58 protein-coding genes and 3 pseudogenes (1 of these 61 only partly in view) are annotated in these 51,265 nt (G+C 64.4%); 27 read left to right on the plus strand and 34 right to left on the minus strand.

Annotation, left to right across the window (positions count from 1 at the left end; all coding sequences use genetic code 11):
* Together ASE71_RS20570 and ASE71_RS20575 are read right to left on the minus strand one after the other, a co-directional pair.
* Window positions 1-936, minus strand: the 5' portion of a protein-coding gene (locus tag ASE71_RS20570) for an SDR family oxidoreductase (protein WP_060515986.1). Its footprint begins 345 nt before the window's first position; the window shows 936 of its 1,281 coding nt (coding positions 1-936); it begins with the start codon at window positions 934-936; its stop codon lies off the left edge, out of view.
* Window positions 937-1,086: 150 nt separating this feature from the next.
* The gene (locus tag ASE71_RS20575) at window positions 1,087-2,106 is read right to left on the minus strand and encodes a hypothetical protein (RefSeq protein ID WP_156400685.1); all 1,020 of its coding nucleotides are present in this window, start codon (window positions 2,104-2,106) and stop codon (window positions 1,087-1,089) included.
* 348 nt (window positions 2,107-2,454) lie between these two features.
* Between ASE71_RS20575 and nthA the strand changes: the two genes are divergently transcribed.
* Genes nthA through ASE71_RS20590 form a run of 3 tightly spaced genes read left to right on the plus strand, consistent with a single transcriptional unit; the run spans window position 2,455 to window position 4,107 of the window.
* On the plus strand, window positions 2,455-3,093 hold the full coding sequence (nthA, locus tag ASE71_RS20580) for a nitrile hydratase subunit alpha (RefSeq protein WP_060515988.1): 639 nt from the start codon (window positions 2,455-2,457) through the stop codon (window positions 3,091-3,093).
* Window positions 3,090-3,749 (plus strand): nitrile hydratase subunit beta, encoded by a 660-nt coding sequence (gene nthB, locus ASE71_RS20585; RefSeq protein ID WP_034792719.1) that lies wholly within the window; start codon window positions 3,090-3,092, stop codon window positions 3,747-3,749. Before nthA ends, nthB begins: the two co-directional genes overlap by 4 nt.
* Window positions 3,718-4,107: a nitrile hydratase accessory protein gene (locus ASE71_RS20590; RefSeq protein ID WP_090294265.1), complete on the plus strand. Its 390-nt coding sequence runs from the start codon at window positions 3,718-3,720 to the stop codon at window positions 4,105-4,107. Before nthB ends, ASE71_RS20590 begins: the two co-directional genes overlap by 32 nt.
* A gap of 54 nt (window positions 4,108-4,161) precedes the next feature.
* Here ASE71_RS20590 and ASE71_RS20595 read toward each other — a convergent pair whose 3' ends face one another.
* From ASE71_RS20595 to ASE71_RS20605, 3 genes are all read right to left on the minus strand, one after another.
* Window positions 4,162-5,631 carry a lytic transglycosylase F gene (locus ASE71_RS20595; RefSeq protein ID WP_060515989.1) on the minus strand — a complete coding sequence of 490 codons (1,470 nt, stop codon included), beginning with the start codon at window positions 5,629-5,631 and terminating at the stop codon, window positions 4,162-4,164.
* Window positions 5,632-5,831: 200 nt separating this feature from the next.
* On the minus strand, window positions 5,832-6,725 hold the full coding sequence (locus ASE71_RS20600) for an SDR family oxidoreductase (protein ID WP_060515990.1): 894 nt from the start codon (window positions 6,723-6,725) through the stop codon (window positions 5,832-5,834).
* Between the two features lie 71 nt (window positions 6,726-6,796).
* Window positions 6,797-7,450: an O-methyltransferase gene (locus ASE71_RS20605; protein ID WP_060515991.1), complete on the minus strand. Its 654-nt coding sequence runs from the start codon at window positions 7,448-7,450 to the stop codon at window positions 6,797-6,799.
* Between the two features lie 90 nt (window positions 7,451-7,540).
* Here ASE71_RS20605 and ASE71_RS20610 point away from each other — a divergent pair, with 90 nt between their 5' ends.
* Window positions 7,541-8,176, plus strand: a complete 636-nt coding sequence (locus ASE71_RS20610) for a TetR family transcriptional regulator (RefSeq protein WP_060515992.1) — start codon at window positions 7,541-7,543, stop codon at window positions 8,174-8,176.
* 145 nt (window positions 8,177-8,321) lie between these two features.
* On the opposite strand, the gene ASE71_RS20615 is transcribed toward ASE71_RS20610, so the two are convergent.
* From ASE71_RS20615 to ASE71_RS20630, 4 genes are all read right to left on the minus strand, one after another.
* Window positions 8,322-9,155 (minus strand): anti-sigma factor family protein, encoded by an 834-nt coding sequence (locus ASE71_RS20615; RefSeq protein ID WP_060515993.1) that lies wholly within the window; start codon window positions 9,153-9,155, stop codon window positions 8,322-8,324.
* A complete protein-coding gene (locus ASE71_RS20620; RefSeq protein ID WP_060515994.1) occupies window positions 9,152-9,703 on the minus strand; it encodes an RNA polymerase sigma factor in 552 nt (183 codons plus the stop codon). Before ASE71_RS20620 ends, ASE71_RS20615 begins: the two co-directional genes overlap by 4 nt.
* Window positions 9,687-10,064 carry a lipoprotein gene (locus ASE71_RS20625; RefSeq protein ID WP_034792736.1) on the minus strand — a complete coding sequence of 126 codons (378 nt, stop codon included), beginning with the start codon at window positions 10,062-10,064 and terminating at the stop codon, window positions 9,687-9,689. The genes ASE71_RS20620 and ASE71_RS20625 overlap by 17 nt, the downstream gene beginning before the upstream one ends.
* 256 nt (window positions 10,065-10,320) lie before the next feature.
* Window positions 10,321-11,304: a quinone oxidoreductase family protein gene (locus ASE71_RS20630; RefSeq protein WP_060515995.1), complete on the minus strand. Its 984-nt coding sequence runs from the start codon at window positions 11,302-11,304 to the stop codon at window positions 10,321-10,323.
* A 97-nt stretch (window positions 11,305-11,401) separates the two neighbouring features.
* On the opposite strand from ASE71_RS20630, the gene ASE71_RS20635 reads away from it, so the two are divergent.
* Window positions 11,402-12,292 (plus strand): LysR family transcriptional regulator, encoded by an 891-nt coding sequence (locus tag ASE71_RS20635; RefSeq protein ID WP_060516177.1) that lies wholly within the window; start codon window positions 11,402-11,404, stop codon window positions 12,290-12,292.
* A gap of 38 nt (window positions 12,293-12,330) precedes the next feature.
* On the opposite strand, the gene ASE71_RS20640 is transcribed toward ASE71_RS20635, so the two are convergent.
* Together ASE71_RS20640 and ASE71_RS20645 are read right to left on the minus strand one after the other, a co-directional pair.
* The gene (locus ASE71_RS20640; RefSeq protein WP_060515996.1) at window positions 12,331-12,753 is read right to left on the minus strand and encodes a hypothetical protein; all 423 of its coding nucleotides are present in this window, start codon (window positions 12,751-12,753) and stop codon (window positions 12,331-12,333) included.
* Between the two features lie 46 nt (window positions 12,754-12,799).
* A complete protein-coding gene (locus tag ASE71_RS20645; RefSeq protein WP_060515997.1) occupies window positions 12,800-13,888 on the minus strand; it encodes an AbrB family transcriptional regulator in 1,089 nt (362 codons plus the stop codon).
* Window positions 13,889-14,291: 403 nt separating this feature from the next.
* On the opposite strand from ASE71_RS20645, the gene ASE71_RS20650 reads away from it, so the two are divergent.
* Entirely contained in the window at window positions 14,292-15,419 is a 1,128-nt protein-coding gene (locus ASE71_RS20650; RefSeq protein ID WP_060515998.1) for an ATP-dependent DNA helicase, read from the plus strand.
* Between the two features lie 25 nt (window positions 15,420-15,444).
* Window positions 15,445-15,803 (plus strand): annotated as a pseudogene (locus ASE71_RS20655) (VOC family protein).
* A gap of 20 nt (window positions 15,804-15,823) precedes the next feature.
* Here the strand turns inward: ASE71_RS20655 and ASE71_RS20660 are convergent.
* The 3 genes from ASE71_RS20660 to ASE71_RS20670 form a co-directional block, all read right to left on the minus strand.
* The gene (locus ASE71_RS20660; RefSeq protein ID WP_060515999.1) at window positions 15,824-16,498 is read right to left on the minus strand and encodes a hypothetical protein; all 675 of its coding nucleotides are present in this window, start codon (window positions 16,496-16,498) and stop codon (window positions 15,824-15,826) included.
* Window positions 16,499-16,751: 253 nt separating this feature from the next.
* Complete coding sequence (locus ASE71_RS20665) at window positions 16,752-17,426, minus strand: MerR family transcriptional regulator (protein WP_060516000.1); 675 nt, start codon at window positions 17,424-17,426, stop codon at window positions 16,752-16,754.
* 397 nt (window positions 17,427-17,823) lie between these two features.
* Window positions 17,824-18,936, minus strand: coding sequence for a hypothetical protein (locus ASE71_RS20670; protein WP_060516001.1), 1,113 nt, complete (start codon window positions 18,934-18,936; stop codon window positions 17,824-17,826).
* Between the two features lie 473 nt (window positions 18,937-19,409).
* Between ASE71_RS20670 and ASE71_RS20675 the strand changes: the two genes are divergently transcribed.
* From ASE71_RS20675 to ASE71_RS20685, 4 genes are all read left to right on the plus strand, one after another.
* Complete coding sequence (locus ASE71_RS20675) at window positions 19,410-20,162, plus strand: pyridoxine 5'-phosphate synthase (RefSeq protein ID WP_060516002.1); 753 nt, start codon at window positions 19,410-19,412, stop codon at window positions 20,160-20,162.
* Between the two features lie 11 nt (window positions 20,163-20,173).
* Complete coding sequence (locus ASE71_RS37375) at window positions 20,174-20,404, plus strand: phosphoglycerate mutase family protein (protein ID WP_274533424.1); 231 nt, start codon at window positions 20,174-20,176, stop codon at window positions 20,402-20,404.
* Entirely contained in the window at window positions 20,350-20,805 is a 456-nt protein-coding gene (locus ASE71_RS20680; protein ID WP_274533425.1) for a histidine phosphatase family protein, read from the plus strand. Before ASE71_RS37375 ends, ASE71_RS20680 begins: the two co-directional genes overlap by 55 nt.
* Before the next feature lie 99 nt (window positions 20,806-20,904).
* Window positions 20,905-22,119, plus strand: a complete 1,215-nt coding sequence (locus tag ASE71_RS20685; protein ID WP_060516003.1) for a multidrug effflux MFS transporter — start codon at window positions 20,905-20,907, stop codon at window positions 22,117-22,119.
* Between the two features lie 108 nt (window positions 22,120-22,227).
* Here the strand turns inward: ASE71_RS20685 and ASE71_RS20690 are convergent, their stop codons facing one another.
* Window positions 22,228-22,611: a VOC family protein gene (locus ASE71_RS20690; protein ID WP_060516004.1), complete on the minus strand. Its 384-nt coding sequence runs from the start codon at window positions 22,609-22,611 to the stop codon at window positions 22,228-22,230.
* Between the two features lie 207 nt (window positions 22,612-22,818).
* Complete coding sequence (locus ASE71_RS20695) at window positions 22,819-23,703, minus strand: SDR family oxidoreductase (protein WP_060516005.1); 885 nt, start codon at window positions 23,701-23,703, stop codon at window positions 22,819-22,821.
* A gap of 200 nt (window positions 23,704-23,903) precedes the next feature.
* Between ASE71_RS20695 and ASE71_RS20700 the strand changes: the two genes are divergently transcribed.
* The 4 genes from ASE71_RS20700 to ASE71_RS37510 all read left to right on the plus strand — a co-directional run bounded on the left by ASE71_RS20700 (window position 23,904) and on the right by ASE71_RS37510 (window position 27,359).
* The gene (locus ASE71_RS20700) at window positions 23,904-24,308 is read left to right on the plus strand and encodes a winged helix-turn-helix transcriptional regulator (RefSeq protein ID WP_034792759.1); all 405 of its coding nucleotides are present in this window, start codon (window positions 23,904-23,906) and stop codon (window positions 24,306-24,308) included.
* A gap of 434 nt (window positions 24,309-24,742) precedes the next feature.
* Complete coding sequence (locus ASE71_RS20705; RefSeq protein ID WP_060516006.1) at window positions 24,743-26,023, plus strand: FAD-dependent oxidoreductase; 1,281 nt, start codon at window positions 24,743-24,745, stop codon at window positions 26,021-26,023.
* Between the two features lie 52 nt (window positions 26,024-26,075).
* A complete protein-coding gene (locus ASE71_RS20710) occupies window positions 26,076-26,468 on the plus strand; it encodes a glyoxalase/bleomycin resistance/dioxygenase family protein (RefSeq protein WP_060516007.1) in 393 nt (130 codons plus the stop codon).
* On the plus strand, window positions 26,469-27,359 hold the full coding sequence (locus tag ASE71_RS37510) for a GrpB family protein (RefSeq protein ID WP_063891134.1): 891 nt from the start codon (window positions 26,469-26,471) through the stop codon (window positions 27,357-27,359).
* 62 nt (window positions 27,360-27,421) lie between these two features.
* Here ASE71_RS37510 and ASE71_RS20720 read toward each other — a convergent pair whose 3' ends face one another.
* On the minus strand, window positions 27,422-28,141 hold the full coding sequence (locus ASE71_RS20720; protein ID WP_082566229.1) for an aspartate/glutamate racemase family protein: 720 nt from the start codon (window positions 28,139-28,141) through the stop codon (window positions 27,422-27,424).
* Between the two features lie 189 nt (window positions 28,142-28,330).
* Here ASE71_RS20720 and ASE71_RS20725 point away from each other — a divergent pair, with 189 nt between their 5' ends.
* Window positions 28,331-28,795, plus strand: coding sequence for an Lrp/AsnC family transcriptional regulator (locus ASE71_RS20725; RefSeq protein WP_043622517.1), 465 nt, complete (start codon window positions 28,331-28,333; stop codon window positions 28,793-28,795).
* A 6-nt stretch (window positions 28,796-28,801) separates the two neighbouring features.
* Complete coding sequence (locus ASE71_RS20730; protein ID WP_060516009.1) at window positions 28,802-29,398, plus strand: isochorismatase family protein; 597 nt, start codon at window positions 28,802-28,804, stop codon at window positions 29,396-29,398.
* 23 nt (window positions 29,399-29,421) lie between these two features.
* Here the strand turns inward: ASE71_RS20730 and ASE71_RS20735 are convergent, their stop codons facing one another.
* Window positions 29,422-30,408 (minus strand): GlxA family transcriptional regulator, encoded by a 987-nt coding sequence (locus ASE71_RS20735; protein WP_060516010.1) that lies wholly within the window; start codon window positions 30,406-30,408, stop codon window positions 29,422-29,424.
* Window positions 30,409-30,478: 70 nt separating this feature from the next.
* Between ASE71_RS20735 and ASE71_RS20740 the strand changes: the two genes are divergently transcribed.
* Both ASE71_RS20740 and ASE71_RS20745 read left to right on the plus strand, forming a co-directional pair.
* The gene (locus ASE71_RS20740) at window positions 30,479-30,793 is read left to right on the plus strand and encodes a DUF1272 domain-containing protein (RefSeq protein WP_060516178.1); all 315 of its coding nucleotides are present in this window, start codon (window positions 30,479-30,481) and stop codon (window positions 30,791-30,793) included.
* Window positions 30,794-30,921: 128 nt separating this feature from the next.
* Complete coding sequence (locus tag ASE71_RS20745; protein ID WP_060516011.1) at window positions 30,922-32,190, plus strand: NAD(P)/FAD-dependent oxidoreductase; 1,269 nt, start codon at window positions 30,922-30,924, stop codon at window positions 32,188-32,190.
* A gap of 38 nt (window positions 32,191-32,228) precedes the next feature.
* Here ASE71_RS20745 and ASE71_RS20750 read toward each other — a convergent pair whose 3' ends face one another.
* Entirely contained in the window at window positions 32,229-32,954 is a 726-nt protein-coding gene (locus ASE71_RS20750) for a class I SAM-dependent methyltransferase (protein WP_060516012.1), read from the minus strand.
* Window positions 32,955-33,241: 287 nt separating this feature from the next.
* Here ASE71_RS20750 and ASE71_RS20755 point away from each other — a divergent pair, with 287 nt between their 5' ends.
* The gene (locus ASE71_RS20755) at window positions 33,242-33,715 is read left to right on the plus strand and encodes a hypothetical protein (RefSeq protein WP_051659258.1); all 474 of its coding nucleotides are present in this window, start codon (window positions 33,242-33,244) and stop codon (window positions 33,713-33,715) included.
* 3 nt (window positions 33,716-33,718) lie between these two features.
* Entirely contained in the window at window positions 33,719-34,951 is a 1,233-nt protein-coding gene (locus ASE71_RS20760; protein ID WP_034792791.1) for an HlyD family secretion protein, read from the plus strand.
* Window positions 34,952-35,683: 732 nt separating this feature from the next.
* On the opposite strand, the gene ASE71_RS20765 is transcribed toward ASE71_RS20760, so the two are convergent.
* Both ASE71_RS20765 and ASE71_RS20770 read right to left on the minus strand, forming a co-directional pair.
* Entirely contained in the window at window positions 35,684-36,160 is a 477-nt protein-coding gene (locus ASE71_RS20765; RefSeq protein WP_034792793.1) for a GNAT family N-acetyltransferase, read from the minus strand.
* 188 nt (window positions 36,161-36,348) lie between these two features.
* On the minus strand, window positions 36,349-36,780 hold the full coding sequence (locus ASE71_RS20770; protein ID WP_034792795.1) for a rhodanese-like domain-containing protein: 432 nt from the start codon (window positions 36,778-36,780) through the stop codon (window positions 36,349-36,351).
* Between the two features lie 86 nt (window positions 36,781-36,866).
* On the opposite strand from ASE71_RS20770, the gene ftrA reads away from it, so the two are divergent.
* Window positions 36,867-37,901 (plus strand): transcriptional regulator FtrA, encoded by a 1,035-nt coding sequence (gene ftrA / locus ASE71_RS20775; protein WP_113544704.1) that lies wholly within the window; start codon window positions 36,867-36,869, stop codon window positions 37,899-37,901.
* A gap of 25 nt (window positions 37,902-37,926) precedes the next feature.
* On the opposite strand, the gene ASE71_RS20780 is transcribed toward ftrA, so the two are convergent.
* Window positions 37,927-38,910: a nucleoside recognition domain-containing protein gene (locus ASE71_RS20780; RefSeq protein WP_060516013.1), complete on the minus strand. Its 984-nt coding sequence runs from the start codon at window positions 38,908-38,910 to the stop codon at window positions 37,927-37,929.
* A 119-nt stretch (window positions 38,911-39,029) separates the two neighbouring features.
* Between ASE71_RS20780 and ASE71_RS20785 the strand changes: the two genes are divergently transcribed.
* Complete coding sequence (locus tag ASE71_RS20785) at window positions 39,030-39,482, plus strand: Lrp/AsnC family transcriptional regulator (RefSeq protein ID WP_034792802.1); 453 nt, start codon at window positions 39,030-39,032, stop codon at window positions 39,480-39,482.
* A 73-nt stretch (window positions 39,483-39,555) separates the two neighbouring features.
* Here ASE71_RS20785 and ASE71_RS20790 read toward each other — a convergent pair whose 3' ends face one another.
* Together ASE71_RS20790 and ASE71_RS20795 are read right to left on the minus strand one after the other, a co-directional pair.
* The gene (locus ASE71_RS20790) at window positions 39,556-39,870 is read right to left on the minus strand and encodes an NUDIX domain-containing protein (RefSeq protein ID WP_200949856.1); all 315 of its coding nucleotides are present in this window, start codon (window positions 39,868-39,870) and stop codon (window positions 39,556-39,558) included.
* 338 nt (window positions 39,871-40,208) lie between these two features.
* Window positions 40,209-40,958, minus strand: a complete 750-nt coding sequence (locus tag ASE71_RS20795) for an SDR family oxidoreductase (RefSeq protein WP_060516014.1) — start codon at window positions 40,956-40,958, stop codon at window positions 40,209-40,211.
* Window positions 40,959-41,209: 251 nt separating this feature from the next.
* Between ASE71_RS20795 and ASE71_RS20805 the strand changes: the two genes are divergently transcribed.
* A complete protein-coding gene (locus tag ASE71_RS20805) occupies window positions 41,210-41,485 on the plus strand; it encodes a hypothetical protein (protein WP_060516015.1) in 276 nt (91 codons plus the stop codon).
* Here the strand turns inward: ASE71_RS20805 and ASE71_RS20810 are convergent.
* Entirely contained in the window at window positions 41,482-41,673 is a 192-nt protein-coding gene (locus ASE71_RS20810; RefSeq protein ID WP_034792850.1) for a hypothetical protein, read from the minus strand. The genes ASE71_RS20805 and ASE71_RS20810 overlap by 4 nt on opposite strands.
* Before the next feature lie 33 nt (window positions 41,674-41,706).
* Between ASE71_RS20810 and ASE71_RS37025 the strand changes: the two are divergent.
* Window positions 41,707-41,796, plus strand: a pseudogene (locus tag ASE71_RS37025) (DUF2280 domain-containing protein); the annotation flags it as partial.
* Between the two features lie 60 nt (window positions 41,797-41,856).
* Here the strand turns inward: ASE71_RS37025 and ASE71_RS20815 are convergent.
* A pseudogene (locus ASE71_RS20815) lies at window positions 41,857-42,717 on the minus strand (LysR family transcriptional regulator); the annotation flags it as partial.
* A 113-nt stretch (window positions 42,718-42,830) separates the two neighbouring features.
* On the opposite strand from ASE71_RS20815, the gene ASE71_RS20820 reads away from it, so the two are divergent.
* The gene (locus tag ASE71_RS20820; RefSeq protein WP_060516016.1) at window positions 42,831-43,055 is read left to right on the plus strand and encodes a DUF1127 domain-containing protein; all 225 of its coding nucleotides are present in this window, start codon (window positions 42,831-42,833) and stop codon (window positions 43,053-43,055) included.
* 66 nt (window positions 43,056-43,121) lie between these two features.
* Here ASE71_RS20820 and ASE71_RS20825 read toward each other — a convergent pair whose 3' ends face one another.
* The 8 genes from ASE71_RS20825 to ASE71_RS20860 form a co-directional block, all read right to left on the minus strand.
* Window positions 43,122-43,694: a nucleotidyltransferase family protein gene (locus tag ASE71_RS20825; protein WP_060516017.1), complete on the minus strand. Its 573-nt coding sequence runs from the start codon at window positions 43,692-43,694 to the stop codon at window positions 43,122-43,124.
* Window positions 43,694-44,392 (minus strand): Type 1 glutamine amidotransferase-like domain-containing protein, encoded by a 699-nt coding sequence (locus ASE71_RS20830; protein WP_060516018.1) that lies wholly within the window; start codon window positions 44,390-44,392, stop codon window positions 43,694-43,696. Before ASE71_RS20830 ends, ASE71_RS20825 begins: the two co-directional genes overlap by 1 nt.
* A gap of 44 nt (window positions 44,393-44,436) precedes the next feature.
* Window positions 44,437-44,835 (minus strand): hypothetical protein, encoded by a 399-nt coding sequence (locus ASE71_RS20835; protein WP_060516019.1) that lies wholly within the window; start codon window positions 44,833-44,835, stop codon window positions 44,437-44,439.
* 166 nt (window positions 44,836-45,001) lie between these two features.
* Complete coding sequence (locus tag ASE71_RS20840) at window positions 45,002-45,427, minus strand: hypothetical protein (RefSeq protein WP_060516020.1); 426 nt, start codon at window positions 45,425-45,427, stop codon at window positions 45,002-45,004.
* A 105-nt stretch (window positions 45,428-45,532) separates the two neighbouring features.
* A complete protein-coding gene (locus ASE71_RS20845) occupies window positions 45,533-45,814 on the minus strand; it encodes a hypothetical protein (RefSeq protein ID WP_060516021.1) in 282 nt (93 codons plus the stop codon).
* A 92-nt stretch (window positions 45,815-45,906) separates the two neighbouring features.
* Entirely contained in the window at window positions 45,907-47,850 is a 1,944-nt protein-coding gene (locus tag ASE71_RS20850) for a MacB family efflux pump subunit (RefSeq protein ID WP_060516022.1), read from the minus strand.
* A gap of 19 nt (window positions 47,851-47,869) precedes the next feature.
* A complete protein-coding gene (locus tag ASE71_RS20855; protein WP_060516023.1) occupies window positions 47,870-49,207 on the minus strand; it encodes an efflux RND transporter periplasmic adaptor subunit in 1,338 nt (445 codons plus the stop codon).
* A 176-nt stretch (window positions 49,208-49,383) separates the two neighbouring features.
* Window positions 49,384-49,992 (minus strand): cysteine hydrolase family protein, encoded by a 609-nt coding sequence (locus ASE71_RS20860; protein ID WP_060516024.1) that lies wholly within the window; start codon window positions 49,990-49,992, stop codon window positions 49,384-49,386.
* Window positions 49,993-50,172: 180 nt separating this feature from the next.
* On the opposite strand from ASE71_RS20860, the gene ASE71_RS20865 reads away from it, so the two are divergent.
* Complete coding sequence (locus ASE71_RS20865) at window positions 50,173-51,021, plus strand: LysR family transcriptional regulator (protein ID WP_060516025.1); 849 nt, start codon at window positions 50,173-50,175, stop codon at window positions 51,019-51,021.
* Window positions 51,022-51,265: the final 244 nt, after the last annotated feature.

Below are 51,265 nucleotides of genomic sequence, written 5' to 3' on the forward strand. Positions count from 1 at the left end.
CGGCTTCAACAGATAGAGGCGGGCAAACCAGAGGTCCTGTACGCCGGATGGCGCAGCCGAAAGGCTTTGGCGCGCGGAAAGGAACGGGACCGCAGCGCGGGCGCCAACCTTGGCCGAAACACCGCCGGCCATGACCGACAGAGCGGTCGAGCGCAGCGGCGAGCGCCAGCCGAGCCGCCCGGCGAGGTCTGCAAGGAGGCCGACAGGCGCGGCAAGTGCCGGCGGCAGCGTGACGGTCCTTGCGGCCGAAAGGCCGAGCCATTGCCGGTGCAGCGCCACGAGTTCGGCGAGCGTCGGCGGTTCCTTGTGGCCGAGCACGACGTCGCAGCCTTCGGGCATCAGGCCGGCGACGGCGGCGCTGACGGCCTCGGCCACGTCGCTCAGGGCCACGGTCTCGACGCGGGCATCCGCATGGACGAGCGGCGTGACGAAGGGCAGGGCTGCGAGTGCGCGCAGAAGCGCCGAGCCGCCATGGGCGTTGCGACCGAGCACCAGCGCCGGCCGCAGGATGACATGCGCCACGCCGCTTGCCGCCAGTGCCTCGTCGGCGCGGAACTTGGTGGCGAGGAAGGCGCTGTCGCTGCCGGCACCGCCACGCGGTGCGGAAATCTGGACGATGCGGATGGGAGACGCCTTGGCTGCCGCATAGAGCGCCAGCATCGCTGTCTCCTGCGTCGCGGCAACATCATCGGCAAGGCCATCCTGCAGCGCGCCGGCGCAATTGACGATGACGTCATGGCGATCGATGAGCGGCTTCCAGTCGCTGGCGTCGCGCATGCGCGCAAGATCGGCCGCAAGCCATCGGGCCTCCGGCCGCTTCAACCGGGAGCGGGCTACATTGCGGCCAAGCCCGGTCACTGCGTGTCCGTCGCTTGCCAGTCGATCGAGGAGGGCCGAGCCGATGAAGCCGGTAGCGCCGAGAATCAGAACCTTCATGCCGTTATCTTACAGGGCAGCCGGTTAAGAGGGCGGGCAAAGATCGATTGCCTTTGCTGGCGTATGCCATGCGGGCCTGCGCTTCTTCGGTCACCGCGCGTGAAGCGCGCGCTGTGGGCGCAGCCAAGTCTGGTTGCTGCGAGGAGCCCTTCAAAGGATCTGAAGAACGATGAACCAGATGGTCGACAAGAGAAACGGCGGGATCGTTACGGCAAACCTCAATGCCCATTTCTGAAGCCACCATGGCCTGTTGAAGAGCTTATGTCCCAGAAACGGCTGGATGAGTCGCTGCCGAATGTAGGCGGGTGTTGCCGTTTCGCCAGAGGGCAATCCGATGGCTTCATCGATGCCGACGCGAATGCGGTTGCGTTCCGGCTCACTGAGTTCAAGCCGCGTGAGTTCTCGATCAAGCAGGATCGGTAGAGGGACCCCCTCAGCGATCACGGCAAGGGCGGGGTAGGGATGCCCGGCAAAAGCCTCCGGCGGCAAAGCGCTGCGGTCGCCCTGAGATCTGATGTAAAGCGGCGTCTGTTTCGGCGCCATCCGGGTGTAAGCGGTTTTGGTCGCGTGAGGCGCAAATGGGCTGCCTGGAATGTAGCGCAGAACACGCTTGCCGCTGACATCGACGATGACGGGTTTCAGCAGGTACCTCCGGCCGGCGGCGCGGCGGGCAAGCAGGATGGGTACCGCCTTCATCAGCATCGCGACACAGAACGACAGGAGGCTCACGCCGAGGATGAGCCGCAACGCCGATGTGCGAAGGCTGCTGCGATAGTCATGGGCAAGGCTGACATATTCCGGGCGGTCGGCCGCGATGGTGATGCTGCCCTGCCGGCAAGGCCCTGGTTCGCCAACGGAGCGACCCGCCAGCATTTGCTGATGGGGCCGCCCGTCATGGACAAAGCGAACTTCCATAGCGCACTGCAGACGTTCCTGCGGGCCGCTCTCCTCGGGAGCACAGTCGATGGCGCAGATCTCAGCACCGCTGATGAAAGTGGGGTTCCGGTTGATGAAATAGTCGCGCCTGATCACGTCGATCGGCAACACCAGCAGCCCGACGGCAATCGGCAGCGGCAGGATTGCTGACAGCAGGAAGAGGAAACCGAGGGAGAAGCCAGGGGCAACAACGCGGACTGCGCGGTTCGGGAATGCACGTTCGATTGATGTCATCATTCCTTGTCAGCCGCCCTCATGTCGCCCTTAAACCTTTCGCGCCTGCTGGCATCGGCCGACCCGAATCGCCATGCTGCAACGGAGCACAGCCCAGCTCCGGCGTGCGAGAGAGATGGCGGACATGATACATTCGGAGCTGCGTGGCAAATGATCGCCGGCAGTGACAGCCGGCTTGCTCGGTGGTCTGGTCCGAACCGCATCGGACCAGACTTGTTATGGTGACAATTGCGGGTACCCGCGGGCGTTGAAATCGATTTCGAATCCGGGGTTTATGCGCTACGACTTTATGAGGAGGCAGCGCCATCTTTGTGCCTGTGATGGCACGGCGTTGCGAGGAGCCAGGCAATGTCCGAACACCATCACGATCACCACAATCACGACCACCACCACGACAACCATTTCACCGACATGGAAGCGCGGGTGAAGGCGCTGGAGACGGTGCTGACGGAGAAGGGGCTGATCGATCCGGCGGCGATCGATGCCATCGTCGAGACCTACGAGACGAAGATCGGGCCGCGCAACGGCGCGCGCGTGGTGGCAAAGGCCTGGGTGGATCCCGAGTTCGCCGAATGGCTGAAGCGGGATGCGACCGAGGCGATCGCCAGCCTCAGTTACACCGGCCGGCAGGGCGAGCATATGCGCGCCGTATTCAACACCACTGACACCCATAACCTCGTCGTCTGCACGCTCTGTTCCTGTTACCCGTGGTCGGTGCTCGGTCTGCCGCCGGTCTGGTACAAGGCGCCGCCCTATCGTTCGCGCGCCGTCATCGATCCGCGCGGTGTGCTCCAGGAATTCGGCCTGACGCTTGCCGAGACGACGCGCATTCGCGTTTGGGATTCGACGGCGGAACTGCGTTATCTCGTGATCCCCGAGCGCCCGGCAGGGACGGAAGGGTTCAGCGAGGACGAGCTTGCTGCCCTCGTCAGCCGCGATGCGATGATCGGCACGGGCCTGGCACTTTCTGCGGAGGTGCTTCGATGAACGGTCCACACGATCTCGGCGGCGCCCACGGCCTCGGCCCGGTGGCGCCTGAAAAGGACGAGCCCTACTTCCATGCGGAGTGGGAAAAGCGGGCGCTCGGCGTCACGCTTTCCTGCGGCGCCTTTGGCGCCTGGACGATCGACGAAAGCCGGCATGCGCGCGAAAACTTGGCCCCGGCGACCTATCTCTCGGCGAGCTATTACGAGATCTGGACGCGGGCGCTCGAAACCCTGTTGAAGCGCCACGGCTTCGTAACCCAGGCCGAACTCGACGGCGGCCACAGGCTGGAACAGGGTGCGGCGCCGAAACGGGTGCTGAAGGCCGACATGGTGGCGGGCGTGCTCGCCAAAGGCGGCCCCTGCGATCGTCCGGTCGAGGGGCGCCCACGCTTTGCCGCCGGCGACCGTGTGCGCACGAAAAACTTCAATCCGGAGACCCATACGCGCCTGCCACGCTATGCCCGTGCCAAGCTCGGCCGGGTCGAGGCGGTGCAGGGCTCTTTCGTCTTTCCTGACGACAACGCCCATGGCCGCGGCGAAAATCCACAATGGGTCTACACGGTCGTTTTCGATGGGCCGGAGATCTGGGGCGAGGGCGCCGACCCGACGCTGACCGTCTCGATCGATGCCTGGGAGAGCTATCTTGAGCACGTGTAAGGTGACATCGCCGCTGATTGCCTCGGCCGAACTGCCGAAGTCACCGGAGGGCGATCCGGTCTTTGCCGAGCCCTGGCAGGCGAACGCCTTCGCCATGACCGTGCGCCTGCACGAAAAGGGTGTGTTCTCCTGGCCCGAATGGGCAGAAGCGCTTTCGGCCGAACTTTACAAACCCGGCCGCAAGGCCGATGCCAGCGACTACTACGACTGCTGGGTGGCCGCACTCTCGCGCCTCGTCACGGAGCTTTCGCTCGCCTCCGGTCGAGAACTGGAAGACCTGACGCTGAGCTGGCAGCGCGCGGCGGAGGCAACGCCGCATGGGCAACCGATCGTGATCGAGAACGATCCGCTGCGGTGAGGCGGCCTGCCGGTTCCATCATATGGCAACTCGGTGCGCTGCAAAGGCATCGCATCATTGCGGTGACTGTGCGGCGCTCTCGGCCCTGCGAGCTTCCAGATCGGTGAAGAGTGAGTAGGCGACATAATATTTGTAGATGTTGCCGACATACTGCACGGTCTCGCGGCCGATCACCTTCGCCGCCCCGTTCTCGACATTGCCGAACCAGATGTTCGGATCGAGCCCCATTTCATTGGTGATACGGCGGATCTTGCGCAGGTTTCCGGGGCCGGCATTGTAGGCGGCGAAAGCAAGCAATGTCCGGTTGACGGGATCGAGGCCCGGCTCATTGAGATAGGTGGTGATCAGATAGCGCATGTATTTGGCGCCGGCTTCGATGTTGCGGTTCGGATCCTTTTCTACGCCGTTAATGCCGACCGACTTGTCGGCGGCCGTTGTCGGCAGCAATTGCATGATGCCAACGGCGCCGCGCGGGCTGCGCTTGCTCTGGTCGAGTTGCGATTCCTGATAGCCCTGCGCGGCAAGCAGCAGCATGTTGAAGTCGTAGGTGGTGGCGTGTGTCTCGAAGAAGCCACGCAGGGTGCGATACTTTTCAAGCTCGGAGCGCTCGTAGGCGGCACGCACCATCTTCTCGCTCTGGTAATAGCGCTTCTTCAGAACGTTGCCGAAGGCGGTACCGACCTTGTGGGTCTTGATGAAGGCATTCAAGGTGGCCGCGAGCTTCGGGCTGTCCCTGCGGATGGCCCAAGCGATCTCGCCTTCCGCAGCAATGGCGATATCCTCATGCAGAACGACGCGATCGAACACGGTTGCCCATATGCGCGCCTTGTGATCATCGACGACGCACCAGGGAAGAAGGCCAGCATTGACCATCTCCATCAGGTCCTCGTCTTCCAGGTTTTCGTCGATCGGCCGGATATCGATCCCGGTATTGCCGGATGCCTTCAGGCGGGCGTTCAGCGCGCCGAGGTGTTCGAAGTAGCTGCTGCTCTGCCGCGCAAACACCGTCTTTCCGCCGAGGTCGTCAAGCGTTGCGATCGACTGGGCCGACGGACCCGTCACTAGTATTTCGTTGACGCCCGTTGCCAGCGGATCGGTAAAGTCGACGACCTCCTTGCGCGAGGACGTGATCGTCAGGTTGGCGGCAACGATGTCGCCGCGTCCCTCGACAAGGGCCGGAAGCAACAGATCCCGGCTGGTTGGCACATAGACGACCTTGATCCTGTCGATCTCCTTTTTCTGGTCCTTGTTGAGTTCCTCTGCGAGCGCATTGCCGGTCTCCACCGCTGTGCCCAATTGCTCGCCGCGGTCGATGAAGTAGATCGTCTTGCTGAAGGGGACGAGAATGCGGATCAGGCGGCGTTGCTGCATGCCGTCGAAATCGCCAGTCCAGGCGCGGTAGCCGGGTGTCTGCTCCTGGGCCCGAGAGTTGCCGGGCGAAAGGCCTGCAAGACCTAGGGCGGAAAGGATAAAAAAGGCGCGCGCCAATTCGACCCGCGCGACGACAGCGAGAAGCGTGAACATTGCCCAGACCCCCAAAGTTGCTCTCTAGTCGGCCACAGCCAAAGTTGCCACGCTCTGGCCCAGACTGGATGAATTGAGATTACGCTCCCTGCAACCGTAAACAAGCAGTTTGGAATATGTGGCATTCGGTGGCTGCAGTCGTGCACGGACACTGTCGCGGCGCGGGAACTGCCGAGACGTCATCGGCAGGGACGTGTTTGTCAGGTGCCGTAGTAGGTTGCCTGATCCAGATCGGTGAGCAGGTCAGGCCCAACAGGTTTCCACCCGAGCAAGGCTCGCGTCCGGGCGCTGGACGCGGCCATGTTGCCGCCGGCCATGCCGGCAAACCAGCCGAAATGCGCGGGCGGGCGGGCTTCGACCGGCAGGCCGAGATTTCGGCCGATGATCTCGGCGATCTGTCGGAACGGGATCTTTTCGTCCGCCACAGCGTGGTAGACGCACTCGCTCGTGCCGCTTTCAAGCGCAAGCCGATAGACCCGTGCTGCATCATCCCGGTAGACGCCCGACCAGCAATTGGCGCCATCATCCAGATACGCCGAAACGCCCGTCTGGCGCGCAAGACGCACGAGGATGGGGACGAAGCCATAGTCACCCACGCCGTGAACCGAAGGCGCGAGCCGGACCGTTGCCGCCCGAATGCCGCGCTCGGCAAGGGCACGGGCAGCGGCTTCGGATTTGCGCGGCACGGCGGCATTGGGCCGATCGGTTTCCGTGGCACCGAGCGGCAGCCCGGCGAGACCCGAGGTTACGAGTAGCGGCCGATCCGATCCGGCGAGACCCTCACCCAGAAGCGCGATGACGCGCTGATCCTCGGCCGCACTTTCCAGGAAACTGGAAAAGTCCTGGTCGAGCGGGCCATGGACGAAGTCATGCCTGAAGGCCGTGTGAATGACGGCATCGGCTTGCCCTGCGGCCCGCTGCAGGACCGCCGCGGACTCAAGCCCGCCTTCGACGACCGAAGCCCCGGTTGCGGCGAGGGTTGCGGCCTTTTCCCTGGAGCGTGCCAGGCCGGACACGCTGTGCCCCGCCGCGATCAGGTCCTTGACCACGGCCGACCCGACCCAGCCGGTCGCGCCCGTTACGAATACATGCATTGCAGTTCTCCTTGATGTGGTGCCCTTGCGTGGGCGTAAGCGCCGGCGCTCAACCGAAACGATGGCGCCGATCAGGCGAGGCGCATCGTCACTTCGATGTCCTCGGCAAACGGTGTCGACAGGTAGGTGCCGGGGGCCGAACGGATGTAGTCGAGATATTCCGGGCAACTGTCGGCGTCGTCGGCGATGATCAGGGCGCCTGGACGCAGGCGAGGCTCGATCAGCTTGAAGACGTCGAGATAGATCGGTTTTGCCCCGTCGAGCAGCACCAGATCGATCGCGTCGGGAAGGTCGGTGAAAGTCGTCAGCGCGTCACCCTGCCGGATCTCGACGAGATCCTCGAGACCGGCTGCCGTGAGGTTCTGTCCGGACCGCGCCACCTTCGCCGGTTCGAATTCGCTGGTGATCAGCTCGCCGCCGCCGTTGTCGCGCAGCGCCGCTGCGAGAAAGAGCGTCGAAATGCCGAAGGACGTTCCGAACTCGACGATCCGGCGGGCGCGGCTTGCGCAGGCGAGCATGTAGAGGAGGTTGCCGGTCTCACGCGAAACCGGAAGCCACAGATCCTTCAAGAGCCCGTAGAGCTGCAGATATTCGGTCTTGCTGTGCAGCAATCGTTCGCGTTCGCTTGCGGGCAGTTGCGCGACTGCGGGGCTGGTCGCGGCATCGGCCTCGTCGAACAGGCGGTCGAGAAGGCCCTTGAGAGGCTGGCTGGTGAGCGTGGTCATCGGATGTTCCTTCGTTTTCGATGGGCTTGCGTTCACGAGGAAAATACGAATAATTCGTCGCATTCGCTAATCGCATTGCGGACGGTGCCAATGCCCAACAGATCAAGTGCCCGTATTTCTTCACGAAAAGCGCCCAAGCAGGCGCGTTCGAACGAGCTGGTAAAGGCCATTCTCCAGGCTGCTGTTCAGGTTTTGGAGGAGGAGGGAGCGCAGCGATTTACCACGGCCCGCGTCGCGGAACGGGCGGGCGTCAGCGTCGGGTCGCTGTACCAGTATTTTCCCAACAAGGGCGCGATCCTGTTCCGCCTGCAAAGCGACGAATGGCGGCAGACGTCGGGGCTGCTGGCGACGATCCTCAGTGACGGGTCGCGGTCGCCGCTCGATCGGCTGCGGTCGCTGGTTCACGCCTTCCTGCGCTCGGAATGCGAGGAAGCGGCCGTTCGGGTTGCCCTGGGCGACGCGGCACCCCTTTATCGCGATGCGCCCGAAGCCCGGGAAGCCAAGGAGGCCAACGATCCGCTCATCGACCAGTTCATGATCGAGCTTCTTCCGAACGCACCCACCGACCTCAGGGAACTTGCCGGTGACCTGATCATGACGACGATGACGACGGTGGGGAAGGATTTTTCGGGAACGGCGCGCAGCGATGCGGAGATCGAGGCCTATGCGGATGCGATGGCCGACATGTTCTCGGCCTATCTCGTGGCGAAGGGCGCCGGCACCTGATGCGTCCCGAAAATTGTGAGCGTCCCGGCGATTTTGAGCGCAGGGCGTCTCGGGTCACGCGGGGTGAGACGAATGTGCGGGCTCGACTGTAACTCTTTGAAATACCTTGCCAACAAAGCCTGATCGGCGTTGGCTGGGTTACCCCTCAGCTCTTCGTCGCCTCGCTCTTTTCGAACTGCCGGTAGCATTCATCCGCCACCTGCTGCAGCAGATCGCGCGGCACCTCGCCGGTGACGGCGTAGCCGAGCGGGCCGTCGATCCAGTAGAAGGTCTCGACGCCGTCGTTCTCGTCGATGCGGAAGCTGGTTTCGCGGTTGTCGTCGTTGCGGCCGAGCAGCACCGTCAGCCGTCGGCCGGTGCCATCCTCATACATGAACATCGCGCCTGCCTTGCCGTTGACCGGCAGCAGCCGGCCGCCGACCAGCGAGAAGCCGAGCGAGGAGAGATCAGGGATCGAGAGCGGATGATCGAGGCGCTTGCCAAGCCAGGTGGCGAGATGGGTCTGGTCGTCGGCGCCGACCTCGACGGCATGGCGCACTTCGCTCGCATAGACCAGGAAGGCCGATTGCGCCTGGCGCGGCAGGCTGTCGGCCGTCTGCGTCGGCCGGGGGCTTTGCTCGGGTGAGAGCAAGGAGGGCGCGTAAAAGCCGGTGAGGCCGCCGGCCGCAAAGAGCACCAGGCCGGCGGCGACGGCGCGGGCGATGCTGGCAAACGATCGGGTGTCCTTGCCGGGATCCGGTTGCAAGCGTTCGCTGCCGTTGCTCAGAAGCAGAGCCCGGTCATCGGCGTCGCTGCGGGCATAGCCGGCAAAGAGCGCGCGCAACTCGACCGCCTGCGCCCGCCATTGCCGGACCTCTTCGGCCTGCGTGGGGTTTTGCTCGAGCCATTGCTCGATCCGCAACCGCTCGCGCGGGCCAAGGGCGCCGTCGACATAGGCGTGCAGGTCGTCTTCGGAGACGGTGTTGTGGCCTTCCGTCATTTCGGTCTCCGCATGCTGATCACATTGTCGTCCTTCATGGCTTCTGCAAGCTGGCGCCGCGCGCGCGACAGGCGCGACATCACGGTGCCCATCGGTATGGCCATCATCTCGGCCACGTCCTGGTAGCGGTATCCTTCGATCACCACGAGCATCAGCACCGAGCGGTTCTCCGTGGAGAGCCCGTTCAGCGCCCGTTCAAGCCGCGAGCGCTCCAGCGGGTCGCTCTCGTGGGTCTCGGCCTCAAGGCCCAGGTCCTCGTCCAGCGCCACCTGCGGGTGCATCGCCACATAGCGGTGCCGGTTGCGGCCGAGATTGGTCATGATGGTGAAGGCCCAGGCGCGCAGGTTCACGCCGCGCCACTGCGCGCGGCGCGAAAGCACCTTCTCCACGCAATCCTGCAACAGGTCCTCGCCATCCGGGTCCGAGCGCACCAGGCTGCGGGCATAGCGCCGCAGTGCCGGCACCAGGGCCAGCACATCCTCTTCGAACCGGTCGGAGGCGGGGGGTGCCCCCGCATCCTCGTTGCCGCCGTTACGGCTTGGCGACATTCCATTCGCCCTTCTTCATGCCGTCGCCGGTCATGTCACCCATCTTCTTGTCCTTGATGAAGAAGTAGAGCGGCATACCGTCCTTGGCCCATTGCTTCTTGCCGTCCTTGCGCTCGACGACCGTATAGGCACCATCTGCCTTGGCGCTGGCTTCCGCGAAGAAGGGCGGCCAGTTCTTGGCGCAATCATCGTAGCACATGGACACGCCGCCATGATCGTCCTTGTAGGTGTACAGCGTCATGCCGTTTTCTCCGGCCAGCACCTTGCCCTTGGCGGTCTCGACTTCCTTGACCGGCGGCGCGGCGAAAGCCGTAACGCTGGCCGCAAGCAGCATGGCGATCGTCAGTGGAAACGTTCTCATGGCAGTTGTCCTTCCTCAAGATGGTTTTCCTGTCCGGAAACGGGCGAAAAGCCTCCTCGTCCCGTTTCCGCGGGAGCCGCATGGTGCAGATCCAACCGTAAGACACGGCAAGCACAGGATTTATTCCCGGAGAACTGGCGGAAGTTTCGGTTCGGTTCTTGCAGGTCGGCCACAGGACGCAACCGGCCGCGCGACGTTCATCGCGCGGCCGACGAGAGGGGGAATAGGGCGCTGACCAGTTGGAGGCGACAGCCGTTCAGGGCAGCAGGACCACGGATCCGGTCGTCCGCCGGGCCTCCAGGTCTTCGTGAGCCCTGCGGGCGTCGTGAAGCGGATAGGTGGTGATGGCTGGGGCACGAACGACACCTGCCTGCATGGCGCCGAACAACTCTCGCGCCGCCGCTTCGTACTCGCCTCGCTCGGCAGTGTAGTGGGCGATCGAGGGACGAGTGACATAGAGCGAGCCCTTGGCCGAGAGCGAGGCGACGTCGAGCGGGGGAACCGGACCGGAGGAGGCGCCGAAGGAAACCAGCGTGCCGCGCGGGCGCAGGCAGTCGAGCGACCTGGCGAAGGTGTCGGCGCCAACGGAATCATAGACGACGCCGACACCCTTGCCGCCGGTGATTTCGCCGACGCGGACCCGGAAATCCTCCTGGCTGTAGAGGATGACATGATGGCAGCCATTGGCCCGGGCGATTTCGGCTTTCTCTGTGGAGCTGACGGTGCCGATGACAGTCGCGCCGATGTGGCTCAGCCACTGGCAGGCAATCGAGCCGACACCGCCGGCCGCCGCATGGAAGAGCACCGTGTCGCCGGGCTTCACCTCGATGCAGCGACGGATCAGGTATTCGACGGTCAGTCCCTTGAAGACGAGGGCTGCGACCTCTCGGCTGTCCAGTTCCTCCGGCAGCGCCAGCGCCCGGGCGGCGGGCAGGTTGCGGTGGGTGGCATAGGCGCCGGGCGGGCCGCCCACATAGGCGACGCGTGCGCCAATCGAAAAGCCTTCGACGCCTTCGCCAAGCGCGGTGATCACGCCGACGCCTTCGACGCCGATCCCGCTCGGCAGGGGCAGGGGTGCCGAACCCCGGCGGTGATAAATGTCGATGTAGTTCACGCCGATGGCGAGATGGCGGATCTGGATTTCGCCGCGCCCGGGCTCGCCCAGCGTCTCGGCCTTGAAGGCGAGCACCGACGGCTCGCCAAATTCGGAAAATCGAAAGGTATCGATGTTGGACGTCATGCTGGTTTCTCTCCGGATTTCAGAAGAAACTGCTTGATTTCCTGGCTTCGGTCGAGAAACCATTCCGCAATTCTGATTTCCAAAAATGGAAAGCGATATGGACTGGAACGATCTCAAATTCTTTCTTGCCGTTGCCAATGCGCGCTCGCTGACTGCGGCCTCCGTCAGGCTTGGTGTCAGCGCATCGACCGTGTCACGCCGGATCGAGGTGCTGGAGGCGGCGTTGCAGGTCAGGCTTTTCCGGCCGCACCGCGACGGTTACGACCTGACGCCGGCGGGCGAGGCGCTTTTGGCGCCGGCCGAGCGGGCCGAGGCGCAGATGCGGGTCTTCGAGCGGACGGCGCGGGAGAAGGACAACGACCTTGCCGGCCCGGTGCGCATCGACGTGCCTGAACTGTTGGGGCAGGAGGTCCTGTTGCCGGGCCTCGCCGGTTTCCTGCTGGAGCATCCGGAAATCCGCCTGGAGATGCATTCGAGCGTGCGCCCGGTGCGGCTTGCCGGCGAAGAGGCCGACATCGTTCTGCGCCTGGTGCGGCCGCAGCAGGGCAACTATCGCCAGCGCAGGCTCGGCCAACTCGCCTTCGGCCTTTATGCGATGCCTGGCTACATCGCGCGTCACGGCATGCCGAGCGCACCTGCCGACCTCTACCGCCACCGGCTGGTCGGCTGGAGCGAGGAGCTGAGCTACCTGATTATGGTCGCCTGGCTGGAAACCCTATGCCCCGGCCTGCAGCCGGCGATGCGCTTCTCCTCGCTCGGCGCGCAGATGGCGGCGGTGAAAAACGGGCTCGGCTTTGCCGTGCTTCCTGCCTTTGCGGCCGAGGCGGCAGGCTTCACGCGGCTGCTGCCGGAGGCGCCGCCATTGGCCCCGGATCTCTGGTTGCTGGTCCATGAACAATCGGCCGAACTGCCGCGCGTGCGGCTCACCAAGGAGGCGGTCTCCACCGTGATGGCGCGCTTCGCTGCGCGATTGGCGGAAAGCGCCTGAGGATTGCAGACGCTCTCGTGAGGGAGCAGCCGATGGTGCTAGTCGGCCGGTTTCCACGGGGCATCAGAACGGCGAGCGCCCTGGAAACCGGTCTCCACCCGTTGCAGAACCGTCTCGTCGTCCGTGGTGATTTCGTAAAACGTGCCGTCGATGGCGCGAATGACGATCCAGGGGCTGTTCGGGGTGCCCGGCAGGAAACCGGTAAACTCTCCCCAGATGATCTGGAGAACGTCTTGCGCAGCGGCGGCCAGGTGCCGGCCCTCGATCATGCTCCCGGACTGGGCCCAACTCTCCAGAACGTCGCCGCCGGGGCCGGTGGCATCGAACCATTGATAACCTGCGTCGACGGCGGAAACTCTCCACGACGCTCTCAGTGTGCGGGGTGCGAGGCGCTGCAGGATGTCGCGCAGGTCGAAGGGAAGCGCGGCTTCCGGAGGTCCATAGATTCTGAGCGTCTTCACGAGTGTTCTCCCGGCAGCGCATTGGAAACGTGCCGGGCCAACATCGTCAAGCCCGGTCGGCGACGAAGCGGGCGAGCGCCGGCCCGATCATGGTGATGATCAGCAGGCGGGCGGTCTGCAGGGCCATGACGAAGGAGAGGTCGACATTGCTCGAGGCGGCAATGACGGCGATCGAGTCGAGGCCGCCGGGGCTGGTGGCGAGATAGGCGGTCAGCGGATCGATGCCGACCACCTTGATCAAAAGCAGGGCAAGCAGGCCGGAGAACGAGATCAGCACGACGATCGAGATGATCGTCGGCACCAGCGCGCGGCGGGCATGGATGAGGATCTGGCGGGTGAAGCCGAGGCCGATGTTCCAGCCGAGCATGGCAAAACAGATCGCCAGCAGCCATTGCGGCAGCGCGGTGGTCATGACGCCGGAGACGTTCAGCACGGCGCCGAGAAGGAAGGGCAGCAGGAAGGCACCGGCGGGCACGCGCAGGAAGCGGCCGGCGAGCGCTGCGCCAAGCCCGACGGCGATTGTCTCGAGGAAAAGCAGGCCGTCGATCGGTGCGAACCAGTGGGTGGTCTGCTCGGCTTCGGCGCCGGTGACCCACATATGCGCAACCACGGTCGCGGTGCTGGCGACGAAGATCACGCGCAGATACTGCATGAAGGCGACGAGGCGTGCATCGGCCCCATAGGCGTCAGCCATCAGCAGCATGGTCGAGGCGGCGCCTGCCGACGATCCCCAGATCGCGGTTGTGCCCGGCAGGATGCGCATGCGGGTGATGACCCAGCCGCAGAGCGTGCTGACGGCGATGACCGAGAGGATGACGGCGAGAAACAGCGGCCAGTTGCCGGAGAAGGTGGCGAGCATACCCGGCGTCATGGCACCGGCAATCATCATCGCCAGGATGAACTGCACGCAGAAGAACAGCTGGCGCGGCAGGCGTATCGTGCCACCATTCATGCCGACGAGCACGGCGGCCAGCATCGGGCCCATGAGCAGCCCGGCCGGAAGGCCGATGAATTCGAAAAACGAGGCAAGGACGATGGAGACCGCAAGCAGCAGGCTCCATTGCAGCCAGGGCGCGAACCGTCCGAGGCCGACCTTGTCCGGGGTGGGCGGCGCAGCTGGCTTGTCGGTTTTCACGGGCACTCTCCGGCATGACCCGGAAAGGCGGGAACGGCCACCGGGGCCGGCCTTGACGGGCTTTGAGCGATGGTCTTCGCCAGCAGAAGCGCGGGCGCCATCACGTCACGCTCGTTAGCAACAATGCGGCGTTGCATTCAAGGGGCAGAGCAAGAAAGTGCCACAGGATCGACCACGGGCAATGCGAGCACCGTGCGGGCAGGAGGCGAAATGAGAAAAAAACGTGAACAAATTCCACCGGGCGTAAGCCGCGCCGGAAGGAGTCGTGACGAGGCGTGGCCTTGATTTTACGGGGTAATTTTGCGCGCGGCGGTGACGCTCGCGAAGCTGGCGGCTCCTGGTCCTCCGGTGGGGCCGCAATTCCGGGCTTGCGTGTGCGGCCCGAATCCTGACACTCAGCCTCATGCAATTCGCACCGCAACAGGACGAGGCCCTGAAGGCCGTTTCGCAATGGCTGAAAGAGGGTCGCTCGCCGCTCTTTAGGCTGTTCGGCTATGCCGGTACCGGCAAGACGACGCTGGCCCGGCATTTTGCCGAGCATGTCGAAGGCGACGTGCTGTTTGCCGCCTTTACCGGCAAGGCGGCGCAGGTGCTGCGCTCCAAGGGCGCGAGCAACGCCAAGACCATCCACTCGCTGATCTACCGGCCGCGCGGCGAAGAGGAGGTTTCCGATGAGGAAACCGGCAAGACCTCGATCGCGCCGATGTTTGCGATCAACCGCCAGAGCCCGGTCGCCAAGGCGGCGCTGATCATCGTCGACGAATGCTCGATGGTGGACGAGGCACTCGGCAAGGACCTGATGAGCTTCGGCACGCCGATCCTGGTGCTTGGCGACCCCGGCCAGCTGCCGCCGGTTACGGGCGGCGGCTATTTCACCAATCAGGAGCCGGACTACCTGCTGACGGACATTCACCGCCAGGCGCGCGACAATCCGATCATCCAGCTCGCCATGCAGGTGCGCGAAGGCAAGGAGATCATGCATGGCGACTATGGCACCACGCATGTGATCGGTCGCTCTCAGGTGAACCAGGAACTGGTGCTCGAAGCCGACCAGGTGCTGGTCGGCACCAACAAGACCCGCCGGCGCTACAACCAGCGCCTGCGCGAACTGAAAGGCTTCACCAGCGAGTATCCGCAATCGGGCGACAAGCTCGTGTGCCTCCGGAACGACCCGGCCAAGGGCCTGCTCAACGGCTCGCTGTGGCAGGTGATGAGCTCGTCGAAGGAAACGGTGAAGCCGGGCATCAACCTGATGATCCGGCCTGAAGACGACGACATGGATCGGGGTGCCGCCAAGATCAAGCTGTTGAAGGCGGCCTTCGAGGATGTCGAGGGCGAGATCCCCTGGACGACGCGCAAGCGCTACGACGAGTTCGACTACGGCTACGCGCTGACGGTGCACAAGGCGCAGGGCTCGCAGTGGAACAATGTCGTGCTGTTCGACGAAAGCTGGGCCTTCCGCGATACCCGCGAGCGCTGGCTCTATACCGCGATCACTCGCGCTGCGGAGCGGCTGACCATCGTTCGCTAGACCGCGCTGCCGGAAGGATGCGGACGTGCCGATCAACAGGATCATTCTCTACGCCCATGACGCGGAAGCGACGGTTCGCTTCTACGAAAAGCACTTCGGCTTTCAGGCATCGCGCGAGGCGGGCGACCGGATCGTCGAGCTGATCCCGCAAGACGGTGGCGCCAGCCTGATGGTCCATCCGACCGCCAAGGGCAGTGGAAAGGCCAATCCCTCATCAAGCTGGTGTTCGATGTCAGGGATGTCGAAGCCTTCAGCCGAGGGTGCGCTCAGGAAGGGCTGGTATTCGGGGCCATCCATCAGGCCGATGGCTATCAGTTCGCCAATGCGAAGGACCCATCAGGCAATCCGATCTCGATATCGAGCCGCGCCTTCCGCAAGATCTGAGGTGCAGCCGTCTTGAGCTGTTACCGCTTCGTTGCCATCCAAATCATATGGCGGGCGCCGCCGCGTTTGCCGTTGGCGCGCACGTTCACCTCGTCGGTGGCAAAGCCGACTTCGCGCAGGCGGTGGGTGAAGGCGCTGTCGGGTGCCGACGACCAGACGGAAAGCACGCCGCCAGCCCGAAGGGCGGCTTGCGCGGCGCGAAGGCCGGTGTGGCTGTAGAGGCTGTCGTTGGAGGGACGCGTCAGGCCATCCGGGCCATTGTCGACATCGAGCAGGATGGCGTCGTAGGCGGCCTTCTTCGAGCGGATCAGCGCGCCGACATCGCCGACATGGATATCGACGCGGGGATCGTCGAGTGTGCCCTTGTGCAGATCGGCCATGGGGCCGCGCGCCCAGTCGACGACGGCCGGAACCAGTTCGGCGACGGTCACGCGGGCATCGCCTGGCAGCACGGCAAGGGCCGCGCGCAAGGTAAAGCCCATGCCCAGGCCGCCGATCAGCATGCTCAGGTTCTTGCCGCCGGCGATGCGCTCATGGGCGAGCGTCGCCAGCGCTTCTTCCGAGCCGCTCAACCGGCTGTTCATCAGCTCGTTCGAGCCGAGCATGATCGAGAATTCCTGCCCGCGCTGCTTCAGGCGCAGCTCGTCGCCGTCACCGGGAATGGTTGCGCGGTCCAGCTCTATCCAGGGAAGCATCGGGGTCTCTCGTCCGTATTTGTTCAGGCGCCCTCGTAACACGTGCGGGATAATGGCGACACCGCAATGTCTGCCGTTCAAGAGAATTGTGCCGCGTGGACCTGCAAACTGTTCGGCGCGCCTTACTGTGGCAGGCCTGCGGGCAGGGGCTGCAGCAGAGCGTCGTGACCTAGGCGAGGCGCAACGCGACCTCGTCCTCTTCACGCACGAGGATGCGGACGGCAAGGCATCGGGGGCGGCTGCCGTGTTCTCGCTATTCCGCCGAGATCATGCCTGAAAGCACCGCCTTGGCGATCGCCTGGAAGCGGTTGTTGGCGCCGAACTTGCGGATGATGCCGGCTTCAAGGGTAAGCGCTGCCGCCACGTCCATATCCATTAGCCCGGCGATGCGCGCCGCCGGATAGCCGTCGGCCATGAAGGTCAGGCACTCGCTTTCGATCGGCGAGAGATGGACATGGCCGTCCTCATCGGTGGCTTCGCCTCCGTCGGTGGTTTCGAGCAGCTCGGTGATGCGCTGCATCTGCCGGCGCAGGTTTGCCTGCTGGGCGGCAAGCTCACGCCGTCGGGCAAGCAGGGCGTCGCGAAACAGCTTGTCGGCTTCGGCCTGCTCCTCGGTGCCCGCAAGTCCGGTCAGCAGTTCCAGGATGGTCGAGATCGGCATGTCGATCTCGCGGCAGGCGTTGATGACGGCCATGCGGCGAATGTGATCTTCGTTGTAGACCCGCATCGGCCCCATGCGGGCGGCGGTCAGGAGCCCCTTTTCCTCGTAGAAGTGCAGCGTGCGATGGGTGACGCCGAAAGCGTCGGCCATGTCGGCGATCGCCAGCGGCGTCGTGGGGTCGTGGTGGGGAAGCGGCAGGTCGGGTAGAAAGCCGACACGATCGGGCGTGGCCAGCACGCCCTCGAATTTCCAGTGGTCTCGCGGCATGTCGAAGGTCCCCGGTCTACAGCCTGCGCGTCTTTCGACGCGCTGTTTCTGCAATTTCCTGAATCGAGACCGACCCAGGGGTGCGCGCAATCCGCGTCCGGAAGCGGTGGCGATCGCCGGGTCTCAAAGGTGCGGACGGATCCGCGCGGTGAGGCACTCGTTGATCGTCAACGACAATACCTGCTGCTCGGTTGGGGCACCTCCGCGCACCAGGCACGGTTTACTCAGGACATCGATGCTTGCCTGACGAGCACCCAGGCACCCATTCCCAACGCATGCGTGTACCGTATACGCGAATCGCTAATATGACCAGTCCCAGTATGGCAGGCGAATGTGGCGGACCGGGGGTCGCAGCCGCTTCATGCGGACCGGCCTTTGCCCGCCCCGCCGGGCAGGCTCAGTGTCCGATGACCTTGAGCGGGCTGTTGGCGCTGAGGATGAACAGCGGCTCGTCGCCGCGCAGCGGCGAGAGTTTCTGCTGGCAGGACCAGGCGGTCTCGAAGGTGTCGCGGGTGAGGTGCTTGCGATAGCGCTGGGTGGCGGCCATGCAGCCCATCAGCGGGCTTTCGATCTGCTCTTCGCGGGCGTGATTATAGATCTCGCCATCGAGCGAAAACAGTTCGGCGGCGAGCGACATGCTCTCGAAAAGCAGGTCAGGCTCGGTCTCGAGCCGCTTCCAGGTGATGAAGTCCTGGCGCATCGGCACGTTCTCGCCGTCATGGGAGAGGGTGACGCGAATGCCCTGGGCCGGTGCGTCGTACCAGGTCACCTGGACTGTGAAGGAAAGTGCTGAGTTGCGCGAGACCGGTCGGCCGGTGTCGCCATCGGTGGCGCGCGCCAGCGTCTTGTGGCGCTGGGCGGCAAGCCGCAGCGCCGTGGCGAAGGCCTTCGCATCGCTGTTTTCGGCGCCGCTGAGCTTCACGGTAACGGCGGGCAGCACCCGCTCGGTTGCGTGGCGGGCGTTGAAGAGCTTGGCCTGGGCGTCGAGGTCCAGCGTCATTTCCTGCGACGGCATCGGGGCAAAGAGCAACAGCGGCAGGACGCTCAGAACGGAGAGCGGCGAGGAGAGCGGGGCCGGCGGCCAGGCGGGGCGATGCCCGGCAAAGCGCCGCTTGGCCGGCTTCGGTTGACGCGGCGCGGGGGCGGCAGTTTCGGCCACTTCCGTCCGCGCGTGGCGGTATTCCGGAACGTAGGTTCCCTTGGGAATGGCAATGCGCCATTCCTCGTCGGCGCCGTCGCCCTCGTAGAAGGCCTTGAGCAGCTTGCGCAGCTTGCCGGCATGCACGCGCACCAGCGGGTCGCTATCGGCGTTGAAGGCCTGTGGCCGGTCGAAGACGTCGATGGCGATAGAGTACCCCTTGAGCTGATGGCCTTCGCCGATCATCTCCTTTTCGACGACATAGGCGAGGAACGCCCGCAAGCGCTCGGAGCGCGCGAAAGCCTTGCTTTCGAGGATGCGACGGAGCGTCCGCCGTATCGTCTCATCGCAGGGTCTTTCGACCGTCGTCATCGGTGCTTGCTCCAGGGTCATGTGATCTAAAAATCTATGAAGGCGATCGCGGCGTAGGCCAGGGCCATTCGATCTGATTCGGAAATTTAAGGCCAAAAGAAGTGGTTGTCAGGGGTGATAGACGCCAAATTTGAGTTTTTTCTGAAATAAACGTAAAAATTGCGTCCTCAATCCCTGTGACAGATCGTAGCGGTGCTCGCTCGCCCAGTGCCGGCGTGCCGGCGGCCCGAAGGTTTCGTTCCGGTGATTGAGCTTTCCTGCATATTAGAGAGATCGATTGTCAAGATTTGATCAAGACAAGGCGGGCAAACGCACTGCGCGCCATTGACGCGGATATTGCATTGGTACTCCTTGGAATTGCTGCATAATCCCGACCTCAAACCGTTTCTGCTTTCGTTAAATATGCAGTAGAACATTGCATCCACATTGCCCGCATCGGGCCGTGAGCGGCCCCGCCTCTGGAAAGTTCAGACATGCCTGCAAAACTGTCCGTGAATCTGAATGCCGTCGCAATGCTTCGCAACCGGCGCGATCTACCCTGGCCCTCCGTCACCGCACTCGGGCGCATTGCGCTCGAAGCCGGCGCCGCCGGCCTGACGGTGCATCCCCGGCCGGATCAGCGCCATGTCCGCTTTTCCGACCTGCAGCCGATCCGCGACCTGATCGACGGCGCATTCCCGGAGACGGAATTCAACATGGAAGGCTACCCGAACGAGGAGTTTCTCGGTCTCGTCGAAGCGCACCGGCCGGAACAGGTGACGCTGGTGCCCGACGATCCGGCGCAGGCGACCTCCGACCACGGCTGGGATTTCCGCAAGAACCACAATCTGCTTGGCCATGTGGTCGGCCGGCTGAAGAAGAAGGGTTTTCGCGTTTCGCTGTTTGCCGATGGCGACGAGGACATGGAGGCGCTGCGCATCGCCAAGGAAACGGGTGCGGACCGCATCGAACTCTACACCGGCCCCTATGGCGGCTGCTATGACGATCCGGAAAAGGCCGAGAAGATCGCCGGCGAGCTTGGCCGCACGGCGGCGATGGCGGCCGAGCTCGGTCTCGACGTCAATGCCGGCCACGACCTGACTGTCGCCAACCTGCCGCTGCTTGCCAGGCACATTCCGAACCTTGCCGAAGTGTCGATCGGCCACGGCCTGACCGCCGATGCGCTGGAATACGGCATGGCCGAGACCGTGCGCCGCTTCCGTCGCGCCTGCGGGCAGGAGGTCTGAGGCGCCTTCGCATGAAGGAACTCTTCGTCGTCACCCACACGCAATCCGTCCACCATGTCGAGGGCAGGGTGGGCGGCTGGTACGATACCGGCCTGAGCGAGCGCGGCCGAAAGGATGCGGCGGCCACGGCCGAGCGTCTTGCGACCCTTGTCGGCGGAGGCAGGTCGAGATCTTCAGCTCCGACCTTTTGCGCACTGCTGAAACGGCGGCGGCGATCGCCGCGCGCCTTGCCGCGCCCGTGACGGAAACCGCCGCTCTTCGCGAAATCAGCTATGGCGTGGCCGGCGGCAGGCCGCAGGCCTGGCTCGACGCGCGCTATACCGCGGCGCCGGACGACAATCGGCTGGATCATGATTGCGGTATCGACGGCGCGGAAACCCGCCGCGACGTGGCGCTTCGGGTCTACCCTTGCGTCGAGGCCATCGTCGGCAGGCCCTGTCCGACGCAGATCATCGTCACCCACGGTTTCACGCTGACGCTGGTGATGGCGGCCTGGATGAAGGTTCCGATCGAGGCCGCCGGCTTCTTGAGCTTCCCGGCGAAATCCGGAAGCATCACCCATCTGCGCGAGGATGATTTTTTCAGGAATCGCGCCGTCGTCCGCCTGGCGGATGCCGCGCATCTGGCAAATGAGACGCCGTAACATCCTGAAAATACTCAGGGCAACGCAGGCGCGAACGCAATGCAATCTGCAACGGGGGCTGCTATAGAGTAAGCCCGTCCTCTCGCCCATCTCCGGCCCATGATCATTCAGACCAGTTTTCGCGAGCGCATCGTTCTCTATGCGCTTCTGACATCGCTGACCTCGATCAGCATCGACGCGCTGTTGCCGGGTCTGCGCCAGATCGGCGCCGACGTCGGCGTCGCGCCGCCGCTTTCCACCCAGCATGTGATTTCGCTGTTCATTCTCGGCATGGCGTTCGGCGAACTGCTGCTCGGGCCGCTTTCCGATGCGATGGGGCGGAAGAGGGCGCTGGTCCTGGGCCTTGGCGTCTATGCGCTCGGAACGGTCATCGCCATGGTGGCGAACTCGCTCGAAATGGTCATCCTCGGCCGGTTTCTTCAGGGTGTCGGTGTCTCCGGGCCGAAGATCGCGACGAGGGCGATGATCCGCGACCAGTTCGAGGGTGACGCCATGGCCCGCGTCATGTCGTTCATGTTCACGTTGTTCATTCTGGTGCCGATGCTGGCGCCGACACTGGCGCAGGGGATCATCACTGTAGCCGGCTGGCGGAGCATCTTTGCCGTCTATCTCGCGGCGGCGGGCGTTCTCGGCCTGTGGCTGGTGATGCGGCAGCCAGAAACATTGCCGACCGACAAACGCATTCCCTTTCGCCTGGGGCTGCTCGTATCGAACGGGCGGCGCATCCTGTCGCATCGGCGGGTGACGTTGCTGATCGTCGCGACCGGGCTCGTCTTCGGCGCGCAGCTTCTCTATCTGAGCACGGCCGCCGACCTCTTCTTCGACGCCTACGGAATCGGTGAGACCTTCCCGCTCTATTTTGCCATGCTGGCGACGGGCATCGGGCTTGCCTCGTTCCTCAATGCCAAGCTCGTGCAGCGCTTCGGTGCGGAGGCGATGGCGCGCCGGGGTTTTGTGGGCCTGGCCGCGGCAGGGCTGGCGATGCTTGCGGCATCGCTCTATTGGGGCGGGCGGCCGCCGCTTGCGATGCTGCTGGTGCTTGGTTTTGCCGCCTTCTTTGCGGTCGGCGTGCTGTTCGGCAATCTCAACGCCATGGCCATGCGTTCGCTCGGGCAGGTGGCCGGGCTCGGCGCATCGCTGATCGCCTCCGGCTCCAGCCTCGTGGCGACGGTGTTTTCGATCGCGGTGGGCGCCTTCTACGATGGCACGACACTTAACCTTTCGGCCGGCTTCTTTCTCGCCGGTGTCGGCGCGCTTGTTCTGGCCGAGCTTGCGCTGAGGGCCGATGCTTCGCCGGTGGAGGCCTTCCGGTAGGCGACGGCAAAAGCTGCCAAGCCCGCGTGCCAGGCATCAGCCTTCCCATGCCGGCGAGCGCGGTGCTTGGGATGCCCGGCTACTGTGTCCCGCCAAGGCAGCGATGGGCTAACCGTTGTAGACGACGGAAATCTTGTTTCCGGAGGGATCGCGCATGTAGGCCGCGTACCAGTGCGGCCCATAATGCGGCCGCGGATTGGGGGCGCCCTCATCCGTTCCGCCATTGGCCATGCCTGCCTGGTAGAAGGCATCGACGTCCTGACGGGACTGGACCATGAAGCCGACCATCGAACCATTTCCAGCGCTTGCCGGTTCATTGTTGAAGGGCTTGCAGACCCACAGCACGGGACCATTGCCGGTTCCGCCTTCGGAATAGGCGCGCCAGTCCGGAAAGTCCGTGTGCGCCTTCCAGCCGATCGTCGCCAGGGTGGCATCGTAGAAGGCATTGGATCTGGCGGAATCCAATGTACCGACGGTCAGATAAACGCTCATGATTTCCCTTTTTTTAAGCGGTGAAGCCAGGAGAATTCATAGAGCGAAAACGTGAACAAAGCAAGAACAAATGGCAGTGACGACCATGGCGAAGATTGTCTGGCCGGCAGGGCGGGCAGCTCGTGCCCTCCCGGTGCCGACAGCATGGCAAAGGTCGTTTCGAGAGCCCGACGCCAACGGCCGGGCTCCCGCTGCCTGGCTTACCGCTTAGCTGGCAAGTCGCGCCTTGCTCGCTTCGAGAAAGGCGGCGAGCGTCACCGGCGTCGCGCCGGTCAGCGCGGTGACATCGCCCGTCACCATGTCGATGTGGCCCCCGCGGGTGTTGGCGTCGAAGGAAACGACGATCGGGATCAGGAAGTCCGGCAGGCCGGCGCTCTTCAGGCCGCCTGCGAGCGCCTCGTCGGAGATGTGCACGACGTTGAGGGACTTGCCGGTCGCCTTGGCGACGAGGGCTGCGATCTCGTCCGTCGAGCGCAGCTCGCCGCCCGTCAGCGTATAGGTGTGGCTCTCGCTTGTGGAGGCGGCAAGGGCTGCGGCTGCGGCCTTGGCGGCATCACCGCGGGCGATGTGGGCGAGGCGGCCTTCGCCCGAAGAAGAATACCATTGCCCGGTCTCAAGGGCATGCGGCAGCGCCATGAACAGGTTCTCCATGTACCAGCCGTTGCGCAGGATCGTATAGGGAATGCCGGTCGCCTTGATGGCGTTTTCAGTGCCGAGATGATCGGGTGCGAAGGGAATGACCGAGGTTTCCGGGCTCGGCATCGAAGTGTAGACGATGTGCTTGGCGCCGGCCTTCTTCGCAGCCGCGACGGCGGCCAGATGTTGCTTCAGCCGCTTGCCGGGCTGGTCCAGCGCGTCGGTCGAGATAATCAGGATCCGGTCGGCGCCGGCAAAGGCCTGGTCGAGCGAAGCGGGATCGTCGAAATCGGCGACGCGGGCCTGAACACCCCTGGCGATATAATCGGCGAGCTTCGCCGTATCGCGGCTGGTGGCGATGATCCGGGCCGGTGCGATGCCGGACGCAAGCAACTGGTCGAGCACGAGCTTGCCGAGTTGGCCGGTTGCGCCGGTGACGAGCAATGTATCGGACATGGTCTTTACCTTTTCTGTTTTGGCCGAGACGGAAACGCGCGCAGAACGCCGCGGCGCAGGCCTCGCCGGCTCTTCCTGCCGTTGCCTGGGAGATGCTTCGGCACATGGTCTCTTTTTGAGACTTGCTCTTATCGCGTAATCGCAGTAGGGCTGTAAAGGAGGCAGTTTTTTCTGCTGTGGTTACAAAAAGGGTACCGCCGATGAACAAGCCGACCGGGGACATGAAGGGCAAGCGCGTGGCGATCGTCTGCGGCGTGCCGATGGATATGGAAAACTGCCCGGTCCGCGACGTCATGGACAATATCGGCGGCAAGTGGAACTCGCTGATGATCCTGTCGCTCGCCGACGGCCCCTTGCGCTTCTCGCAGCTCCGCCGGCTGATCCCCGACATCTCCCAGCGCATGTTGACCCAGACGCTGCGGGACCTGCAGCGCGACGGCTACATCCACCGCACCGTCTACCCCACACAGCCGCCGAGCGTCGAATATGCGCTGACCGATCTCGGGCGCTCGCTGCTCGGCCTGCTCAAGCACTTCGTCGACTGGTCTGTGGAAAACCACGGCGCCATTCGGGCCGCGCGCGAGGTGTATGACGCGCAGGGGTAGGGCGTTTCGTAGCGGCGATGATGCCCCTTAGTCGCGGGTTGGTTGCGCTGTGGCGCGCCTGCTATTTTCGTGTCCGGTGATCGTTTCGTGGGGCTTGCCCCTCACCCTAACCCTCTCCCCGCAGGCGGGGAGAGGGGACGCGCCCGGTCGGAGCGTTGCCGAGTGGGGCAGCCGTCAGATGAGACCGAAGGCGCGCCGATCGTTGCCACGGTGACACAATTGGCGGGAGCGACGATGGAACGAGCGGGTGCCACGCGTACCCTTCGCCCGCCTGCGGGGAGAGGATGGCCGGCAGGCCGGATGAGGCGCGGCCACTTCATTGCAGCATGACGCAACGTCAAGCGCCACGCGCGACGTCGTGTCCCGGTGGCGTGACCTTGCCCTAGCACTTTGATTTTCCCTATAGTTTCGCCGATCATCTGCGTCGGGGAACCATGAAGAGACTTCATATCGGCATAGCGGGCGCCGGCCCGGCGGGGCTGGCAGCGGCACTGATGCTGTCGCGGCGCGGTCATCGGGTGGAGATCCTCGAGCGGTTCGACGCAGCTTCACCTGTCGGTTCCGGGCTGATGCTGCAGCCGACGGGGCTGACGGTCCTGAACACACTCGGCCTGTTGCAGCCGATGCTGGTCCTCGGCAGCCGGATCGACCGGCTCTATGGCGCCGATGCCAAATCCGGGCGCACCGTGCTCGACGTGCGCTATGATGCGCTCGCCGGTGGGCGCTTCGGGCTGGCGGTGCAGCGCGCGGCCCTCTTCAATACGCTTCACGATGCCGTGGCCGCGGCCGGGCTGCCGGTCAAGACCGGCGTCACGCTGACCGAGGTTCGAATGGCTGGCGGCAAGGCGGTGATGCTGGACGCGCAAGGGCATGAGGCGGGCGCCTATGATCTGGTGATCGATGCAAGCGGCGCACGCTCGGCGCTGGCAGCCGGTTCGACCGCCGCGCCCAAGGTGCGCGAGCTTGCCTATGGCGCCTTCTGGGCGACGCTCGACAGCGACGGCCTCAATCATGATCCGCACGCTTTGGTGCAGCGCTACGACCGGGCGAAGGTGATGATCGGCATCCTGCCGGCGGGCCGCGCGCGGATGGGCGAGCGCGACCGCGTCGCCTTCTTCTGGAGCCTCAAGGTAGCGGACGCAGACGTGATACAGCAGGCCGGGCTCGATCGCTGGAAGGCGCGCATTCTCGATTACTGGCCGGATTGTGCGCCGTTGCTGGATCAGATCAGTGACTGGGAGCAACTGACGTTGGCGCGCTATGCGCACCGCACGATGCGCCGGCCGGTCGCCGGCCGCATCGCCTTTGTCGGCGACAGCGCCCATTCGACGAGCCCGCAGCTCGGGCAGGGGGCGAATATGGCGCTGCTCGACGTCGCAGCACTTTCGCATGCGCTGGAGACGGCTGGCGATCTCGATGCCGCACTTGCCGCCTATGCCGCCGCACGCCGCAACCACGTCGCGCTGTTCCAGTTGCTGTCGCTTCTCTTCACGCCCTTCTACCAGTCGGACTCGACGGCTCTCGCCTGGCTGCGCGACAGGCTGGTAGCCACAGTTGCGCGCACCCCGCCGATGCAGGGGCTGCTCGCCTCGATCGTCTCGGGCACGCTGATCGACCCGTTCAAGCCGGCGGGGCTTGCCGAATGCGATTGGCAGGCGGTGCGGGGCGGCGCGGACGGGCGCGGCCAAGCGGCCGCTCCGGCGATTTCCACCTGAGACGGCCGCGAATCCTGTATCAAGGCGATCTGGATGGCGGATGGAGGGGGTGATGGCGGACGGCGTGGCGGCCATTCTGGTGCATGTGGCCGATACGCAGGCGGGTCTTGTCTGGTATCAGCGCGCATTTCCTGACGCTGAACATCGGTTTCTTGCCGCCTTTGATTTTTCCTATCTGCGGATCGGCACCATCGATCTCGAAATCGTCCAGGCCGACGAGAAGGTGGCGAGCGGTGCTGCCGGTTCCGTCGTCTACTGGGCGGTCGCGGACCTCGATCGGGCGCTCGCCCATTTCGAGGCGCTCGGCGCGGCTCTCTATCGCGGGCCGATGGCGATCCAGGAGGGGCTGTGGATGTGCCAGGTGCGCGACCCCTGGGGCAATTGTATCGGCCTTCGCGGGCCGCGTCCGGGAAAGGGTGGCATCGACCACGAGACGGAGCTCTGAATGGCGACACGGGTGGAAATCGTTGCCTATGATCCCAACTGGCCGCAGCGTTACCGGGAGATCGCGCAGGATCTCAGGCGCATCCTGGATGCGCTGGTCATCGCCGTCGATCATATCGGCAGCACGGCCGTTACCGGTATGACGGCAAAGGCCGTCATCGACATCGATGTCACTTTGAAGGGGCTGCCCGACATTGCGGCTGCCAGCGCCTTGCTCGTTGCGGCCGGCTATCAGGCGCGCGGCAACCGGTACGACGACGATGTCTGGGCCTTCATGCTGCAGGGGGTCGAACAGAATCGGCGCGTCTATCTCTGCCCGCCGGACAACGAGACACATCGACGGCGTCTTGTCTTCCGCGACCATCTGCGCAGCCATGCGGACACCGCCTTGGCCTACGCGGCGCTGAAGGCACGCCTCGCCGAGGCCTATCGATATGACGGCGATCGCTACACCGCTGAGAAGACGCGCTTCATCAACGCGATCGTCGACCGCGAAGACCGGATGACAGGAGATCGGTCCGCTATGGTGCAAGCAACAGTCACTTGCGAGATCCGCTACCGGCTGAAACCGGGTAGCCTGGCGGAATTCGAGGCCTATGCGCAAACCTGGATGACGCTGATCGAGCGGCACGGCGGGACGCATCACGGCTATTTCGTGCCGCGCGAAAAACCTGAGGGCGTCGGCGCCAGTTTTCCGGGGGTGGGTGAAGACGGAGCCGGCGACATCGCCGTCGCGCTCTTCACCTTTGCGGACGAGGCGGCGTATCTGCGCTATCGCAGCGATGTGGCCGCGGATCCCGATGGGATGGCAGCGAACGCGCTTTACGCCGACGATCCGCCGTTCGTGAGCTATGAGCGCGTCTTCCTGCAGCCGCTTGCGCGCCGCCGATAGCCGTCTTTGTGGCGGCTGATCCATGTGGCGCGATTTGGCAGCCTAGCCCCGCGCTCGGCTAACTACGCGGCCCGCTTGAGGCAAACCCCATCTAGTGCGAATTCGACGGCAGCTTCCGCGTGGATCGCGGTGGAATCGAAGCCCGGCAGCGGCAAGGCTCTCGGGTCGAGGGTCAGACAGATTTCGGTGCAGCCGAGGATGACGGCGTCCGCGCCTTCCGCTTCGGCCTTGTCGATCAATTCGATCAGCGCCCGGCGGGACGAGCGCAGCACCTTGCCGGCGCAAAGTTCGTCGAAGATGACATCGTGCACGAGGGTGCGGCCGTCCGCGTCCGGCACAAGGATGTCGATGCCGTGGCTTCTCATGCGCTCGGCATAAAAGCCGTGCTCCATGGTGTAGCGGGTGGCAAGCAGCAGCGGCCGGCGGCTGCCTGCGGCCTTCAGGCGCGCTGCCGTCTCGTCGATGATGTTGATGAGGGGGATGTCGATTGCTGCCTGAACCTGATCGGCGATCAGGTGCATGGTGTTGGTGCAGATCAGCACGCAGTCCGCACCGGCCGCTTCGAGGCCCTGGGCGACATTGGCAAGCCGCTTGGCAGCGTCTTCCCAACGGCCGGCCTTCTGCAGGTCGACGATCGACTGGAAGTCGACGGAATGCAAAAGCACCTCGGCCGAATGCAGCCCGCCCAGGTGGTCGCGAACGGCCTCGTTGACCATGCGATAGTAGACCGCCGAGCTTTCGAAGCTCATGCCGCCGATAAGACCGATCTTGCGCATAACCATTCCTCTCTGTCCGCTACTGCCGCCGTCCGTGGCGACCGTCGTTTGATGGGCTGAACTATGCCGCAGGGTCGGCGGCAATGGTTCGCTTTGATGGGAGCAAAAGCGGCCATGCGCGCGAATGGTTTGCGCATGTTGGAGTAAATGTGCAATTATGTAGCGTAGGAATTTCTGATCATGGGAGGGATCGGCGTGCTCGACGATAGAGACAGGAAGCTGCTGGCGCTGCTGCAGCAGGATGCGAGTGTGGCCGTCGGCGAATTGGCGGAGCGGGTGAACCTGTCGCTTTCGGCCTGTTCGCGCCGCATCCAGCGGCTGGAGGAGGCGGGTTACATCGCCAGGCGCATCGTCGTGCTCGACCGCGAGCGCATGGGCGTGCCGACGACCGTGTTTGCCCTGATCAAGACGGCGCACCACTCGGACGAATGGATCGAAACCTTCCGCCGGGCGATCAGCGACATCCCCGAAATCGTCGAGGCCCATCGTCTGACGGGAAATCATGACTATATCGTCAAGGTCGTGCTGCCGCGTGTCGAGCACTACGACGTGGTCTACAAGCAGATCGTGCGCAAGGTCGAACTCTTCGACGTCTCCGCCTCGATCTCGATGGAAATCCTGAAGAGCGGCACGGCGGTGCCGGTCGATTATGCGGTGTGAGGCGAAATGACGAATGACGCTGTGAGCAAGGCGGTCGGTGGCGACGTTGCCGATGCGCTGGTGATTGTCGATGTGCAGCGGGCCTTCATTTCCGGGCCTGAAGCCGTGCCCGGCCATGTCGATCTGCAACGGGCCGTTGGCCTGCTTCTGCAGAAGGCGCGTTCGGCCGGCGTGCCGGTGATCTTCCTGCAGAACGATGGGCCCAAGGGCGCTGTCGACGAACTGGAGACCGATGGCTGGCAGTTGTTCTTTGCCGCCAAGGCAGGTGAGGTGGTGGTGCGCAAACGGCACGACGACGGCTTCGACGGCACCGATCTCGAAGACCAGCTCCGGGCGCGCAAGGTCGAGACGATCGCGATCTGCGGCATGCTTTCGGAGATGTGCCTGGCGGCGACAGCCCGCACGGCCATGGCTAAGGACTTCACGGTGATCCTCGCCAATGACGCACACGCCACCTATGACGTGCCGCCCGGGCCTGGCCGCTCGCCGATGGTGCCTGCGCGTCTCGCCGCACGCGCGGCCGAATGGTCGCTCGGTGACGAGATCGTGCTCACGGATGCGGTGGAAGACATCGCCTTCGCCGTCGCGTCTCCGTCCCCTTAAGCTTCCCCTCCGGGTTTCGTCCGTCAGGGCGGGCCGAAGCGGGCCGCATAGTCCGAGGGCGCGATGCCCTTGCGGCGCTGAAAGGCGCGGCGCATGCGCTCGGCGTTGCCGAAGCCGAAGAGGAACGGGGCTTGCGAGACGGACACGTCTCTGCGCTCGATCGCCTCGCAGGCCGCATCGACCCGCAATTCCTCGACGAACTGCGCCGGGCTTGCGCCCACCTCCTGCGTGAACAGGCGGGAGAAATTCCGCTCGCTCATGCGCGCCATGTCCGCAAGCCGCGGCACGGAGAGGTCGGCTGCCAGATCGGCGCGGATCTCGGCCACCAGCGCATCGAAGCGGTCGCCTCGGCTCGTCATCTGCTGGTGCAGGGCAGCGCTGAACTGGCGCTGGCCGCCCGTGCGCTTGACGTAGAGCACCAGGGAGCGCGCGAGCCGCAGGGCCTCGCTGCGGCCGAGGTCCTCTTCGACCATCGCAAGCGCCATGTCGATGCCGGCGGTCACGCCGGCGGAGGTCCAGATGCCGCGATCCTGCTCGTAGATCGAATCCTCGCGCACGTCGATATCTGGGAAATCCTGCTGCAGCTGGGCGCAATCTTCCCAATGGGTCGTTGCGCGCCGCCCATCAAGATGGCCGCCGCGCGCGAGAATGAAGGCGCCGAGGCAGATGGAGCCGAGGCGCCGACATCGGCCGGCCATGGCCGCCAGGAATGCTTGCAGCCCTTCCGAATTCGCCGCTTCGAGCGCGCTTTGCCCGCCCGAGACGAGCAGGGTGTCGGGCGCGGTGCAATCGGAGAACGGACGGGTATCGAGCGCAACGCCTGTGTCCGTTGCGACCGGGCCGCCGAACTCAGAGACCAGCGCGATGGAATAGGCCCGGGAGCCCAACGCGGTGCGGGTGTCGTTGAAGACCTGCAGCGGGCCGGTCACATCGATCAGCTTGGTGCGATCGAAGAGCACGATCGCGACGGTCCGCGCGGCATTCTCGGGGTTGGCATAAAACGAGGGCATATTGTCATTTATGCCAAAGGCTTTTCATGGGAGCAAGCGGGGACATCATCCGCAACCGATGGAGCCGACCATGCTTGAACTCAGACCGAACTGCGAACTGTGCGACCGCGACCTGCCGCCGGCGTCCGCGGACGCGCGCATCTGCTCTTACGAATGCACCTATTGCGCAAGCTGCGTGGAAACGGTGCTTCACAATGTCTGCCCGACCTGCGGCGGCGGATTTGCGCCAAGGCCGATCCGGCCCCAGCAGTCCTTTCGCCCGGAAAAGCGGTTGGGTCTCGGCTTTGATCCCGCCAGCGACGTACGTCGCCATTCACCGTTTACGGCTAAGGATATTGCGGCGCATGTAGCGCGGATCCGGCATCTCGCGCCGAACGAGCGCTGACGGTTGCGGGCTGTTCTTGACTTTTTGCAAGGGTGACATGAGGTGGTTGCGCTTGTCCTTGGCGGTCACAACCCCAATGTTGTGGCATGTCCAACGGAAGGCCGGTCGCAAAGCCGACTGGAAAGAACATGCAGGACAGGCATCACGTGGTCGTTGTCGGCGGCGGGTTTGGCGGATTGCAACTCGTCAAGGGGCTTGCCGGCGCGCCGGTGAGGATCACCCTCATCGACCGGCGCAACCATCATCTCTTCCAGCCCTTGCTCTACCAGGTGGCAACAACGCTGATCGCGACCTCTGAAATCGCCTGGCCGATCCGCAGCCTCTGGCGCGACCGGCCGGAGGTGACGACGCTGCTTGGCGAGGTGAGCGATGTCGACGAAGCCGGAAAGGCCGTGGTGCTCAGGGACGGCAAGCGGATCGGCTACGACACGCTGGTGCTGGCGACCGGGGCGACGCATGCCTATTTCGGCCATGACGAATGGGAGCCCTTTGCCCCCGGCTTGAAGACGCTGGAAGACGCGACGACGATCCGGCGGCGGGTGCTGCTCGCCTTCGAGCGCGCCGAGCTCGAAGAGGATCCTGATCTCCGTGCCGCCCTCCTGACCTTCACCGTCATCGGTGCCGGCCCGACCGGCGTCGAGCTTGCCGGCATCATCGCCGAGATGGCGCACCGCACGCTTCCCGACGAATTTCGCCGCATCGACACGCGGCAGGCCCGTGTGATCCTGGTGGAAGCGGGGCCGCGCATTCTCGCCGCCTTCAGCGAGGATCTTTCGGCCTATGCGGTCAAGGAGCTGGAGCGGCTCGGCGTCGAGGTTCGCACCGGTACACCCGTGACATCCTGCACGGAAGAGGGCGTTGTCATCGGCGACCAGTTCGTCGGCAGCCGTACGCTCGTCTGGGCCGCCGGTGTGCAGGCCTCGCCCGCTGCCCGCTGGCTGGATATCCCGGCCGACCGCGCCGGCCGGGCGATCGTCGGTGCTGACCTCACGGCTCCCGGCCATCCCGACGTTTTCGTCATCGGCGACACGGCTGCCGTCACCTATGACGGCGGCAAGCCGGTGCCGGGCATTGCGCCGGCCGCCAAGCAGCAGGGCGCCTATGTGGCCGACGTCATCCGCGCGCGGCTTTCAGGCGACAAGCCGCCCGGAGACTTCCGCTATCGCCACCAGGGCAGCCTTGCCACCATCGGTCGGCGCGCGGCGATCATCGATTTCGGCCGCTTCAAGCTCAAGGGCGCGCTTGCCTGGTGGATCTGGGGCATCGCCCACATCTACTTCCTGATCGGCACGCGCAGCCGCTTCGCCGTCGCCTGGAGCTGGTTCTGGACGTATCTGAGCGGACAGCACAGTGCCCGGCTGATCACCCAGAAGGAGACGCTGAAGGAGAAGGGGTAATGGCGAGAGGCGGCCAATGTAACGGCCGTCGTCGTCGCTTACTTCTGCACCTTCACGATCAGGATCATCGGCCGGTCCATCTCTTCGGCCAGAGCCGGGATCTCGGCGATCTGCTCTTGCGTCGGCCGCCATTCCTCGACGTGGCGGATGGCGAAGCCTGCGCCAATCAGCGTGTTCAGCGTCGTGCCGATGGTGCGGTGGTGCTTGATCACGCCCTTGGCCAGCCAGTTCGTCGTGCGCGGGCCTTCGGCTGAGTAGTGATCAACGGGCCAGGTGCGCTCGCCATCGGTGATGCGCCAGCCGGGATTGTGCGGGGCCATGTAGATCGGGTGCTCGATGGTGAAGACGAAATGGGCGCCGGGTACCAGCGCCTTGTGGATGGTCGCGACCAGCCGGCCGAAATCCTCGATATAGTGGAAGGCCAGCGAGCTGTAGGCGAAGTCGAAGCTCGTTTCGGGCAGGTCGAGCTGGTCGAGATCGGCAATCTTGTAGTCGATTGCTGGATCTGATGTGTCGGCCTTGGCGCGGGCGATCATCTTCTCGGAGAGATCGAGCCCGAGCACATGGGCGGCACCGGCCTCGCGGGCGTGGCGCGAAAACCAGCCATAGCCGCAGCCGAGATCGACGACGCGGCTTCCGGAAAGATCCGGTAGGAGCGCGCGAATCGCCGGCCATTCCGCGGCCCCGGCAAGACCATGCACCGAGCGCCCGAGCTGGCTGTAGCCCTCGAAAAACTCCTGACGATCATAGATGTTCTGGGCCATGGCGGTCTCTCCTTCTGGCTGTACTTGTGCCGGCACGCGCCGCGAAAGGGGCGCGGGCGTCTGCGCGCGTTAGGGCGAGTGGGCATCCGGTGCCGTTACCGCGGGAACAGCATGTGCCTTTCGATCCTGCTCGAAACCGGCGGCGCTTCGAAGTGCCGGCGCGTCGATTGATAGGGCGCGTGTTGCCGCAAGGTCAAGTTGCGGCTGAAGTGCAAGCTTCTATTTCGTTTTTTTTGAGGGGTGCTAATGTTCGATTCTCGTGGTCCAGTCCGATTTGCGGAGGCGTAATGTCCGAAGCCATCCATCCTGCAGCCATCCATCACCTGCCGGGCTTTATTACAGCCCCGGGCCAGTCCGACTGGCTTTTGAACGCGGTTGCCGTTTTTCTGATCGTGGCGATTTTCGCGCTCGGAACACTCTATCTCAGGCTGCATTCGCTGCCGGAGGTCATGGCGCACAAGACCAACAAGATCCAGCTGGAGCTGGTGGCGGTCCTGGCGCTCCTGTCGCTGCTCACCCATAACAACCTCCTGTGGGGCGCAGCTCTGCTTTTGGCCTTGATCGACCTTCCCGATTTCTCCTCGCCGCTTTCATCGATCGCCGGTTCGCTGGAGCGGATTGCCGGCAAGGTGGACCAGCCGACCGTGCCGGAGGCGAGGGACGTGGAGGCCGAGCCTGCAGCAAGCCACCCACAGCCGCACGCGTTGCCCGGCCACGGCCACGCATCGCCCGCTCAGCCATCGACGGAAGGGAAGGCATAAGCCATGTTCGAGTTTATCCTTTGCTCGATGCTGACCATCCTGCCCGACTATCTCTTCCGCCGTTACGGCCAGGGAAAACGCATCGGGCGCGAGATCACTATCTATTCGGTCTGGTTCGAGCTGCGCTGGGGTATTACCGCCTGCATCGTTCTGACCATCTCCCTGATCACGCTGATTTTCTACTTCCACCCGTCGACGAAGAACGTAACCGCGGCTTTCCGTACGGTCGCCGTGCTGCCGGAGACCAACGGGCGCGTCACCGAGATCTATGCCACGCGCTTTGAGAAGGTGAAGGCCGGCCAGCCGCTGTTCAAGCTCGACAGTTCGGAGGAGGAAGCGGCCGCCGAAGTCGCCCGCCGCCAGATCGCCGAGGTTGACGCCGAATTGGCTGTCGGTCGCACCGAGCTTGTTGCCGCTGATGGCGCGATCGTCCAGGCACAGGCCGACGTGAAGCAGGCCGAGGACGAATACAACACACAGGTGGAGCTTAACCGGCTCAACCCGAACGTCGTTGCCCGCCGCGAAATCGAGCGCAAGCAGGTGCTTCTCGAAGGGCGCAAGGGCGCGCTGACCGCTGTGCTTTCCAACAAGCAGACGCTGGAGACGAAGCTGCAATCGCTGCTGCCGTCGCAGAAGGCCAGCGCCGAAGCGGCGCTGAAGCAGGCGGAGGTCGATATTACCAAGACCACCGTGCGCGCCGGCGTGTCCGGCACGCTGCAGCAGTTCACGCTTCGGGTCGGCGAAATCGTCAACCCGCTGCTGAGGCCAGCGGGCGTGCTCGTGCCGGAAGACGCGGGCCGGGCCCGGCTGGTGGCCGGCTTCGGGCAGATCGAGGCTCAGGTGATGAAGCCCGGCATGATCGGCGAGGCGACCTGCGTCGGCAAGCCGTTCACCATCATTCCGCTCGTCGTCACAGAGGTGCAGGACGTGATTGCCTCCGGCCAGGTGCGCGCCAGCGACCAGCTGATCGACGTTACGCAGATCTCGCAACCCGGCACGCTGACCGTGGTCATGGAGCCGCTTTATCCCGGCGTGCTCGACGACGTTCCGCCCGGCAGCAGTTGCATCGCCAATGCCTACACCAGCAACCACGACGAACTGGACAAGCCGGGGATCAGCACGCTGCAGTGGGCCTATCTGCACGGTGTCGATGCCGTTGGCCTCGTGCATGCGGCGATCCTGCGCATTCAGGCGCTGATGCTGCCGGTGCAGACGCTGGTGCTCGGCGGGCATTAAGCACGAAGACACGCGGCCGGGGTTTCCGATCCCGGCCGGCGCCTGCCGCCTGCAGATATTCCCCTTCAGGCGGGCCACCGCTTCCTTCAGCCTCGTCCGATCGGCCTGCAAACGTTGAACCCCCTCCTTGCAGGCGGGTCCCATCTTCCAGCGCCAAAGCCCGCGCGGGGTCCTCGCGGTTGAAGCGGTCGCGTGTGCCGTCGAATTGCGATGCGAGACAGCGCATCTTCGCGCGGCAAGATCGCTTCGGCTGCATCGTCGATCTTGCCGGGATCGATGGTTTCAAGGGCGTGGAATTCAACGGACAGCTTCCCACCTGAAAGGCCGCAATGTTTGCGGGAGCGATCTATGCGGCGCTATCTTCCGTTGCGTCTATGCCTTGCCTCCTTCTCTGGAAGGCCCCGAGAGCGCCGGGCCGTCACGGAGGGAAAAGGGGTGTCCAAAAATGATTGAGCCCCCGTGGGGACGGAGGCTCAAGCGCGCAATAAAATTAATAAAGCAACTGCACTGCAATATAACCACAAGCATGCATACTCTTCCGGGGATTGCATACTTCCGGGGCGCAATCGCAAGTACAGTGTGGCAAAAGCGTGATCTGAAAGCAATGGATTTTAAGGGGATTTTAATAGTCAATTTGGGTTACGGGAAAATCCCCAGCTTTTTCACCCAATCGGGTCAGGATTTTCCTGACGGTAGCCCGCATGGACAAAGACAAATCCCCCACACTCCCTTTTAGGTCTCGTCGGTCCCGATCGGCAGCGTCCAGGGCTCCCATATCGCATCGTGTATCGCGCCCTGGCGCAGGTAGAAGCGCTTGGCATTTTCGTTGCTCGCAAGCACCGACCATTCGATGCGCGGTGCGCCGATCGCTGCGGCATGACGTTTCAAGGCGTCGATCAGCGCCGCGCCGGCCCCCAGGGAACGTGCTGTTTCATCGACGAAAAGTTCCTTCAGCACCAGCGTCGGCTTCAGATCGTAGGTCCAGGGGATGACGTAATGCACAGCGATGCCGATGACACGGCTGCCAAACTCCGCGACCAGCACGCCAAAGCGTGGGTTGTCGCCAAGCCCATGCTCGATCAGATCGCTCTCGGTCACGCGGAACGCGTCAATATAAGCTTCGAAGACTGCAAGGCCGCGCATCAGCCGCAGCACGCAGGCGACGTCATCTCGTTTAAATGGGCGGACGATAACGGGTGACGCGGGCATCGCGATATCTCGTGCAAAGGGGTTAGCTGGCCGGGGCGGGTTACCGAGGGCCGGTGGAAGGCCGAACTTGCCGCATCATTTGCCGCAATCGCGATCGATTTCAGGCTGAAATCGATCGCGATCCAAAATGCTGCAGTGCCGCGCATCCGGCAAGGCGTGCGGCGCTGCAAAGGGCGTTTGGCGCCGGCTTAAGCAGCGAGCAGAGACAGCGCTTCGCCGGGGGTAGCGCCGGTCGCAAACGCGAGGCCTTCGTCTTCCCAGCCGGTGATGCCGCCGATCATGATTTTCACCGGCCGGCCGAGCCTGGCGAGCTTGAGTGCGGCCTGGTCGGCGCCGTTGCAATGGGGGCCGGCGCAATAGGCGACGAAGAGGGTATCGGCCGGCCACTCTGCCAAACGCTCCGCAGTGATCTGCCGGTGGGGCAGGTGGATCGCGCCCGGCACGTGGCGGCGCGCATAGGCCGCATCCGAGCCGACGACGTGCAGCAGCACGAAGTCCTGCTCGCCGCTCTTCAGCGCCTGGGCGACGTCGGAGCAATCGGTCTCGACGCTGAGCCGCCCGGCAAAATGGGCAATGGCGATCTCAGGCGATGCGGCGGGAATTTCGGTGACGGTGCTCATCGGGGTTCTCCTTGGCTCGGTGCGCGTTGACGAGGAAATGTGTAGCAGCACTGGATCAGGGCTGGCAGTTGGCAACATTGCCATATATGCTCAAGATCATGCCAAAGTCGTTTTCCGTTGCCGCACCACTCACAAACCCGCTCGTCGTGGCGCTCGCCTATGACGGGCTCTGTACCTTCGAGTTCGGCGTCGCCGTCGAGATGTTCGGCCTGCCGCGGCCGGAAATGGGCGAGGGCTGGTACCGTTTTGCCGTCGCCTCGGTCGATCCGGGTGAGCTTAGGGCGACCGGCGGCGTTCGCTTTGTCGCCGACGGCGGCATCGAGCTTTTGGGCCAGGCCGGCACGATCATCGTGCCCGGCTGGCGCGGCGCCGATCAGCCCGTGCCCGAGGCGGTGTGCCAGGCGCTGAGGGACGCCTGCGCGCGGGGCGCGCGCGTGCTTTCCATCTGCTCCGGCGTCTTCGTGCTGGCGGCTGCCGGGCTGCTATCGGGCCGGCGGGCGACGACCCACTGGCGCTATACCGACAAGCTGAAAGCGCTTTATCCAGACATCGAGGTGGTGCCGGATGTGCTCTATGTCGATGGCGGCGAGGTTCTGACCTCGGCTGGCAGTGCGGCCGGCATCGATCTCTGCCTGCACCTGATCCGCCGCGATTTCGGCAGCGAGGCGGCCAACCGCGTCGCCCGCCGTCTCGTCGTGCCGCCGCATCGCGATGGCGGCCAGGCGCAGTTCATCGAGCGGGCGGTGCCCGACGTGCATGAGAGCGCCCGGCTCGGGCCGCTGCTTGACCGTATGCGCGAACGGCTCGGTGAGGACTTTTCGATTGCGGCGCTGGCAAAGGCTGCGGGCATGAGCGAGCGCACCTTCCTGCGCCGCTTCGAGGCGGCGACCGGCACGACGCCGGCGCGCTGGCTTTTGTCCGAGCGGCTGTCGCGCGCCCGGCAATTGCTGGAGGAGACCGCGCTCGGCATGGAGCAGGTGGCGGAAGCCTCCGGCTTCGGCTCCACCCAGACGCTGCGTCATCACTTCCGCCAGCAGCTTTCGACGACACCCGCCGCCTACCGTGCCGCCTTCGGGCGGATGGCGGGGCCGGCATCAGTGGCAGAAATCGCGGCGGAGTAGGTCCGCCGCGCCTCGATAGCAGGCTTCAAGCCTCCGACAAGGCAGGCTCGCCGCCGTCCTTGCGGAAGAACGACCCGAAGAACACGGCGTCGGGTGCTGCGGCGATCGCCCTGGCGACGATGGCCGTGGCGACGATGGCAAAGACCAGCCGGCCGAAGAAGACGCTGGTGAAATCCGCCCCCAGCGCCACGACCACCAGCGTGTCCTCGATGAGGCTATGGCCAAAGCCCATGAAGACGCAGGCGAGGAACACCTGGCGCGGCTCGACCTTGGCCTCGCGCGCCTCGCGGATCAGAAGCGCGCCACCATAGGAAATGCCAAGCAGGACGCCGACGGCGGCAAAGGGCACGGTCTCGGTCTTGACGCCCGCAAGGCGAAAGAGCGGCGCCATGCCCCGGTTCAGCCATGCGAGGATGCCGACGAGCTTGAGGATCTCGATCGTCCAACTGAGCGCGAGCAGCACGACGAGCATGGTCAGAAGCGTCTTCAGCGTGCCGAAGGCGAAGGCGACCCAGCCGGAGCCCTCGTTGGCCGGGATCCAGGTGGGGGCGAGCGGGGTTGCAAGCCATCCGGTGACGGCGAAGAGCTGATGCAGGAGGGCTGCGAAGATGAGGCCGCCGCCGATCCTTATCGCGGCGGTGACGAGGAAGCTTGGGCCCGCCTTCTGGATGATGCGCTGTTCGATCGGGATGGCATGCGCCACCAGCATCAGCGCTGAAAACACCGTCATGTCGGCAGTCGTCAGCTCCGAGACCGGCACCAGCGCGAAGACCACGACGACGGCGCCCCAGATGCCGACGAGCAGGCCGGTGAGCCACGCGAAGGCAAACTCGGGCGGCAGGCCGATCACCGTCATGACCGGCTCAAAGGCGGGTGCGACCGCGCGGATCACGCCGAGTTCCTGCAGCACATGGGTGACGATGGTGACGGGCACGATGATGCGCACCAGATCGAAGTAGACTTCGAGGGTGGCAAGTGTCTTGCGGTAGAGGATGATCAGGACGGTCATGGCGGTCTCTCCTTGGGATGTTGTCCAAGGACTAACGCCAGGCCGTTCGCAGTTGTGGTCAAAATATGCACCTTTGTGCAATAAAATTGCAAATGACCGCAACAGGGGGACGGACGGGGATGGACAAGATCGACAGCAAGCTCTTGAGGCTCTTGCAGGTGGATGCCTCTCGCACCAATGCCGAGCTTGCGGAAGAGGTTGGCCTTTCGCCATCGAGTTGCCTGCGTCGCATCAGGCGGCTACACGAGACCGGCGTCATCGACCGGATCGTCGCGGTGCTTAATCCGGCAAAGGCTGGTCGCACCATGAAGGCGATCATCACAGTCGAGCTCGAGCGCCACGGCGAGCAATATATCCGCCGCTTCCTCGACATGGCGGAAAAGGAGCCGGCAGTGATCCAGGCCTACAGCGTCAGCGGCGAGACCGACGCCATTTTGATGCTGCGGCTGAAAGACATGGACGAGCTCGACGCGCTGACCGAGCGGCTGTTTCGCGAGGAAACCAATGTCGCGCGCTACTACACCGCCTTCGTGATCCGTACCGGCAAGGAGACGACGGAGATACCGGTGTGAGAAGACACCGAACCACGGGGGACGACCCGAAACGACAGGCGCTGGCGGGCCGGCGGTCCCGACGGGATCCCGATCAAGTGTTTTCGACGAGATAATCGCGCAATCTACTCTTCAAACTCTCGACGACTTCAGGGTGTTTCAGGAAGTCAGCGATCGACATCATTGCCCACTGCTGGCCCTCGTCGCCAAACCTTACAGGCCCGAAACCCTCTTCGAGCTTGCCAACAAGGAAGTAACTTCCAGGGGCGATCGTATTCTGCGCCGGATAATACCGCGTCCACACGATCCACGCCGGATCGACCGCGATATCGAACTCCTCGCGGGTCTCCCTGATTGCGCACTCGACCGGGCTCTCATCATCTTCTCGTCCGCCCCCGGAAGATCCCACATGCCGGGGAAGGGGATTTCCGGCTTCTGATCACGCTGGTAGGCAATCAAAAGCCCCTGAAAGAGCAATGCGATTTTTGCACCCTTGAAGGGGATGAAGGCCATTTGCGAAACCCTGCGCTTGCTGAGCGAAGCTCAACTCTCGTCTTCGATGAATCCCGATTTTTTGCAAAGCCGAAGATCTTGCAATTTGGCAACGCTCGCAATGATTGTTTCTGGTGTGACACAACCCGGCGTTTTCCGGCTATACCATCCTGACAGGCGTCGTCTTATCTGGACCGGAAAAGCCGGTTGACCGGGAGCATGACTAGAAATCTGCCCCCGGCGCTTGAGCTGCCGTTACTTCACTGCAGCGTTCCCTCCATCGGCAAAGAGCGCCGCACCGGAGACGAAACTTGCCATCGGGCCTGAGAGGAAGAGGGCGGCCTGGGCGATTTCTTCCGGCTGGGCGATGCGCTTCATCGCGTGCAGGCCGGCCGCCCATTCCTTGTTTTCCTTGCTGCCGGCCGCCGGCGTGTCGACGCCGCCGGGCAGGAGCGCATTGGCGCGGATGCCCTTTGCGCCATAGTCGGCAGTGATGCCCTTGACGAGGCCCATCAGGCCGGCCTTTGCCGCGCCATAGGCGGCCATGCCGGGAATACCGACGCTGGTGCCGACGAAGGTGGAGGTGAAGACCAGCGAGCCGCCGTCACGCGCGAGCATTGCCGGGATCTGGTGGCGGGCGCCGAGGAAGGCGGAGGTGAGGTTGGTGGCAAGCGATTGCTGCCATTCCTTGAACGTGATCTCGGCGACCGGCTTCATGACGTTGACCGCGCCGGCATTGTTGACGGCGATGTCGAGGCCGCCGAAATGCTTGAGCGCCGCTTCCACCAGCCGGATATGGGTTTCTTCCGCGGTGACGTCGCCGCCAACCGCGATCGCTTCGCCGCCGTCCTCGCGGATCGCTTCGACGACGGCGTCAAGCTGCTCTTCGCCGCGGGCGTTGGCGACGATCTTCGCACCCTCGGCGGCAAAGAGCCTGGCGACCGCACGGCCGATGCCGGAGGAGGCGCCGGTGACGATCACGATATTGTCTTGCAGCATGGTCATGGACTTTTCCCTTCTCTTGATTGATGCGCCCTGACTACTGCCGGCGGGCATCAGCGCCCACCCGATTTCCGATCGGTGATTGTGACGGCGCAGATTCTCAATCGCCCCGGTGGCATAGTCCGGGCCGACAACGAGGGCAGCGAAGAAGGGATGCTGAGGACCTATGGCGGCAGCCGCCATTGCAGCGCGGCGCGGATCGAGACGGACCTCGACTTCAGCGTCGGCACGGAGAATGCAACGGCACGGCCTGCATGAAGAGGCGGCTCTGGTCGATGGTGGCGAAGCCTGACGCCTTCCGGCTGATCGCCGCGGAGGCGGCACTGACCGACTATCGCGGCCACAACCCGGCCGCCCAGTCTTCGTCATCCGTGCACACGACGTCCGAGGCGTTCGCCGGCGTGGTCAGACATAATGGTGCAGATGCTGCCGGCGTCCGGGCCATGGTCGATACAGCCAACCAGAAACCCGAGATCGCCAGAGTGCAGATCGCCCATGCCTGCGGCACCTGCCAGCTTCTATTCGCTTAGTCTTTATCCGGCGCAGTTGACATATCGCGCATGACTGCCTCAGCCGCGACTTCGGCATTGCGTCTTGAGCCCGAGATGGTTCCGGATTTTATGAGCTGCTTGCCATCAAGCAGTAGCTGCCAGTTCCATGTGTTCAGGCCGCGTCCCTGGATGCGGAGTTTCAATCTGTCGGGATCGTACTTCGTCACTGCTTGCTCCTTTGACTGCACTTTGACAGATCAATGGCCAAACCAAAACTAAGCGATGAGGTCAAGACCTACATCGTAAAGGCTCTGGCATGCTTCGACAGCCCGCCCGTCGTCGCTGCGGCGCCTTTGGCGGCCCTGCGTCCGGCCCTCGGGCGTATCTAGTCCAGTCGCCGTTGTCTTCAGCGCGGCCAGCGTTTCGCGCAGCGCCCGGTCCAGCCGCTTGTCGCTTCGAAGCACCAGGGCGAAGCGGCGGAAGAGCGTTGGGGTGACGGGCCGCACCACCAGCCGTTCCCGGTCGCCGGGGCGAAGGGCGATTTCCGGAACGAGGGCTGAGCCGAGGCCGACGGCGACCATCTCCTTGATCGCGTCGACGCTGCCGAGCGCCATCACCGGCTTGACGGTCGTGCCTGTGGTGGCCAGCCATTCGTCGGTGATCCTTCGCGTGTTGGCGCCGGGCTCGTAGAGGATCAGCGGCCGTTCAGCCAGGATCGCGGGCGTGACGGTATCGGGCAGGGCAGTTCCGAGCGGCGCAATCGCCACGAAGCGCTCGTCGAAGAGCGGCGTAATGTCGAAGATGCGGCCTGAAACGGGCAGGCTGACGAGGCCGATGTCGATGAGGTTCTCGTCGACAGCGCGCACGATGTCGGCGCTGTTGCCGGTTGTCACGGTGATGTCGAGATCGGGAAAGCGGCGCTTGAGGTCGGCCAGAAGCGGCGGCAGCAGGAAGGCGCACGGGGTGGCGCCGGTGCCGAGCCGGACGCGCCCGAGAACGCCTTTGGCGTGGCGGGCGACGGCCTCGATCGCCCGGCTGGTGGCAGCCTCGATGCTGCCGGCATGGGCCAGCAGCTCCTCGCCGGCCGCACTCGGCCGCGCCCTGCGGCCGACCCGCTCGACCAGGCGCACGCCGAGCTGCTTCTCCAGCACCCGCACCTGCAGGCTGACCGCCGGCTGGGTCAGGCCCAAGCGCTCGGCGGCGGCCGAGAAGCTGCCGAGTTCGGCGACCAGCGCGAAGGTTTTGAGATAATCGAGGTTGAGAGCACTCATGCCCAGGTTTCTCTTATTGTCAAAGTTTCTCTTATGCGTGGAATAGGAATGCTAAGCTTCTTTTAGGAGATGTCGAGGCGCAGACTGTTTCCATGGTTGGAAAAGAAACATGGATGTTCGACATGATTCGGGAACTCGGTTTTTATCTCGTTGCTTCGCCGCGCTCGCGGTACTGGCAATTGCAGCAACTGCGCGAACTGGATGCTGAGCATCTGGCCGATATCGGCCTGACGGAGGCGGAAGCTCAGCTTGGAAGGCGCAAGGTTGCGCCGGTTCCGGCGCGCGAAGGGGCCGTCGTCGTTCCGCATGCGGACTCCGCACGGGCGGGCGCGATGTAGCGGTTTCGGCCCGCGCACTGTTCCCGACCACAACTGGTGGGGCGCCAGTGACAGGAGCGTCTCGTCTCAAGCCGGCCTCACGTCCCACCTTTCGATCGCAAGGCCCGGCCAAAGGGCGCGCCACCGTTCCACTTTGCGCTCGTAGATGGCGCGGGTGATCTGGCTCTTGTTGGCGCGCACGATCGGTGCGAGCAGGTCCTCAAGGCCGAAAGGGGCGCAGGTCTCCAGTCCGCCCCGGGACGGGCGAAGTCCGACGGCGGTTGCAGTCGTCGGAAATGTAGCGATCGCGTCTCGCGTCGATAGATAGGGCCTGATCGGCGTGCCGAACTTGTCCTCGTACCAGAGGTGAACGCGTGCCTCGTTCTTGACGTCGATCCGCACGGGTAGATCCGCAAACAGGCCTTCGATCCGCTTCGCATGCGTGGCCTCCGCCTCTTGCGAGAGGTCGTCACCGTCGAAATAGACGATGTCGATATCGCTGATGCCGTGCGTCGGCGGCAGGTCGAAGGCATGGTTCCAGACGGTCTGCGCTATCGCGCCGGCCGCCAGCCAGCCATCGGGCAGGGCAATCCGGTCCCAGCGATCGAGGATCGGAGCCAAGAGCGGGCTCTTAAGGATGATAGTCTGCAGGTCCGTCATCAAATCTGCATCGGCATGAAGCCTTGAAGCATGCTTTCCGCCGGTGCTCGCGCGGCTCCCGCCGAGATCCATAGAGGATCTCCAAGACACTCGATCCGCCCGTCTGCAACGACGATGCCGTCGCCGTCGTTGCAGGCAAGGATCGGTCGCGGCGTCGACAGGCTGTAGCGCAAGAGAGCGGGCAGGTAGCTCTTGTCGTCGCTCAGGTGCGGGAAGAACTCGAAGGGCGTGAGATCGAGTGCAGCGCCGTCCTCGATGTCCTCGGGCCGTTCACCGATGAAGAGCGCATCGGTCGCGATCGTCGGCGCCATGAGAATGGCGCCGGCGCTGACGCCGATGAGGATGCCGCCGGACTGTGCCCAGTCGCGAAGCGGCCCGAGCATGCCGCTTCGCTTCAGCCGTTCGAGAAAGCCGCCGGTGTGACCGCCTGCAAGGTGAATGGCGTCTGAGGCGAAGAGCCCTGCAATGTCGTCTGCCGAATGCGGTTCGTCGAGATCGAAGAACAGCGCGAGATCGAGACCCAGCCTGCCGTAATAGGCCCGCCCGGCAAGGAAGAAGCCGCGGTCCGGTTCCGGACCGGAGGCGACATAGGCGATGCGTTTTCCAGCGCCGCCTGCCGCCATCATCTCCACAAGCCTGAGGTCGATCGCCGAGCAGGCGGGGACGATCTGGTCGCTGTAGAGGACGAGGTTGAGCATGTCTTTCCTGTCGTGACGAAGGGCTATAGCCCGGTTCGCTCGGGCTAGCCCGCGATCGCCTTCACCCGGCGGCCGTAACGCCAGATCCCGAGCCAGCTGAAATAGTTGACGAGAAGCGACAGGCAAAGCCAGAGCAGAGTGGTGAAGTCATCACCGCCTTCGAACTGACCGGCAAATCGCACGACGCTGATCAGCGACAGGCCGCCGAGAAGGATGCCGAGCAGCCAGCTGTAGGGCCGCCAGAACCCGAACGGCGGGACCTGCAAATTAAAGGCGTAAGCGACGAGACCGATCGCCGTTGCCAGCGCCATGACCAGGCTGACGCCGCCGAGGATCTTGATCCCGTATGCCATCTCGTCCCAAAAGCTCAGGAGCAGCGTCGCGCCTATGACCAGGCCGAAAGCAAGGCTGAGCACGTAGAAAATTGCAAATGCCTTCCACATCGCGAATCATCCTGTATCTGCGTTGGTGGCAGCTTCGGCGGTGATGGGCGCCTTGTCTATCGTTCGTCGGGCGAGGTTGTCGCAAGGCCTTACGCCTCAAACGGCCTGCATGCCGCCCGCTCTCTCATTCTTTCACCGGAGTGCTTGGCGCGCTGACGTTCCGCTGTCAGCCCATGGCGGCCGGCTGCTGCTCTATGCGGCGGCCATAGCGCCAGACGCCGAGCCAGCCGAAATAGTTGAGAAGGAGCAGGAACAGCAAACCGAGGGAGGCCGACAGCAGGCCTTCGTCTCCGGGCTGGGGGCTGGAAATGAGCGTGACGAGATCCCAGGCATCGGCCATCAACGTATAGAGACACCAGCAGGCGAGAACCCAGCTGAATGGCCGCCAAAATGACAAGGGCGGGACCCTCAGGCCGAAGGCATGGGCAAAGACGCCTATCATGGCAGCAAATTCCACGGCCAGGCCCGCATAGAACAGGGCTCGGTCGGCGGACGACAGCTGCACCGCGATTTCAGGGGGTAGCGTGACGAAAGCCGATGACAGCATGAAAATGAAAAGCAGCCCATAGAGAACTGCAAACGCCTTCCACATCGCGACGCCTATCTCCCAACCAGAATGCTTCGTCCGTCCTCAGAAGGAACGGGGTTTTGCCGCAGGATCCGCACCAGCCTGGAATAGATCCTGCAACGCTTGCCTCTACCGCGCTTGCGCCGGTTGCTGCGCCATGCGCCGTCCATAGCGCCAGACGCCGAGCCAGCTGAAATAGTTGAGAGCCAGGCCGAGCACCAGCCAGATGAGGTTCGTGACGCCCACGTCGCTTCCGGCCGGGATGGTGGCGAACGCCATCACGAAGGCCACGGAAGCCAGGCCAAGGCCGATAGTCGACATCGGCACTGACCGGCCCGCCATGATGTAGCCGCCAAGCAGGACGCCGAACGTCGCCAACAGGCAGTAAAAAACAGCAAACGCCTTCCACATCGCGAATTATCCCCCAAGCATGCAATGCCTGCCATCTTGGGGCGTGTCGCGACACGTGTCTATCGTCTGGCGGGCAGGAGCGTGGCTTTTGCCTAATCCGCGCTCAGCGCCACCGCCGGCTGCAGGCGCGAGGCGTTGCGGGCGGGCAGGAAGCCGAAGACGAGGCCGGTCAGGAAGGCGCAGGCAAAGGCGAGCGCGACCGGGCCGAAGGTGAAGGAAACGGGCATGCCGAACTGGCCGGCAAGCGCGCCGGTGCCAAGCCCGAGCGCCACACCGAGCGTGCCGCCGATCAAGGAGACGACCAGCGCCTCGATGATGAATTGCAGGAGAATGTCGCGCTGGCGGGCGCCGGTCGCCATGCGCACGCCGATTTCGCGGGTACGCTCGCTGACAGAAACCAGCATGATGTTCATCACGCCGATGCCGCCAACGAGCAGCGAGATCGCGGCGACCGAGGCGAGGAACAGTTTCAGCGTGTTCGAGGTCTCGGTGAAGGCCTCGCGCACGGAGGACATGTTGGTGATCTGCGTGTCCTGGCGCTTGTGGCGCTGGTCGAGCAGCGCCTGGATCGTCTGCTGCGTGATGTCGATCGCCGAACCGTCCTTCACCTGAACGGTGATGGTTCGGATGTTGCGCTGGCCGAAGAGGCGGATGCTGCCGGTCGAAAGCGGCACCAGCACCACGTCGTCCTGGTCGTTGCCGAAGGAGGTAGCGCCCATTTCCGCCATCACGCCGATCACCTGGAAGGGGATCTTGTTGACCAGCACATATTGCCCGATCGGGTTGTCGCCGTCGGGAAAGAGCGTTTTCACGACCGTCTGGCCGAGTACGGCCACAGGTGCGTAGGTGTCCATGTCATTCTGGTTGATGAACTCGCCCTTTGCCATCTTCCAGGATTTGGCGGTGGTAAACTGCGGTACGGTGCCGTTGGCGGTGGTCTGATAGTCGACATTGCCGCGGCGAAGCGTGACGGAGCTCGTCATCTCCGGCACGGCGAAGGCGACATTCGGCACCTCCAGGATCGCGTCCGCGTCCGCGGGCACCAGCGTCACGTTGCTGCCGCCCGCGCTGCCGCGAAAATTCGCCATGCTCGGCCGCACCACCAGCAGGTCCGAGCCCATCGACGAGATGCGGCTCAGAACAGAATCCTGCGCGCCGGTGCCGATCGCGAGCATCGCGACGACCGAGCCGACGCCGATGACGATGCCGAGCAGGGTCAGGATGGTGCGGAACAGATTGGCCTTCAGGGCCCGGAACGCCATCTTCACCGCTTCGGTGACGTCGGCGATCGCGGCCGAGCCTTCGCTGACATGGCGGGCGAGGGCGGCCGCCCCTTCGGCGTTGACGCGGGCTTTCTTGGCGCGGTCGGCGACGATGCGGCCGTCATGGATCTCGATCAGCCGGTCGGCCTGTTCGGCGACCTCGCGCGAGTGGGTGATGACGATCACCGTGTGGCCCTGCTCGTTCATGTCGCGCAACAGCGCCATCACATCCGAGCCGCTCTGGCTGTCGAGCGCGCCGGTCGGCTCGTCGGCCAGGATCACCCGGCCGCCGTTCATCAGCGCGCGGGCGATGGAGACGCGTTGCTGCTGGCCGCCCGACAGCTGGCCCGGCCGGTGGTCGAGGCGCTCGCCGAGCTTCAGCGCTTCAAGCAGCGCCTCGGCGCGGTCGTGCCGGTCGCGGGCGGACATGCCGGCGTAGACGGCCGGTACCTCGACATTTTCCTTGGCGCTTGCTGTCGGGATGAGGTTGTAGCTTTGGAAGACGAAGCCGAAGGTGCGGCGGCGAAGGGCCGCGAGCTCGTCACTGTCGAGGGTAGCGACGCTCTCGCCATCGATCAGGTAGTCGCCGCCGGTCGGCTGGTCGAGGCAGCCGAGTATGTTCATCAGCGTCGACTTGCCGGAACCCGACTGGCCGACGATCGCCACGAACTCGCCCGCCTCGATATCGAGCGACAGGCCGTGCAGGACCTCGACGGCGAGGTCGCCGTTGAAATAGGTCTTGCTGACGTGCCTGAGTGAGAGAAGCGGGGTCATGGCCACTATCGAGCTTGGATCAGAACATCGGCGGCATGCGCATGCCGCGCTGGTTTCGGTTGTCGCGGGCGTTGCCGCTCCCTGTCGATCCGGTGCTGACGACCACCTTCTCGCCCTCCTGGAGGCCGCTTCTGATCTCGGCGCTGACGCGGTTGCGAATGCCGACTTCGACGTCGCGGGTTTCGAGCGCGCCGGAAGCCGCAACCACGGTCACCTGCGCCTTGTGGGGCTCGCTTCCGGTTCCGTTTCTCTGGCCGTCACGCCGGCCGTTACCTTGGCCGGCTGCATCGCCGCTGCCCTTGCCCGGATGGCTCAAGGCGCCGCTCGGCACGATCAGTACATTCTTGGCGGCGGCTTGCACGAAGAACACCTGGGCGCTCATCGACATCATCAGTTCGCCTTCGGGATTGGGCACGTCGAACAGTGCGTAATAGAGCACGACGTTGTTGGCCGTGTCCGGCATCGGCTGGATCTGGCGAAGCTTGCCGGCAAAATGTTTGCCGGGCTGGCCGAGCAGGGTGAAATAGGCATCCATGCCGACCTTCAGCCGGGTGACGTCTGCTTCCGACACCTGCGCCTTGACGGTCATGGTCGAGAGGTCAGCGATGGTGACGATGGTCGGCGTCGTCTGGTTGGCGTTCAGCGTCTGGCCGGCCTTGGCCGGGTTGGCGACGATGGTGCCCGAGATCGGCGCGTAGATCTTGGTGTAGCCGAGATCGACCTTGTCGCCGGCAAGGGTCGCCTGCTGCTTGCGGATCTGCGCCTCGATGGCGTTGACGTCGGCCTCGGCGGCGGCGAGATCGGCAATCGCCTGGTCGAGCGTCGATTGCGCCACGCTCCGGGTTTCGACGAGATTGCGCTGGCGGTCGATATTGGCCTGCTTGAGGACGAGCTGCGCCCTCTTGGAAATGAGCTGGGCCTGAAGGTTGGCAAGCTCCGCCTGGTCGATCTCTATGCGGTTCTCGATGGTGGCCGGATCGATCTCGGCGACGAGCTGGTCTTGCGTGACCGTGTCGCCGATCGCCACATGCAGCGCCTTCAACTGGCCGGAGACCTGGGCGCCGGCATCGACGGAATTGACCGCGTCGAGCGTACCGACGGCGGTCACGCTGTTTTCGATGTCGCCGCGGGTCACCACCTCGGTCACCATTGCGGTCGAGGCCGGGTTCTCTCCATAGCGCGTCCAGCCGTAATAGCCGGCGCCGGCGACGGCGAGGATGACGGGCAGCCACAGCCAGGCTCGCGAGCGGCGCCTGCGCTTCACCGTCTTCACCGCACCGGGAATGAAGGTGACGTTGGGCGCCGCATCGTCGCGGGGCGTGGTGTCGGCTCGCGCCGTCTTGGCTGTCTTGTTCATCGCTTGCGCCTAACCGGCATCGCCGATGCCAAAATGGATAGGTTCAAAAATAGAAGCGAATGGACCCGGCGAAAAGCATTGAGATCATTATATTTTCGTAATCTTCGCCATCTGCATGGCAAGAGAAAGGCGCCCGCGGCTGCGGACGCCCGTTTTCGAAGGGAACGACGGGTCTCTCAGCTGCGTGCCGCAATCAGCGCGGCGACATTGACGACCGCGCCGTGGTGGTCGGCAAGGCCGGCAAGTTCGGCCTCATGCAGGGCACGGGCGGAGATGGTGCCGCTTGCCGATGGCAGGTCGCGTGTGGTGCAGGCATCGGCTGCGATGGTGATGCCGTAGCCGAGATCCTTGGCCGCGCGGGCCGTCGACGACACGCAATTGTGGGTCATGAAGCCGGCGAAGATCACCGGCGTGCCGGCCGGGCCAATGATTTCGGCAAGGTTGGTGTCCGAAAAGCCGTTGGGCCGGATCTTCTCGACCACCGCTTCGCCGGCGATTGGCGTCAGCGCATCGACGATCGCGCCGCGGTGCGCCCCCCGGTCGAACATGCCGCCGGCGGCCCCCTTATGAGCGACGTGGATGATCTTCGCGCCGGCGGCGCGAGCGGCGACCAGCAACTGCCGCGCCTTTTCGATCGCCGCTTCCGGCTCGACCAGGCGCACGGGGCCGGCCAGATATTCGTTCTGGTAGTCGATCAGCACCAGCGTCGCTTCGCCAAGCGGCGGCGGGGCGAGCGTGACGCCGGCAAGAGTGAAAAGGGTTGCTGCGGGCGCGGAATCGGACATGGGAAGGCTCCTTGTTTGTGCGGACGGTGCAGGGTGTTTGGGTGGAAGGCAGCCCTGGCCGGGCGGTGGTTTTCGGGGCCGTAGCCCTGGCGTTGGTTCGTCGAAGCGGTCGGTCTATGGGCTTGATCTTAGCGGCTGCGTTGGCGCAGAGTGATCCGAATTTTTCGGAGGACTATCTGCATGAATGCAGGGGGATGGGCGGATCTCGAACTGCTCGATCATCTGGTGCGCGGTGCGACGCTCAGCCAGGCGGCGCGCTCGCTTGGTGTCGACCAGACCACGGTGTCGCGCCGGCTTGCGGCGCTGGAGCGGCGGGTGGGGGCGGCGCTGTTCGACCGCATCGACGGCCGGCTGACGCCGACGCCGGTGCTTTCCCCCGTCGTCGAGCGGCTCCGGACGATCTCGGAGGAGGCGTCGCTGTCGCTGGCGACGCTGCTGCGGCGCACGGCGGAACTGCAGGGCCAGGTACGGGTGACCAGCATCGGCTTCGTCTTGAGCGCCATCCTGGCGCCGGCGCTTGCCCGCCTCGAACAGCGCCATCCGGGCCTCACCCTCGATCTCGTTGCCGACAACCAGATGCTGAGCATCGAGCGGCGCGAGGCCGACATCGCCATCCGCATGGCGCGCACCGGCGAAGACAGCGTGCGGGTGAAGAGCCTCGGCACGCTGCGTTTCCGCCTGTTCCGGCCGAGGGGGCAGGGAGAAGGCCCATGCCCGGTCGTGCGCTACGGCCCGGCACTCGCCCATGTGCCGGAGATGCAGGCGCTTGACCGGCTCAGACCGGATGCCCGCGTGGCGCTGACGGCCGACAAGCTGGAGATCCTGATGGAGGCGGCCCTTTCGCTCGGCGCCGAACTGATGCTGCCGGAGGTTTCGGCCTCACGCGATCCGCGTTTCGAGGCGGTGGACGAACCGGGGGCGGCCGCCGAGCGCCCGGTCTATCTGATGATGCACCCGGAACGGGCGCGCGTGCCGAGCGTGGCGGCGGTCGCGGCTTTCATCGAAGAGGCGGCTCGGGGGTGGAAATAGGCGGATGCCTTTGGCGCGATCCGTGGCGCCGTTCCGCAAGGGCGGAGATCTGCCCCTCACCCAACCCTCTCTCTGCCAAGCGGGGCGTGGGGACGACGGCGGCGTCCTCACGTGAGGCTGTCGGCGAAAGCGTCCGTGCTCTAAGGGCACATCCACAGGGAAATCTCAAGCGCGAGTGTCGAGGCGAGCGGGTACCGCACGCGTCCTTCGCCCCGCCTGCGGGGAGAAGGTGCCGGCAGGCGGG

The organism is Ensifer sp. Root954, from assembly GCF_001429005.1.
Taxonomy (GTDB): Bacteria; Pseudomonadota; Alphaproteobacteria; order Rhizobiales; family Rhizobiaceae; genus Ensifer; species Ensifer adhaerens.

Excerpts from the sequence above, each read along its gene's own strand:
- ASE71_RS20720 (WP_082566229.1), bottom strand. The coding sequence starts at position 28,141 with ATGGTTATGCGCAAGATCGGTCTTATCGGCGGCATGAGCTTCGAAAGC.
- ASE71_RS20765 (WP_034792793.1), bottom strand. The coding sequence starts at position 36,160 with ATGCCCGCGTCACCCGTTATCGTCCGCCCATTTAAACGAGATGACGTC.
- ASE71_RS20760 (WP_034792791.1), top strand. The coding sequence starts at position 33,719 with ATGTTCGAGTTTATCCTTTGCTCGATGCTGACCATCCTGCCCGACTAT.
- ASE71_RS20850 (WP_060516022.1), bottom strand. The coding sequence starts at position 47,850 with ATGACCCCGCTTCTCTCACTCAGGCACGTCAGCAAGACCTATTTCAAC.
- ASE71_RS20630 (WP_060515995.1), bottom strand. The coding sequence starts at position 11,304 with ATGACGTCCAACATCGATACCTTTCGATTTTCCGAATTTGGCGAGCCG.
- ASE71_RS20865 (WP_060516025.1), top strand. The coding sequence starts at position 50,173 with ATGAATGCAGGGGGATGGGCGGATCTCGAACTGCTCGATCATCTGGTG.
- ASE71_RS20825 (WP_060516017.1), bottom strand. The coding sequence starts at position 43,694 with ATGACGGACCTGCAGACTATCATCCTTAAGAGCCCGCTCTTGGCTCCG.
- ASE71_RS20635 (WP_060516177.1), top strand. The coding sequence starts at position 11,402 with ATGGACTGGAACGATCTCAAATTCTTTCTTGCCGTTGCCAATGCGCGC.
- nthA (WP_060515988.1), top strand. The coding sequence starts at position 2,455 with ATGTCCGAACACCATCACGATCACCACAATCACGACCACCACCACGAC.
- ASE71_RS20780 (WP_060516013.1), bottom strand. The coding sequence starts at position 38,910 with ATGACCGTCCTGATCATCCTCTACCGCAAGACACTTGCCACCCTCGAA.
- ASE71_RS20690 (WP_060516004.1), bottom strand. The coding sequence starts at position 22,611 with ATGAGCGTTTATCTGACCGTCGGTACATTGGATTCCGCCAGATCCAAT.
- ASE71_RS20620 (WP_060515994.1), bottom strand. The coding sequence starts at position 9,703 with ATGTCGCCAAGCCGTAACGGCGGCAACGAGGATGCGGGGGCACCCCCC.
- ASE71_RS20595 (WP_060515989.1), bottom strand. The coding sequence starts at position 5,631 with ATGTTCACGCTTCTCGCTGTCGTCGCGCGGGTCGAATTGGCGCGCGCC.
- ASE71_RS20625 (WP_034792736.1), bottom strand. The coding sequence starts at position 10,064 with ATGAGAACGTTTCCACTGACGATCGCCATGCTGCTTGCGGCCAGCGTT.
- ASE71_RS20805 (WP_060516015.1), top strand. The coding sequence starts at position 41,210 with ATGAAGAGGCGGCTCTGGTCGATGGTGGCGAAGCCTGACGCCTTCCGG.
- ASE71_RS20820 (WP_060516016.1), top strand. The coding sequence starts at position 42,831 with ATGTTCGACATGATTCGGGAACTCGGTTTTTATCTCGTTGCTTCGCCG.
- ASE71_RS37375 (WP_274533424.1), top strand. The coding sequence starts at position 20,174 with ATGAAGGAACTCTTCGTCGTCACCCACACGCAATCCGTCCACCATGTC.
- ASE71_RS20675 (WP_060516002.1), top strand. The coding sequence starts at position 19,410 with ATGCCTGCAAAACTGTCCGTGAATCTGAATGCCGTCGCAATGCTTCGC.
- ASE71_RS20615 (WP_060515993.1), bottom strand. The coding sequence starts at position 9,155 with ATGACGGAAGGCCACAACACCGTCTCCGAAGACGACCTGCACGCCTAT.
- ftrA (WP_113544704.1), top strand. The coding sequence starts at position 36,867 with ATGCTCAAGATCATGCCAAAGTCGTTTTCCGTTGCCGCACCACTCACA.
- ASE71_RS20685 (WP_060516003.1), top strand. The coding sequence starts at position 20,905 with ATGATCATTCAGACCAGTTTTCGCGAGCGCATCGTTCTCTATGCGCTT.
- ASE71_RS20735 (WP_060516010.1), bottom strand. The coding sequence starts at position 30,408 with ATGCCCTCGTTTTATGCCAACCCCGAGAATGCCGCGCGGACCGTCGCG.
- ASE71_RS20650 (WP_060515998.1), top strand. The coding sequence starts at position 14,292 with ATGCAATTCGCACCGCAACAGGACGAGGCCCTGAAGGCCGTTTCGCAA.
- ASE71_RS20785 (WP_034792802.1), top strand. The coding sequence starts at position 39,030 with ATGGACAAGATCGACAGCAAGCTCTTGAGGCTCTTGCAGGTGGATGCC.
- ASE71_RS20730 (WP_060516009.1), top strand. The coding sequence starts at position 28,802 with ATGACGAATGACGCTGTGAGCAAGGCGGTCGGTGGCGACGTTGCCGAT.
- ASE71_RS20795 (WP_060516014.1), bottom strand. The coding sequence starts at position 40,958 with ATGACCATGCTGCAAGACAATATCGTGATCGTCACCGGCGCCTCCTCC.
- ASE71_RS20835 (WP_060516019.1), bottom strand. The coding sequence starts at position 44,835 with ATGTGGAAGGCATTTGCAATTTTCTACGTGCTCAGCCTTGCTTTCGGC.
- ASE71_RS37510 (WP_063891134.1), top strand. The coding sequence starts at position 26,469 with ATGGCGACACGGGTGGAAATCGTTGCCTATGATCCCAACTGGCCGCAG.
- ASE71_RS20745 (WP_060516011.1), top strand. The coding sequence starts at position 30,922 with ATGCAGGACAGGCATCACGTGGTCGTTGTCGGCGGCGGGTTTGGCGGA.
- nthB (WP_034792719.1), top strand. The coding sequence starts at position 3,090 with ATGAACGGTCCACACGATCTCGGCGGCGCCCACGGCCTCGGCCCGGTG.
- ASE71_RS20770 (WP_034792795.1), bottom strand. The coding sequence starts at position 36,780 with ATGAGCACCGTCACCGAAATTCCCGCCGCATCGCCTGAGATCGCCATT.
- ASE71_RS20660 (WP_060515999.1), bottom strand. The coding sequence starts at position 16,498 with ATGCTTCCCTGGATAGAGCTGGACCGCGCAACCATTCCCGGTGACGGC.
- ASE71_RS20750 (WP_060516012.1), bottom strand. The coding sequence starts at position 32,954 with ATGGCCCAGAACATCTATGATCGTCAGGAGTTTTTCGAGGGCTACAGC.
- ASE71_RS20740 (WP_060516178.1), top strand. The coding sequence starts at position 30,479 with ATGCTTGAACTCAGACCGAACTGCGAACTGTGCGACCGCGACCTGCCG.
- ASE71_RS20855 (WP_060516023.1), bottom strand. The coding sequence starts at position 49,207 with ATGAACAAGACAGCCAAGACGGCGCGAGCCGACACCACGCCCCGCGAC.
- ASE71_RS20705 (WP_060516006.1), top strand. The coding sequence starts at position 24,743 with ATGAAGAGACTTCATATCGGCATAGCGGGCGCCGGCCCGGCGGGGCTG.
- ASE71_RS20845 (WP_060516021.1), bottom strand. The coding sequence starts at position 45,814 with ATGTGGAAGGCGTTTGCTGTTTTTTACTGCCTGTTGGCGACGTTCGGC.
- ASE71_RS20605 (WP_060515991.1), bottom strand. The coding sequence starts at position 7,450 with ATGACCACGCTCACCAGCCAGCCTCTCAAGGGCCTTCTCGACCGCCTG.
- ASE71_RS20575 (WP_156400685.1), bottom strand. The coding sequence starts at position 2,106 with ATGACATCAATCGAACGTGCATTCCCGAACCGCGCAGTCCGCGTTGTT.
- ASE71_RS20840 (WP_060516020.1), bottom strand. The coding sequence starts at position 45,427 with ATGTGGAAGGCGTTTGCAGTTCTCTATGGGCTGCTTTTCATTTTCATG.
- ASE71_RS20610 (WP_060515992.1), top strand. The coding sequence starts at position 7,541 with ATGCCCAACAGATCAAGTGCCCGTATTTCTTCACGAAAAGCGCCCAAG.
- ASE71_RS20860 (WP_060516024.1), bottom strand. The coding sequence starts at position 49,992 with ATGTCCGATTCCGCGCCCGCAGCAACCCTTTTCACTCTTGCCGGCGTC.
- ASE71_RS20590 (WP_090294265.1), top strand. The coding sequence starts at position 3,718 with ATGCCTGGGAGAGCTATCTTGAGCACGTGTAAGGTGACATCGCCGCTG.
- ASE71_RS20710 (WP_060516007.1), top strand. The coding sequence starts at position 26,076 with ATGGCGGACGGCGTGGCGGCCATTCTGGTGCATGTGGCCGATACGCAG.
- ASE71_RS20670 (WP_060516001.1), bottom strand. The coding sequence starts at position 18,936 with ATGACGACGGTCGAAAGACCCTGCGATGAGACGATACGGCGGACGCTC.
- ASE71_RS20830 (WP_060516018.1), bottom strand. The coding sequence starts at position 44,392 with ATGCTCAACCTCGTCCTCTACAGCGACCAGATCGTCCCCGCCTGCTCG.
- ASE71_RS20700 (WP_034792759.1), top strand. The coding sequence starts at position 23,904 with ATGAACAAGCCGACCGGGGACATGAAGGGCAAGCGCGTGGCGATCGTC.
- ASE71_RS20695 (WP_060516005.1), bottom strand. The coding sequence starts at position 23,703 with ATGTCCGATACATTGCTCGTCACCGGCGCAACCGGCCAACTCGGCAAG.
- ASE71_RS20665 (WP_060516000.1), bottom strand. The coding sequence starts at position 17,426 with ATGCCGCGAGACCACTGGAAATTCGAGGGCGTGCTGGCCACGCCCGAT.
- ASE71_RS20755 (WP_051659258.1), top strand. The coding sequence starts at position 33,242 with ATGTCCGAAGCCATCCATCCTGCAGCCATCCATCACCTGCCGGGCTTT.
- ASE71_RS20600 (WP_060515990.1), bottom strand. The coding sequence starts at position 6,725 with ATGCATGTATTCGTAACGGGCGCGACCGGCTGGGTCGGGTCGGCCGTG.